At 62.8% G+C, this 56835-nt stretch carries 54 protein-coding genes and 1 tRNA gene (2 of these 55 only partly in view); 38 read left to right on the top strand and 17 right to left on the bottom strand.

Translation table 11 applies throughout. The features are described from left to right. A protein-coding gene (locus PAF12_RS06825; protein WP_271109411.1) for a penicillin acylase family protein crosses the window boundary here: on the bottom strand, positions 1–1523 show its 5' portion. It extends 955 nt beyond the left edge of the window; only the first 1523 of its 2478 coding nucleotides appear in the window; the start codon lies at positions 1521–1523; the stop codon falls past the left edge of the window. 65 nt (positions 1524–1588) lie between these two features. Between PAF12_RS06825 and PAF12_RS06820 the strand changes: the two genes are divergently transcribed. Beyond that, positions 1589–2518 carry an NAD(P)-dependent oxidoreductase gene (locus PAF12_RS06820; RefSeq protein ID WP_271109410.1) on the top strand — a complete coding sequence of 310 codons (930 nt, stop codon included), beginning with the start codon at positions 1589–1591 and terminating at the stop codon, positions 2516–2518. Here PAF12_RS06820 and PAF12_RS06815 read toward each other — a convergent pair whose 3' ends face one another. The 5 genes from PAF12_RS06815 to PAF12_RS06795 form a co-directional block, all read right to left on the bottom strand. Continuing rightward, positions 2519–4834: a GH116 family glycosyl hydrolase gene (locus PAF12_RS06815; RefSeq protein ID WP_271109408.1), complete on the bottom strand. Its 2316-nt coding sequence runs from the start codon at positions 4832–4834 to the stop codon at positions 2519–2521. 64 nt (positions 4835–4898) lie between these two features. Then, entirely contained in the window at positions 4899–5954 is a 1056-nt protein-coding gene (dctP, locus tag PAF12_RS06810) for a TRAP transporter substrate-binding protein DctP (protein ID WP_271109406.1), read from the bottom strand. Between the two features lie 32 nt (positions 5955–5986). Beyond that, positions 5987–7276: a TRAP transporter large permease gene (locus PAF12_RS06805; RefSeq protein ID WP_271109404.1), complete on the bottom strand. Its 1290-nt coding sequence runs from the start codon at positions 7274–7276 to the stop codon at positions 5987–5989. Continuing rightward, positions 7276–7866 (bottom strand): TRAP transporter small permease, encoded by a 591-nt coding sequence (locus PAF12_RS06800; RefSeq protein WP_271109402.1) that lies wholly within the window; start codon positions 7864–7866, stop codon positions 7276–7278. The genes PAF12_RS06805 and PAF12_RS06800 overlap by 1 nt, the downstream gene beginning before the upstream one ends. 276 nt (positions 7867–8142) lie before the next feature. Then, positions 8143–9300 (bottom strand): LLM class flavin-dependent oxidoreductase, encoded by a 1158-nt coding sequence (locus tag PAF12_RS06795; RefSeq protein ID WP_271109400.1) that lies wholly within the window; start codon positions 9298–9300, stop codon positions 8143–8145. A gap of 86 nt (positions 9301–9386) precedes the next feature. On the opposite strand from PAF12_RS06795, the gene PAF12_RS06790 reads away from it, so the two are divergent. From PAF12_RS06790 to PAF12_RS06755, 8 genes are all read left to right on the top strand, one after another. After that, positions 9387–10088, top strand: a complete 702-nt coding sequence (locus PAF12_RS06790; protein ID WP_271109399.1) for a GntR family transcriptional regulator — start codon at positions 9387–9389, stop codon at positions 10086–10088. Between the two features lie 8 nt (positions 10089–10096). After that, positions 10097–11191: a Gfo/Idh/MocA family protein gene (locus PAF12_RS06785; RefSeq protein WP_271109663.1), complete on the top strand. Its 1095-nt coding sequence runs from the start codon at positions 10097–10099 to the stop codon at positions 11189–11191. Between the two features lie 233 nt (positions 11192–11424). Continuing rightward, positions 11425–13011, top strand: coding sequence for an ABC transporter substrate-binding protein (locus PAF12_RS06780; protein ID WP_271109398.1), 1587 nt, complete (start codon positions 11425–11427; stop codon positions 13009–13011). A gap of 78 nt (positions 13012–13089) precedes the next feature. Beyond that, positions 13090–14097 carry an ABC transporter permease subunit gene (locus tag PAF12_RS06775; RefSeq protein WP_271109397.1) on the top strand — a complete coding sequence of 336 codons (1008 nt, stop codon included), beginning with the start codon at positions 13090–13092 and terminating at the stop codon, positions 14095–14097. 3 nt (positions 14098–14100) lie between these two features. Continuing rightward, positions 14101–15000 (top strand): ABC transporter permease subunit, encoded by a 900-nt coding sequence (locus PAF12_RS06770; protein WP_271109396.1) that lies wholly within the window; start codon positions 14101–14103, stop codon positions 14998–15000. A 3-nt stretch (positions 15001–15003) separates the two neighbouring features. Then, positions 15004–15993 carry an ABC transporter ATP-binding protein gene (locus tag PAF12_RS06765; protein ID WP_271109395.1) on the top strand — a complete coding sequence of 330 codons (990 nt, stop codon included), beginning with the start codon at positions 15004–15006 and terminating at the stop codon, positions 15991–15993. After that, positions 15990–16976, top strand: a complete 987-nt coding sequence (locus tag PAF12_RS06760) for an ABC transporter ATP-binding protein (protein WP_271109394.1) — start codon at positions 15990–15992, stop codon at positions 16974–16976. The genes PAF12_RS06765 and PAF12_RS06760 overlap by 4 nt, the downstream gene beginning before the upstream one ends. Before the next feature lie 68 nt (positions 16977–17044). Further along, positions 17045–18496 (top strand): TrkH family potassium uptake protein, encoded by a 1452-nt coding sequence (locus PAF12_RS06755; RefSeq protein WP_271109392.1) that lies wholly within the window; start codon positions 17045–17047, stop codon positions 18494–18496. Positions 18497–18551: 55 nt separating this feature from the next. Here the strand turns inward: PAF12_RS06755 and PAF12_RS06750 are convergent, their stop codons facing one another. After that, positions 18552–20051: a peptidoglycan-binding protein gene (locus tag PAF12_RS06750; protein ID WP_271109391.1), complete on the bottom strand. Its 1500-nt coding sequence runs from the start codon at positions 20049–20051 to the stop codon at positions 18552–18554. A 110-nt stretch (positions 20052–20161) separates the two neighbouring features. Between PAF12_RS06750 and PAF12_RS06745 the strand changes: the two genes are divergently transcribed. From PAF12_RS06745 to alaS, 4 genes are all read left to right on the top strand, one after another. Further along, a complete protein-coding gene (locus tag PAF12_RS06745) occupies positions 20162–21094 on the top strand; it encodes a glycine--tRNA ligase subunit alpha (protein ID WP_271109389.1) in 933 nt (310 codons plus the stop codon). Then, entirely contained in the window at positions 21091–21564 is a 474-nt protein-coding gene (locus PAF12_RS06740) for a DUF6446 family protein (protein WP_271109387.1), read from the top strand. Before PAF12_RS06745 ends, PAF12_RS06740 begins: the two co-directional genes overlap by 4 nt. Then, positions 21564–23693 carry a glycine--tRNA ligase subunit beta gene (gene glyS, locus PAF12_RS06735; protein ID WP_271109385.1) on the top strand — a complete coding sequence of 710 codons (2130 nt, stop codon included), beginning with the start codon at positions 21564–21566 and terminating at the stop codon, positions 23691–23693. The genes PAF12_RS06740 and glyS overlap by 1 nt, the downstream gene beginning before the upstream one ends. A gap of 274 nt (positions 23694–23967) precedes the next feature. Continuing rightward, complete coding sequence (gene alaS / locus PAF12_RS06730; protein ID WP_271109383.1) at positions 23968–26622, top strand: alanine--tRNA ligase; 2655 nt, start codon at positions 23968–23970, stop codon at positions 26620–26622. Between the two features lie 319 nt (positions 26623–26941). Here alaS and PAF12_RS06725 read toward each other — a convergent pair whose 3' ends face one another. After that, a complete protein-coding gene (locus PAF12_RS06725) occupies positions 26942–27166 on the bottom strand; it encodes a hypothetical protein (protein WP_271109382.1) in 225 nt (74 codons plus the stop codon). Positions 27167–27413: 247 nt separating this feature from the next. Here PAF12_RS06725 and PAF12_RS06720 point away from each other — a divergent pair, with 247 nt between their 5' ends. The 4 genes from PAF12_RS06720 to PAF12_RS06705 are packed head-to-tail and all read left to right on the top strand — an operon-like array spanning position 27414 to position 30190. Then, positions 27414–28706, top strand: a complete 1293-nt coding sequence (locus PAF12_RS06720; protein WP_271109381.1) for an adenylosuccinate synthase — start codon at positions 27414–27416, stop codon at positions 28704–28706. Positions 28707–28710: 4 nt separating this feature from the next. After that, positions 28711–29313, top strand: a complete 603-nt coding sequence (locus PAF12_RS06715; protein WP_271109380.1) for an NAD(P)H-dependent oxidoreductase — start codon at positions 28711–28713, stop codon at positions 29311–29313. After that, on the top strand, positions 29310–29525 hold the full coding sequence (locus tag PAF12_RS06710) for a DUF2842 domain-containing protein (protein ID WP_271109378.1): 216 nt from the start codon (positions 29310–29312) through the stop codon (positions 29523–29525). The genes PAF12_RS06715 and PAF12_RS06710 overlap by 4 nt, the downstream gene beginning before the upstream one ends. After that, the gene (locus tag PAF12_RS06705) at positions 29522–30190 is read left to right on the top strand and encodes a thiamine diphosphokinase (RefSeq protein WP_271109376.1); all 669 of its coding nucleotides are present in this window, start codon (positions 29522–29524) and stop codon (positions 30188–30190) included. The genes PAF12_RS06710 and PAF12_RS06705 overlap by 4 nt, the downstream gene beginning before the upstream one ends. Here PAF12_RS06705 and PAF12_RS06700 read toward each other — a convergent pair. Next, complete coding sequence (locus PAF12_RS06700; RefSeq protein WP_271109662.1) at positions 30168–31217, bottom strand: dipeptidase; 1050 nt, start codon at positions 31215–31217, stop codon at positions 30168–30170. The two genes, PAF12_RS06705 and PAF12_RS06700, sit on opposite strands and share 23 nt — an antisense overlap. Before the next feature lie 119 nt (positions 31218–31336). Here PAF12_RS06700 and PAF12_RS06695 point away from each other — a divergent pair, with 119 nt between their 5' ends. From PAF12_RS06695 to PAF12_RS06680, 4 genes are all read left to right on the top strand, one after another. Beyond that, the gene (locus PAF12_RS06695) at positions 31337–31660 is read left to right on the top strand and encodes an antibiotic biosynthesis monooxygenase (protein WP_271109374.1); all 324 of its coding nucleotides are present in this window, start codon (positions 31337–31339) and stop codon (positions 31658–31660) included. Between the two features lie 69 nt (positions 31661–31729). Then, the gene (gene parA, locus PAF12_RS06690) at positions 31730–32365 is read left to right on the top strand and encodes a ParA family partition ATPase (protein WP_271109373.1); all 636 of its coding nucleotides are present in this window, start codon (positions 31730–31732) and stop codon (positions 32363–32365) included. A 107-nt stretch (positions 32366–32472) separates the two neighbouring features. Beyond that, positions 32473–32775 (top strand): I78 family peptidase inhibitor, encoded by a 303-nt coding sequence (locus PAF12_RS06685; protein WP_271109372.1) that lies wholly within the window; start codon positions 32473–32475, stop codon positions 32773–32775. 132 nt (positions 32776–32907) lie between these two features. Further along, on the top strand, positions 32908–33168 hold the full coding sequence (locus PAF12_RS06680; RefSeq protein ID WP_271109369.1) for an I78 family peptidase inhibitor: 261 nt from the start codon (positions 32908–32910) through the stop codon (positions 33166–33168). 5 nt (positions 33169–33173) lie between these two features. Here the strand turns inward: PAF12_RS06680 and uvrB are convergent, their stop codons facing one another. Then, complete coding sequence (uvrB, locus tag PAF12_RS06675) at positions 33174–35360, bottom strand: excinuclease ABC subunit UvrB (protein ID WP_271109367.1); 2187 nt, start codon at positions 35358–35360, stop codon at positions 33174–33176. Positions 35361–35526: 166 nt separating this feature from the next. Here uvrB and PAF12_RS06670 point away from each other — a divergent pair, with 166 nt between their 5' ends. From PAF12_RS06670 to PAF12_RS06615, 12 genes are all read left to right on the top strand, one after another. Beyond that, a complete protein-coding gene (locus PAF12_RS06670) occupies positions 35527–35838 on the top strand; it encodes an ETC complex I subunit (RefSeq protein WP_271109366.1) in 312 nt (103 codons plus the stop codon). Next, positions 35826–36305, top strand: a complete 480-nt coding sequence (locus tag PAF12_RS06665; RefSeq protein WP_271109364.1) for a GNAT family N-acetyltransferase — start codon at positions 35826–35828, stop codon at positions 36303–36305. Before PAF12_RS06670 ends, PAF12_RS06665 begins: the two co-directional genes overlap by 13 nt. Positions 36306–36581: 276 nt before the next feature. After that, positions 36582–37217, top strand: coding sequence for a Hint domain-containing protein (locus tag PAF12_RS06660; protein ID WP_271109362.1), 636 nt, complete (start codon positions 36582–36584; stop codon positions 37215–37217). Positions 37218–37310: 93 nt separating this feature from the next. Beyond that, a tRNA-Arg gene (locus tag PAF12_RS06655) sits at positions 37311–37387 on the top strand. Positions 37388–37538: 151 nt separating this feature from the next. After that, positions 37539–39170 (top strand): ABC transporter ATP-binding protein/permease, encoded by a 1632-nt coding sequence (locus PAF12_RS06650; RefSeq protein WP_271109360.1) that lies wholly within the window; start codon positions 37539–37541, stop codon positions 39168–39170. Next, positions 39167–40777 (top strand): amino acid ABC transporter ATP-binding/permease protein, encoded by a 1611-nt coding sequence (locus PAF12_RS06645; protein ID WP_271109358.1) that lies wholly within the window; start codon positions 39167–39169, stop codon positions 40775–40777. Before PAF12_RS06650 ends, PAF12_RS06645 begins: the two co-directional genes overlap by 4 nt. A gap of 80 nt (positions 40778–40857) precedes the next feature. After that, positions 40858–42450, top strand: coding sequence for a cytochrome ubiquinol oxidase subunit I (locus PAF12_RS06640; protein WP_271109356.1), 1593 nt, complete (start codon positions 40858–40860; stop codon positions 42448–42450). Positions 42451–42454: 4 nt separating this feature from the next. Continuing rightward, a complete protein-coding gene (cydB, locus tag PAF12_RS06635; protein WP_271109354.1) occupies positions 42455–43618 on the top strand; it encodes a cytochrome d ubiquinol oxidase subunit II in 1164 nt (387 codons plus the stop codon). 11 nt (positions 43619–43629) lie between these two features. Further along, a complete protein-coding gene (cydX, locus tag PAF12_RS06630; protein ID WP_271109352.1) occupies positions 43630–43767 on the top strand; it encodes a cytochrome bd-I oxidase subunit CydX in 138 nt (45 codons plus the stop codon). 95 nt (positions 43768–43862) lie between these two features. Continuing rightward, positions 43863–44747, top strand: coding sequence for an MBL fold metallo-hydrolase (locus PAF12_RS06625; protein WP_271109350.1), 885 nt, complete (start codon positions 43863–43865; stop codon positions 44745–44747). 26 nt (positions 44748–44773) lie between these two features. After that, positions 44774–45193: a TIGR01244 family sulfur transferase gene (locus PAF12_RS06620; protein ID WP_271109348.1), complete on the top strand. Its 420-nt coding sequence runs from the start codon at positions 44774–44776 to the stop codon at positions 45191–45193. Between the two features lie 39 nt (positions 45194–45232). After that, entirely contained in the window at positions 45233–45520 is a 288-nt protein-coding gene (locus tag PAF12_RS06615; protein WP_271109346.1) for an RNA-binding S4 domain-containing protein, read from the top strand. A gap of 6 nt (positions 45521–45526) precedes the next feature. Here the strand turns inward: PAF12_RS06615 and PAF12_RS06610 are convergent, their stop codons facing one another. Next, the gene (locus PAF12_RS06610; protein WP_271109344.1) at positions 45527–45775 is read right to left on the bottom strand and encodes a BolA family transcriptional regulator; all 249 of its coding nucleotides are present in this window, start codon (positions 45773–45775) and stop codon (positions 45527–45529) included. Positions 45776–45847: 72 nt separating this feature from the next. Here PAF12_RS06610 and PAF12_RS06605 point away from each other — a divergent pair, with 72 nt between their 5' ends. After that, positions 45848–46477, top strand: coding sequence for a J domain-containing protein (locus PAF12_RS06605; protein WP_271109342.1), 630 nt, complete (start codon positions 45848–45850; stop codon positions 46475–46477). Positions 46478–46564: 87 nt separating this feature from the next. Here PAF12_RS06605 and PAF12_RS06600 read toward each other — a convergent pair whose 3' ends face one another. From PAF12_RS06600 to PAF12_RS06585, 4 genes are all read right to left on the bottom strand, one after another. After that, positions 46565–47638 (bottom strand): AI-2E family transporter, encoded by a 1074-nt coding sequence (locus tag PAF12_RS06600; RefSeq protein WP_271109341.1) that lies wholly within the window; start codon positions 47636–47638, stop codon positions 46565–46567. Between the two features lie 6 nt (positions 47639–47644). Further along, positions 47645–50386: a DNA gyrase subunit A gene (gene gyrA / locus PAF12_RS06595; protein ID WP_271109661.1), complete on the bottom strand. Its 2742-nt coding sequence runs from the start codon at positions 50384–50386 to the stop codon at positions 47645–47647. A 99-nt stretch (positions 50387–50485) separates the two neighbouring features. Then, positions 50486–50980, bottom strand: coding sequence for a disulfide bond formation protein B (locus PAF12_RS06590; protein ID WP_271109340.1), 495 nt, complete (start codon positions 50978–50980; stop codon positions 50486–50488). After that, positions 50977–51555, bottom strand: a complete 579-nt coding sequence (locus tag PAF12_RS06585; RefSeq protein ID WP_271109338.1) for a YqaA family protein — start codon at positions 51553–51555, stop codon at positions 50977–50979. The genes PAF12_RS06590 and PAF12_RS06585 overlap by 4 nt, the downstream gene beginning before the upstream one ends. Positions 51556–51680: 125 nt before the next feature. On the opposite strand from PAF12_RS06585, the gene PAF12_RS06580 reads away from it, so the two are divergent. Next, on the top strand, positions 51681–52514 hold the full coding sequence (locus PAF12_RS06580; RefSeq protein WP_271109337.1) for a neutral zinc metallopeptidase: 834 nt from the start codon (positions 51681–51683) through the stop codon (positions 52512–52514). 33 nt (positions 52515–52547) lie between these two features. Here the strand turns inward: PAF12_RS06580 and PAF12_RS06575 are convergent, their stop codons facing one another. Beyond that, positions 52548–52733, bottom strand: a complete 186-nt coding sequence (locus PAF12_RS06575) for a hypothetical protein (protein WP_271109335.1) — start codon at positions 52731–52733, stop codon at positions 52548–52550. Positions 52734–52789: 56 nt separating this feature from the next. Between PAF12_RS06575 and PAF12_RS06570 the strand changes: the two genes are divergently transcribed. After that, positions 52790–53239 carry a type II toxin-antitoxin system RatA family toxin gene (locus PAF12_RS06570; protein WP_271109334.1) on the top strand — a complete coding sequence of 150 codons (450 nt, stop codon included), beginning with the start codon at positions 52790–52792 and terminating at the stop codon, positions 53237–53239. Here the strand turns inward: PAF12_RS06570 and PAF12_RS06565 are convergent. Beyond that, on the bottom strand, positions 53230–53808 hold the full coding sequence (locus PAF12_RS06565; protein WP_271109333.1) for a carboxymuconolactone decarboxylase family protein: 579 nt from the start codon (positions 53806–53808) through the stop codon (positions 53230–53232). The two genes, PAF12_RS06570 and PAF12_RS06565, sit on opposite strands and share 10 nt — an antisense overlap. Positions 53809–54101: 293 nt before the next feature. Between PAF12_RS06565 and PAF12_RS06560 the strand changes: the two genes are divergently transcribed. Continuing rightward, positions 54102–55073: a TAXI family TRAP transporter solute-binding subunit gene (locus tag PAF12_RS06560; protein WP_271109331.1), complete on the top strand. Its 972-nt coding sequence runs from the start codon at positions 54102–54104 to the stop codon at positions 55071–55073. 133 nt (positions 55074–55206) lie between these two features. Next, positions 55207–56835: the 5' portion of a TRAP transporter permease gene (locus PAF12_RS06555; protein WP_271109329.1), read on the top strand. The gene runs 1212 nt beyond the window's last position; 1629 of the gene's 2841 nt are visible here — the first part of the coding sequence; it begins with the start codon at positions 55207–55209; its stop codon lies beyond the right edge, outside the window.

Genomic DNA, 56835 nt, shown 5'->3' with positions numbered 1-56835 from the left:
GTTCCGGTGTACAGGCTCAGCCCGTTTGCCGACTGATCCCCGGATACGGCAGGTGCCACGCCGAGCCAGCGATTGCTCTCGATCCAGCCCGGCGTGGGCATCCGGCCCAGCGTGGCGTGCTCCGGGCTGCGCTGTGGCAGACCGCCGACCAGCCGGTCGTCTATCCCGTCTGCATCGGCGAGTGTCAGCCGCGCCGCCGGGGCCAGCCACTGACCTGCCGCTTCAACGGCATCGGCCCGGTCGGCGGCGCGCATGACGCCGATCAGCGCGCTCATGGTGCGGTCATCGCCGCTTGCCCCGGTCCAGCTCAGCGCGGCGGCGTGGCCGTAGGGCATGACCGATCCCAGCCCGAATGGTGCCATCGGCAAAAGCGGGCCGTTCACGGTGCTGCGCAGCCGGATGGCGCGATCCGTCGTGTCCCGGACCCGGATGATCTCCTGCCGGATGGTGAAATCGCGCCAGCCTTCGGGTGCGCGGTAGCGATCGGAATTGCCCGGCTGGATCTCCTCGACGAAAATATCGGCGTCGTCGATCTGGGCGGGGGCGAAACCCCATGCGAGATTGGTTGAGCGCCCCGAGAATACCGCCGGAATACCCGGTATCGTGGCCCCGATCACGTCGCCGGTTTCCAGTTGCAGCCGCGCGAGATACCACAGCGAGGGCAGCGTAAGCGCCGCCTGCGGATCATTCGCGAGGATCGGCTCGCCTGCCGTTGTACGGTCGCCATCGGCGGCGAAGACACTGCCTGACAGCCCCGAAAACGGTTTCAGATATCCGGCAAGGTCCATCGGCCATCCCGCCAGCCCGGCCTGTGCGGAGCCGGAAATGCGGGTGCCCGGAAACAGGCTGGCATAATCGGGCAGTGCCGGCTCGCCAAGTCCGGCGACGAGATCCTGACCGCGCGCGGGCGCGGCCAGAGATAATTGCGCACGCAGGATTTCCGCCTGCACCTGCCGACTGGTGGCAGCGGCATAGAGTTTCAGGATCGCCAGCGAATCGGCGGGTTGCCAGAAGGTGATCTCGTCGGGAAAGAGGAAAAATTCCGGCGCGCCGCGGCCCAATGCACCTTCATTGACGATCCCGATCCACGCGTTGACCCCGTCGGCATAGGCGGAGAGGGCGGCCCGCGTCGCCTCGTCCTGATCGTCAAGGGATTCGCGCGCCATCCGACCGATCTCCAGCCGCCGGACCAGATCGTCCGCCGCCAATGTCCGTTCGCCGTAGATTTCCGACAGCTTCCCTTGCGCCGCGCGGCGCAGCACCGTCATCTGAAACAGCCGGTCCTGTGCATGGGCGAGGCCGAGGGCAAAGAAACTGTCGCGATCATTCTGCGCAAAGATATGCGGCACGGCCTGCGTCGAGCGCACGATCTCCACCTCGGCCCCGATGCCTTCGACCCGATAGTCGGCATCGTATTCCGGCAGCGAACGGATGGCGAAATACCAGATCAGAATCGCAGCCAGAAGCAGCCCGATGATTAGTCCGATGGTCAGCCGCAGGGTCCAGCGAAACAGGGTCAGCATAGAAAGGCGGCTTCCTTCGCAGCGCGGCCTCGGTTGACGGCGGGGCCGGGGGGTGGTGTCTTGCGGTGTGTAGGCGATGCGGCAGGGGCTTTCAACGCCCTCAAGTTGCGACTGGAAAGGGAGAGAACATGGCAAAAATCGCATTTTTGGGGCTTGGCGTGATGGGCGGGCCAATGGCGGGGCATCTCGCCGCGGCCGGGCATGACGTCACGGTCTATAACCGGACGGCCAGCAAGGCGCAGGATTGGACGGGCCAGCATAAGGGCCGGGCCGCTGCGACCCCGCGTGAGGCGGCAGAGGGTGCGGATTTTGTCATGGCCTGTGTCGGCAATGATGACGATCTGCGCGGCGTCTGTCTGGGCGATAACGGCGCTTTCGCGGGCATGGCCAAGGGATCGGTCTTCGTCGATCACACCACGGTCTCCGCCCGCGTCACCCGCGAACTGGCGGAAGAGGCGGCGAAAACCGGCATCGGCTATGTTGACGCCCCGATCTCCGGCGGGCAGGCCGGGGCGGAGAATGGTCAGCTTTCGGTGATGTGCGGCGGCGCGCAGGCGGATTACGACTGTGCCGCCCCGGTGATCGACGCCTATGCCAAGATCTGCAAGCTGATGGGTCCGGTCGGTGCGGGCCAGACGACCAAGATGTGCAACCAGATCGCCATTGCCGGGCTGGTGCAGGGGCTGGCCGAGTCGCTGCGCTTTGCCGAGGCCTCCGGTCTGGAGATCGAGAAGGTGGTGGAGGTCATCAGCCAGGGTGCCGCCGGAAGCTGGCAGATGGTCAATCGCCATAAAACTATGGCTGCGGGCGAGTTCGATCACGGTTTCGCCGTCGACTGGATGCGCAAGGATCTGGGCATCTGCCTCGATACCGCCGACGATATCGGCGTCAGCCTGCCGGTCACGGCGCTTGTGGATCAGTTCTACAAGGAGGTGCAGGGGATGGGCGGTGCCCGCTGGGATACCTCGTCGCTGATCGAGCGGCTGCGGCGCTGATCAGACCGCGCCGAGCGGCAGGATGTCGGCCAGCTTCGGCTCGCCTTCCGCCGCATCGGCATAGGCCCAGATCCCCATCGGGCGCATATTCATCTGCGCCCGGATGCGGGGCTGATCGGCCATTAAGGCGGCAGGGGTGCGGAAATGCAGCCCGCGCCGGGGTCCAAGCTCCTGCGCAAGGGCCTGCATGATCTCCGCCGCCTCCGCCGTCAGCCCGTAAGCGCGCATGGTCGCGGCCACCGAATAGTTGAAGCCGACCAGCACCTCATCCCATTGCAACCCCTCTTCGCCCTTCGGCGCATAGATGGCGGATGAATGGGTTGCCGAACTCATCGCCATGACGCCGCGCCCCTGTCCAGCGGCGCGGAAATTGCGGTCATGGACGACCCGCAGCGCGGATTGCGCCGCCTCGACCGGGACAAGATCACCGAGGCCGAGCATCCGGGCGAGGCCGGGGCCATAAAGCTGCTCCGCAAAGACCGCATCCTGAAACGCGCCTTCGCTGTCCACGCGGTAATAACTTCCGGTCCACAGCGCCTGATGCCAGGCTTTCGCGCCGCGTGTCGCCATATCGAGCCATGCGTCCCGACGCAGCTCGTCCCCGGCGATCCGGCTGATTTCCGACAAGGCGCGGGCGGCAGCGAGCCACAGCCCGCCGCAATAGGCGCTGATCCCCTTCATCGGGATATTGTCGAAGGTCTGATCCGGGATGCCGTCATTCTCGATCACGCAATCGCCGTCGCGGTCAAAGCGGGAGAGGGCGCTCATCGCCCTGTGCAGCGGTTCGGCCCATTTTGCCGCGAGGCTGTGATCCTGGCGAATGTCGCGCCATGCGCAGATCACCAGCATGGCATTCAGGTCTTTCCAGCGGCTGCTGTCCTGATAGGCATAGTCGTTCGACCGGATAAACGGATCGGCATTCGGCGCGCCCAGATCATGCGGGGCCATATCGGCAAGCTGACGCGGGAAACGCGCGGTTGAGCGTAGATGGAACCGTTGCTCCGCATCCTCCACGGGAAGCTGGGCGATGAAATCGCCCGTGACCTGCGCCGCGATGTCGGGAAAGAAGCGCGAGACGGCGGCGGAGGCATAAACCCACAGGTCGAGCGTGTCGTAGAGCGGATAATCGGGGCATTCGATAATCCCGAAATGCGCGGGCTCCCCGTCCTGTGGCGCGGTCCAGACGGTCAGCCCGTCATTCATCAGGTAAAGCTCGTTGATCGCCAGATGGGCGACCGGGGCAGGGGCGGCGATCTCGGAGACCGCGCGGGCATGGAACTGCGCTGCGGCGTCGAACCAGAGATTCGCGCGGGTCAGCGCATGGGCGGCGATGGCGGCGGCGTTCTGGCCATCGCCGCCCCATTTCGCCGTATAATGCCGGAGATGACGGCGTCCCTGTCCGAAGCAGATCACCGGCATGTCCCAGGCAAGCACCAAGTCGATCTGCCGTGTCTGGCCAGCGGCAAGCGCGGTTTTCGCGGCGATCGCGCCGCAAGGCCGGGGCGGCGGAAACTCGCTGAAACCGCCGCCGCTGGTCCAGCCCGGACCCGGCGCGTCGAGCGTGCCGTCACGGTCGAAGCGCGCCCAGAACGCGGCACCTTCGCGCCCCGGATCGAAGGCGGGGCACGTTGAAAGCTGCCAGTTTTCCGTCTCACGCGCGGCGATGACCATCTGGCCCTCGCCTTCGTCCATTTCTGCCGCGTCGCGCGACATCAGCACGCCACGCAGATCGCCGTCCGCGATGTCCCGGTTCCACTGACCGGCGATGCCAGCGTGCTGACCGGGCGGGCCGAAGCCCTGAAACCAGCCGATCAGATTGAGGAAGCTGAGCATCACCGCCGCCTCGGTCGGGGCAGCGCCGTTATTGGTCAGCGTCACCCGGAACAGCCCGGCAGGCAGATCGCGCTCATCGCCGAGATCGGGCAGCACCGGGGCAAGCTGGTCGATGCGCAGCGTCAGATCGCCTGCAAGGTATTCATGCGTCACGCGCGGGAACAGGGCGCATTGTTTGCCCTCAGGATCGAAGCGCCAGCCCTGCGGCGCGTCATCCGCGCCGGGTCGCAAGGCGCGCGCCGTGCCCGGACCGTGCCAGAGCGCAAACCCGTTCTCCGGCCATTCCTGAACATGCAGCCGTCCGGCCTTGAGCGACCAGCGGGTGAAGCCGCCATTCACCCCGCGTGTGATCGCGCCTGCGCCAATGCCGCCAATCGCCACGCTGACATCCCCGCCCGCGTCGATCTGGGCGGGGATTTTGCGGCTCTGCGCCTGCTCGGGCTGCCAGGGCAGCGATACGGTCCAACCGTCTGGCCGGGTCATGGCGGTTTCCCTTGGGTCGGCGCTGGCGGCTGTCCCGCCAGTGCCACGCGTTTGATCGGCAGGATTACTGGATATCTGCCGCGCGGGCGGCGTTGATCTCTTCCTCCGCTGCGGCAACGGCTTCCTGCAAGGCGTTGAAAGCGGCCTCGCCGCCGTCGACATTTTGCTGGAACCAGTCATAGACCGGCTGTGCGGCGTCGGCGAAGGCCTGCTTCTCCTCCGGTGTCGGGACGTAAAGATCGCCGCCGCCTGCCGCGAATTCCTCATATGCGGCGATGGATTTGCGCTTCGGGCTGGCGAAGGTCGCCTGCTGGAGCTGATAGAACCCGTCCACCACGACGCGGCGCAGATCCTCCGGCATTTCCATGAAACGGTCATTCGACATGAACCAGAGGGCGCCCATATAGGCATGCTGATCCAGCGTCATATATTGCAGGCCCGCATCGGGGAATTTCATGTTCATGATGTCGGTGATGCCGTTCTTGGAGCCGTCGACCACCCCGGTCTGGAACGAGGTGAACAGTTCCGGCCACGGGATCGGCGTGGGCGAGGCGCCAAGCGCGCGCACCAGCTCCTGCGGCAGGTCGGCGACCACGGTGCGGATCTTCAGCCCCTCCAGATCGGCTGGGGTCTGGATGCGCTTCTGGGTGTTGGCGAAGCTGCGCCAGCCGCCGGTATTGCCGATGGTCATCAGCCGGATCTTGCCGCCGCTATCCTCAAGCGCCATGTCGCGGATGGTGCGGGTGAAATCGCCGGACAGGACATGTTCGGCCACGCGGTCGTCGCTCATCAGATAGGGCAGGTCGAGCACCTGCACATAGGGAAAGATCCCTGCCGCACCGCCGGAGGTGGAGATGAAGATGTCGATGGAGCCGTCCGCCACGCCTTGCAGACATTCCGCCCCGTTGGAGCAAAGCTGGGTGCCGATATACAGCTCCACCTCGATGGCACCGTTGGAGGCGCTTTCGACATAGTTCTTGAACACGACAAGACCGTCATAATCCTCGTCCTGTTCGTTGGAATTCGCCGTCGCGCGCAGCGTGAAATCCTGCGCTGCTGCCTGCCCGGCCAGCCCGAGCGTCGCGGCAAGCGCCAGCGATGTGAGTGTTTTTTTCAGCATGTTCAGCCTCCCTTTTACTTCGTCGATCCGGCCTAGTTGGCGAACCCCGTCATCCGGGGAATGGCCATGGACAGGGCCGGGATATAGGTCACGAGGAAGATCACGATGATCTCCATCGCCAGAAACGGCAGAATCGCCCGCGAGATCGCGGAGATACGCTCGCCTGACACCGAGGATGCCACAAAAAGCACCAGTCCCATAGGCGGCGTTGCAAGGCCGACGGTCAGGTTGACGCTCATGATGATGGCGAAATGGATCGGGTCGACGCCGAGATCGGTGAAGACCGGACCCAGCACCGGGCCAAGGATGATGATCGCGGGGCCGGCGTCGAGGAACATGCCGACGATGAACAGCAGCAGATTGATGAGAAACAGCAGGATCAGCGGGTTTTCCGACAGGCCGAGAATGATCTCCGCCAGAATCTCTGGCGCGTGGGACAGGCTGACCACGGTCTTGAACGCCATTGCCGCACCGACCAGCAACAGCACCACGGCGGAGGTCGCGGCGGAGCGGGACAGAACGTCAGGGATCTCGCTGATCCGCAGGCTGCGCAGGACGAACACCCCGATGAACAGCCCGTAGGCGCAGGCGACCGCTGCGGCCTCCGTCGGGGTGAACACGCCGCCCAGAATGCCGCCCATGATGATGACAGGGGTCAGCAGCGGGAAGAAGGCTTTCAGGCTGGCCTGTCCCCGCTCGCCCCACGTTGTCTTGCGGCTGGCGACGGGGAAATCGTATTTGTCGGCCATCAGCTTGACCATCAGCATCAGCGACAGCCCGACAAGCGCGCCGGGGATGATGCCCGCCAGAAACAGCGCCGCGACGCTTTCGCCCATCACATAGGCGTAGATGATCATGATCCCCGATGGCGGGATGATCGGCCCGATGACGCTTGAGGCTGCCGTGATCGCGGCGGCGAAGCGCCGGGTATAGCCCTGCTTCTCCATCGCCGGGATCAGCATGGACCCAAGCGCGGAGGTGTCCGCGACGGCAGAGCCCGACAGACCCGCGAACAGCATCGAGGACAGGATATTCACATGCGCCAGACCGCCGCGCAGATGGCCCATCAGCGCCTGACTGAACTCCACCAGCCGTTCGGTGATGCCGCCCCGGTTCATCAGCTCTCCGGCCAGCATGAAGAACGGGATCGCCATCAGCGGAAAGCTGTCCATGCCGTTATAGACATTGCGGTAGAGCAGCGCGACATCGCGTTCCTGACCGTTCAGCCACAGCAGCAGCCCCGGCGCGGCGAGCAGTGCAAAGAACACCGGCAGGCCGATCAGCAGGAAGATCAGGAAAACCGGCAGGAACCAGATCAGCATCACTCTGCCTCCGCCATCTGGACACGTTCGATATGGGGCAGGTCGCGCTCATGCCCCATGAGCGTGACGAGGCTGCGCAGGATCATCTCGATATTGACGATTGTCAGCAGGACGAACCCCACGAAGATCGACATATACATCCAGGCGAGCTTGATCCGCACCGGCTCCATCCCGATCCAGTTGAGCGGCAGGCGCAGCGAGGAGGAGTTGAACAGCCAGCCGGAGCCGACATGTTTCCAGCCATATTGCACGGCCATCAGCAGCACCGCGAGCGAGATCAGCAGCAAAAGCAGGGACAGCAGCGCCGAGACAGGTTTCGGCAGCGCCATATCCAGCATGTCGATGGCCACAAAGCCGCCGCGGCGGTACACGGCGGGCGCGGCAAGCCCGGTCATCCACAGCATCAGGAACCGCGCTGCTTCCTCCGGCCAGGGCAGGGCGTTGTTCAGGACGTAGCGATACCAGACCTGCAACAGAATGATGACCACCATCAGCCCAAGCGCGGCAGCCGCGATAGCCGCCCCGGCGCGCAGGACATATTGGTTGAACCAGTGCAGCGGGGCGATGGCCGCCAGCAGGATCGTCTTCATCCGTCCTCCCTCACGGCGGCCGCATCCAGAATGGCAGGTTGCGACAGCGGCGGGCGCGATGCAAGAACTCTGCGCTTATGTCTGCGCGAAATCCTCCGGCAGCGTCGGCAGGTCGTGGCGAGCTTGGGGCGGTTTTCGTCGCCAGTCATGCATCCGCCTTGGGGAAACAAGCGGCGGACGCATGGCTGACGCTGATGCGGCAGGCCGGATGAGCGGCGATGCCGCGTCAGGGCGCGATGTTATTATCGGGTCGCGATGCCGGCCAGAGCCGACGCGTCAGCGCCGCTCACCCACGCCGAGGGGCGTTGCCGGGGTCGCGGCTGGCACGCGGCCATATTCCTGCGGCAGCGAGCAGGTTTTCAGATGCGGCATGACCAGCCGCCCGAAATGCTCGCATTCGTCGATATGCGGGTAGCCGGAGAAGATGAAGGCGCGGATGCCCAGGTTCCGGTATTCCTCGATCTGGGTCAAAATCTGATCGGCAGACCCGATAAGCGCCGCCCCGCAGCCGGAGCGGGCGCGTCCGACCCCGGTCCACAGGTTCGGCTCGATAAACCCTTCCATATCCGCCAGATCGCGGTTTTTCGCCTGATGCGACACGCCGAGGGAACCGGCATCGAGCGCGCGTTCCCGGATGGCGCGGCCCTGTTCGTCATCCAGCTTCGAGACCAGTTCCTGCGCATATTCCCGCGCCTCTGCCTCCGTGTCGCGGACGATCATGTGGACGCGCAGCCCGTAATCCAGCGTGCGGCCATATCTGTCGGCGACCTCGTTCACGGCCTTCATCCGACCGGCAAGTTCCTCCTTGGTTTCCGGCCACATCAGGTAGACATCGCAATGCTGCCCGCAAAGTTCGAGCGCATCGGGGGAGTAGCCGCCGAAATACATCAGCGGCCCGCCATTCTGCTGATAAGGCTTGGCCGGATCGGTGGTCACGCCGTAGAACTGGTAGATCTCCCCGTCATGGTTGATTTCGTCCTGCGTCCAGGCCTGCCGCAAAATCTCCACCACCTCGCGGGAGCGTTGATAGCGGAATTTGCTGTCGGCCTTTTCGCCCGGAAAATCACTGCTGATGATATTCACCGTCAGCCGGCCTTCCAGCATGTGATCCAGCGTGGCAATGGTGCGGGCAAGCATGATCGGCTGCATCTCGCCGCAGCGGACGGCGGCGAGCAGGTTGATCCTCTCGGTGATCGGCGCGCAGCCCGCAACGAAGCTCAGCGTGTCTTGTCCGACCTGATAGGAGGAGGGGCAGAGGATATTGCGGAACCCTTGGGCTTCCGCCGTTTTCACAATGTCTGAGCAATGGTCCCAGCTTGACCGCAGCGCGCCGTCGGGGACGCCAAGATAACGGTAATCGTCGGAACAAAGCGCCGAAAACCACGATACTTCAGAAGCATCGAGATCCGGCGAGGTGATCGGAACGATGGTCATGCGGCGTTCTCCCCCTTGATCGTTTTAATCTTGCGCTAAGATGCGTATTTTGTAAATCAATACTGTATCAATTTGCCACGGTAACAATGGAAAGTCACGCAGCACTTCCCGTTTACATGCAGATCAGTGAGTTGCTGGCCCGCGAAATCGCGGCGGGGCATTTGCTGGATGGCGAGAAGCTGCCGCCGGAGCGGGAGATGGCCGGGCGGCTCGGCATTTCGGTCGGCACGCTGCGCCGGGCGCTGGCGGAGTTGACCGAACGCGGGCTGCTGGAACGGCGGCAGGGGTCCGGCAACTATATCCGGGTGAAGGGGGATGCGCGGAATATCTATTCCTTCTTCCGCATCGAGTTGCTGGCAGGCGGCGGTTTGCCGACCGCGACGCTGCTGTCGCTGGACCGGATGGAGAAGCCCGCTTCCCTGCCGCGTTTTGGCGAGGGGGATCAGGGCTGGCGCATCCGCCGCCTGCGCAGCCTGAACGACCAGCCTTGTGTTTTGGAGGAAATCTGGCTCTGCGCCTCTTACGCGGAACAGATCGGGGCGGGTGATCTGTCGGAATCGCTGTATCTGTTTTACCGCGAGCGGCTGAATCTGTGGATCTCGCATGTCGATGACAGTGTCGGGATCGCGACCGTCCCGGGATGGAGCCCGCCCGCGTTCTCCCCCAAGCCGGGCGCGACAGTCGGGTATTTCGCCCGCAGCGGCTTTGACCAGAATAACCGGCCGGCGGAGGTGTCGCGTAACTGGTTCGATACCAGTCTATCGCATTATGTTTCCCGGATCAGGTGAGGGTGCGTATGGGCAATGCGGTGAATTATGGCGTGATCGGATGCGGGATGATGGGGCAGGAGCATCTGCGCAATATCCTGCTGCTGCCGGACACGCGGATCGCCGCGATATTCGAGCCTGACGCGATGATGCGCGCTGCCGCCGCCGAAATCGCGCCGGATGCTGTCATGTGCGATTCGGTTCGCGGGTTGCTGTCGGTCGAGCCGCTGGATTGCGTCGTGATCGCCTCGCCCAACCTTTGGCATATCGCCCAGCTTGAGGAGATCGCCGTGACGCGGCAATTGCCGGTGCTGGTGGAAAAGCCGCTCTTCACCCGGCCTGACGATCTGCCCCGGCTGCGCCAGATCGAGGCGCGGTTCAGCGCGCCGATCTGGGTGGCAATGGAATATCGTTACATGCCGCCGATCGCCGCGTTTCTCGACCGGCTCGATGCGGCCACGGGCGGGCTGAAAATGCTGACCATCCGCGAGCATCGCTTTCCGTTTCTGCCCAAGGTCGGGGCGTGGAACCGCTTCAACCGCAACTCGGGCGGGACGTTGGTGGAGAAATGCTGTCATTTCTTCGATCTGATGCGGCTGGCGACCGGGTCGGAGGCTATTCGGGTGATGGCGAGTGCGGGGCAGGCGGTCAATCATCTGGATGAGCGATACGGGGACGAGACGCCGGATATCTGGGATCATGGCTATGTCATCGTCGATTTTGCCAATGGCATGCGCGCCATGCTGGAGCTGTGCATGTTCGCGGAAGGGGCGCGTTATCAGGAACAGATCGCCGGGATCGGTCCTGCGGGCATGATCGAGGCCCTGGTGCCGGGGCCTGCGCGATTCTGGCCCGCAGATCTGGGCGATCCGCCGGTGCCGCAGGTGATCGAGAGCCCGCGTAATCCGAAGGGTCCGCGCAGGCTGGACGTGCCGGTCGACCCGGTGCTGCTGGCAGCGGGCGATCACAACGGATCGACCTTCTACCAACATCAGCGTTTTCATGCGGTTGTGCGCGGCGACGCCGGGGCCGAGGTGAGCTTGTCGGACGGGATGAAGGCGGTCGAGATCGGTCTGGCCGCGCAGGAATCAGCGATGACCGGGCAGGTGGTTTCGCTTGTCTGAGCGACCCGCCTGACATCTCGATTCGCCTGGATCGAAACCGGAGCCGGTTAAGAAATTCTTATGTGATATTAGGAATTTGATATTTTTCGCGTAACATTCATGCGCAAATCGGACATTTGAAATGAACTTATGTTCAATTACTCACGGCGCTTGCATGCTTTGTTTGTTTTGGGCAGGCTGTTCCAATCAAAGACCCGCATCAAAGCGGAGCTTGGTCCAACAGGAGTTAAAAAATGAGAAAATTGATCCCGGTTACCGTGGCGGCGATGTTGCTTGGCTCGGCGGCATCGGCCCAGAATCTCGTCTATTGCTCGGAAGGCTCGCCGGAGGGGTTTGACCCGGCGCTGTACACCTCGGGCACGACTTTCGATGCCTCGTCGCGCAACGTTTATGACCGTCTCGTGCAGTTCAAGCATGGCGAAACCGAGATTGAGCCGGGTCTGGCCGAAAGCTGGGAAGTCAGCGAGGACGGGCTGGAATACACCTTCAAGCTGCGTGAAGGCGTGAAATTCCACACCACCGAATTCTTCACCCCGACGCGCGACCTGAACGCCGATGACGTGATTTTCAGCTTCACCCGTCAGGGCGATGCGGAGAGCGAATATCACGCGATGACCCCGGCTGCGAGCTATGAATATTTCAACTCCATGTCGATGCCGGATCTGATCACCTCCATCGAGAAGGTCGACGATCTGACGGTGAAATTCACCCTGTCGCGCCCGGAAGCGCCGATGCTGGCGAACCTCGCCATGTCTTTCGCCTCGATCATGTCGAAGGAATACGCTGATCAGTTGATCGAGGCCGGCACGCCGGAGCAGTTCAACCAGCAGCCGGTCGGCACCGGGCCGTTCAAATTCCTCGCCTATCAGAAAGACGCGGTGATCCGTTACACCCGCAACGATGAATACTGGCGTGAACCGGCGGCGATCGAGAACCTGATCTTCGCGATCACGCCGGATGCTTCGGTCCGCTATCAGAAGCTGCAAGCGGGCGAATGCCATGTCATGCCCTATCCGAACCCGGCCGATCTGGAAGCGATGCGGGAAAACCCGGACATCAACGTCGTCAGCCGCGAGGGGCTGAATGTGGGCTACATGGCCTACAACACCCAGATGCCGCCCTTCGACAACCCGGAGGTGCGCAAGGCGCTGAACATGGCCATCGACAAGCAGGCCATTGTCGACGCGATCTTCCAGGGTGCCGGTGCGGTTGCCAAGAACCCGATCCCGCCGACCATGTGGTCCTATAATGACGCCATCGAAGACGATCCCTATGACCCGGAAGCCGCGAAGGCCGCGCTTGAAGGTGCGGGCGTCACCGATCTGTCGATGAAGATCTGGGCGATGCCGGTGCAGCGTCCCTACAACCCCAATGCCCGCCGCATGGCGGAGATGATTCAGGCTGACTTCTCCGAAATCGGGGTGAATGCGGAAATCGTCTCCTATGAATGGGGCGAGTATCTGGAACGCTCGAAGGCCGAGGATCGCGACGGTGCGGTTCTCTTGGGCTGGACCGGCGATAACGGCGACCCGGACAACTTCCTCGCCGTGCTGCTTGGCTGTGACGCGGTCGGTGACGCCAACCGTGCGCAATGGTGCAACGAGGATTTCGATGGCATCATCAAGCAGGCGAAAGAGGAGTCCGATCAGGCGGAGCGGACCCGGCTTTATGAAGAGGCGCAGGTGATCTTCAAGGATCAGGCCCCGTGGGCGACCATTGCGCATTCGGTCGTGAACGAACCGATCAGCACCAAGGTACAGGGCTACAAGATCGATCCGTTCGGCGGTCACGTCTTCTACGGCGTCAGCCTGACCGAATAAGCTTCGCTCCCGCTTTTTCGGCCGGGCGGCCTCGCGCTGCCCGGCCTTGTTGCATATCGCCAAGCCCGGGACCTGCCGATGCTGAGCTTTCTTCTCCGCCGATTGGGAACCTTCATTCCCACCTTTATCGGCGTCACCGTCATTGCGTTTGCCTTTATTAGATTGTTGCCGGGGGATCCGATCCTGCTTCTGGCCGGCGAGCGGGGCGTCAGCCCTGAGCGCTATGAGATGTTGCAGGAGCAGTTGGGGTTCAACCAGCCGATCTGGAAGCAATATCTCGATTACGTCGCGGGCATCTTTCAGGGCGATCTGGGCACGTCCTTCGTGACCAAGCGCCCGGTGCTGGACGAGTTCATGGCGCTGTTTCCCGCCACCGTGGAATTGTCGCTATGCGCGATCCTCCTCGCCACGCTGATCGGCATTCCGGCGGGGGTGATCGCCGCCGTGAACCGGGGCAAATTCTTCGATCAGGCGCTGATGTCGACGGCGCTGATCGGCTATTCGATGCCGATTTTCTGGTGGGCCTTGCTGCTGATTATCGTGTTTTCCGGGGGGCTGGGCTGGACGCCGGTCTCGGGGCGGATGAGCCTGGTCTATTTCATCAACGGCCCGACCGGCTTCATGCTGATCGACAGCATCCTGTCCGGCCAGTCAGGCGCGTTCCGGTCCGCCGTGGCGCATCTGATCCTGCCGACCGTGGCGCTGGCGACGATCCCGCTGGCGGTGATCGCGCGGCAGACCCGCTCCGCCATGCTGGAGGTGCTGGGCGAGGATTACGTCCGTACCGCGCGCGCCAAGGGCATGTCGCCGCTGAGGGTCAACGGGGTTCACGCGCTGCGCAATGCGCTGATCCCGGTGATTACCGTCATCGGCCTGTCGGTCGGCACGCTGCTGGCCGGGGCGATCCTGACGGAGACGATTTTCTCATGGCCCGGCATCGGCAAATGGATGGTCGATTCGATTTTCCGCCGTGACTATCAGGTCGTGCAGGGTGGGCTTTTGCTGATCGCGCTCGTCGTCATGGTCGTGAACCTGATCGTCGATGTGCTGTACGGCTTCATCAACCCCAAGATCCGAAAGGGCTGAGCGATGACAGAGACAGCCAGCCAGACCACACCGACCGCCCCGCCATCCCGCCTGCGCGAGTTCTGGTCCTCCTTTTCAGAAAATCGCGGCGCGGTCATCGGGCTGTTCGTATTCCTCGCATTTCTGTTCGTCGCCGCCTTCGCGCCGCTGCTGGCGCCATATGCGCCGGATGCGCAGTATCGTGACGCGCTTCTCGTGCCGCCGGCGTGGCAGGAGGGGGGATCGACCCGGTTCCTGCTTGGCACCGATGCGGTCGGTCGCGATCTGCTGTCCCGGCTGATCTACGGGGCGCGGTTCTCCTTCTTCATCGGGGTTGTGGTGGTCAGCGTCGCGACCTTCTTCGGGGTGCTGACTGGTGTGGTCGCGGGGTTCGCGCCGAACTGGCTCGATACGCTGATCATGCGGCTGATGGACATCATCCTGTCTTTCCCGAGCCTGTTGCTGGCGCTGGTGCTGGTCGCGATCCTCGGGCCCAGCCTTCTGAACGCGATGATCGCCATCGCCATCGTCCTGCAACCGCATTTCGTCCGCCTGACCCGCGCGGCGGTGATGACGGAGCGGTCGAAGGATTACGTCACGGCCGCACGGATCGCGGGCGGGCGCAGGATCAGGATCATGTTCCGCACGGTCCTGCCCAACTGCCTCGCCCCGATCATCGTGCAGTCGGCGCTGTCGTTTTCGACCGCTGTTCTGGATGCGGCGGCGCTTGGCTTTCTCGGTATGGGCGCGCAGCCGCCGACGCCGGAATGGGGCACGATGCTGGCGGAATCGCGTGAATTCATGCTGCGCGCGCCCTGGGTCGTGACGTTCCCCGGCCTCTGCATCCTGATCACCGTGCTGGCGATCAACCTGATGGGCGACGGTCTGCGCGACGCGCTTGACCCGAAACTGAAGCGGAGCTGAGCCATGCCATTACTGGAAATCCGCAATCTGACCGTCGATTTCGCCACACATTCCGGCAGTTTCCGGGCCGTGGACGGGGTCGATGTCACCGTCGACGAGGGCGATCTGCTGGCTATCGTGGGCGAGTCCGGCTCCGGCAAGTCGGTCTCCATGCTGGCGATCATGGGGCTGTTGCCGTGGACCGCGACCGTGACCGCCGACAAGATGGCGTTTGACGGCCACGATCTGCGCACCATCTCTGCCCGGGCGCGGCGAAAGATCATCGGCAAGGACATGTCGATGATCTTTCAGGAACCGATGTCCTCGCTGAACCCGGCCTTCACGATCGGCTGGCAGATCAAGGAGAGTCTGCGCAAACATACCAGCCTGAACCGCCGCCAGCAGCAGGATCGCGCGCTGGAACTGATGCAGCAGGTCGGCATACCCGCGCCGGAAAAGCGGCTGAAGGCTTACCCGCACCAGCTTTCCGGCGGGATGAGCCAGCGGGCCATGATCGCGATGGCGCTGGCCAACAAGCCCAAGCTGCTGATCGCGGATGAGCCGACGACGGCGCTTGATGTAACCATTCAGGCGCAGATCCTCGAATTGCTGACCGGGTTGCAGGAAGAAACCGGGATGGCGCTTGTTCTGATCACCCATGACATGGGCGTGGTTGCCGAGACTGTGGAGCGCGTGCAGGTCCAATATGCCGGGCAGCGGGTGGAGTTGCAGGATGTGCAGGGGTTGTTCGACGACCCGCATCACCCCTACACCGCCGCGCTGCTGGCCGCGCTGCCCGAACGCGCGACGGAGCGGAAGCTGCCGACCATCCCCGGTGTCGTGCCGGGGCAGTTCGACCGGCCAGCGGGGTGCCTGTTCTCGCCCCGTTGCAAATTCGCCGATGCGCGCTGCAAGACCGAACAGCCTGTGCCCGCCGGGGCGGGGATGGGCCATGCGCTGTGTCACTACCCGCTGGATAACGGCCAGCCGACCGGGAAGGAGAGCGCCGCATGACCGAGCCCGTCCTCACAGCCACCAATCTGAAACGCCATTACGAAATCAAGGGCGGTTTCATGCAGCCCGCCGCCACGTTGCGAGCGCTTGACGGGGCGAGCTTTACGCTGACACCCGGAAAGACGCTGGCTGTCGTCGGCGAATCCGGCTCAGGCAAATCGACGCTGGCCCGCGTGGTGACGATGATCGAGCCGCCGACCGAAGGCGAACTGGTGATCGGGGGCAAGAAGATCGGCCCGGAAGGTGCCAGCCGCGACCGTGACCTGCGGGCGATGGTCCAGATCGTGTTTCAGGACCCCTATGGCAGCCTCAACCCCCGCCAGACCATCGGCCAGACGCTGATGGAGCCGCTGCTGCTCAACCGTCCCGACATACCGGCGGCGGAGCGTGACGCCCGCGCGCGGGAGATGCTGACCATGGTCGGGCTGCGGCCCGAACATTTCGACCGCTATCCGCATATGTTCTCCGGCGGGCAGCGTCAGCGGGTTGCCGTGGCGCGCGCGCTGATGCTGGAGCCGAAGATTCTTGTGCTGGATGAACCCGTCTCCGCGCTCGATCTGTCGATCCAGAGCCAGGTGCTGAATCTGCTGATGGATTTGCAGGAGCGGATGGACCTCGCCTATCTGTTCGTCAGCCACGATCTGTCCGTGGTCCGCCATCTGGCCGATGAGGTGATGGTGATCTATCTGGGCAAGCCGGTTGAAATCGGGCCGAAAGACGTGATCTTCGACGCGCCGCGCCATCCCTATACCAAGGCGCTGATGTCCGCGACGCCTGCCGCCGATCCGGCCCTGCGGAAGGAGCGGATCAGGTTGCAGGGCGAATTGCCGTCGCCGATGGCGAAACCGCAGGGCTGCGCGTTCAATCCGCGCTGCTGGCGCAGGCTGGATGAGTGTCAGAAGGTAGAGCCGGAATTGCAGGGCGGGGATCATTGCTTTGCCTGTCACAACCCGGTGCCGGAGGATGAAACCGCCGCTGCCTGAGGGGTTGCGGCTGGAATGCCGCGCCGGATCGGCTTGACGGCTCCGGGCAGGCGCGGCAATCAGATGCCATGATAGATGTCCGCCCCGTTGCCCATATCATCGGCAGGATCACCTTCGCACTCGGGGCGTTGATGATCTTTCCGACCCTGATCGACTATCAGGCCGGGCATCCGAACTGGTCGATGATGGCGCAGTCGATGGTTCTGATCCTTGTCGCCTCCGGTCTGGTGGTGGTGGCGACGCATTCCGTTTCGCGCAGCCTGACGATCGAGCAGAGCTTTCTGCTGACCTCCGGTCTGTGGCTGGTGCTGCCGCTGGCGGGGGCGGTGCCGCTGATGCTGGGCGATCCGGGGCTGAATTTCACCGACGCGTTTTTCGAATCGATGTCGGGGCTGACCACCACGGGCACGACGGTGATCCCGTCGCTCGACACGCTGTCGCCGGGGACGAATATGTGGCGCGCGATCCTGCAATGGTCGGGCGGGCTGGGGATCGTCGTGGTGGCAATGGTGTTTCTGCCGGTGATGAAGGTCGGCGGGATGCAGTTCTTCCGGTCGGAAGGGTTCGACACGCTTGGCAAGGTGCTGCCGCGCGCCGGTCAGATCGCGGCGGAGATGACCTGGATCTATCTTGGCATCACCGTCGCCTGCGCGCTGATGTATGTCATCACCGGAATGAGCTTTTACGACGCGGTGCTGCATGCGCTGACCACCTGTTCGACCGGCGGGTTTTCCAGCCGTGACGCGAGTTTCGGCGCCTATATCGGTCCGGCGGAATGGGTGGCGACGGTGTTCATGATCCTCGCCTCGATCCCGTTCGTGCGTATGGTGCAGGCGGTCCGGGGCGATTTCATGCCGATCTGGCGGGACCGGCAGGTGCGGCTGTATCTCCGCTGGGTTCTGTATTCGATCTCGGTCATCGTGATCTACCGGCTGCTTTACATCCACCAGACCGCCGATCCGTGGGACGTGATCCGGGAGACCACGTTCAACGTCATCACCGTGTTCTCCGGCACCGGCTTCGCATCGACCAATGTGCTGCTTTGGGGGCATCTGCCGTTCGTTGTGCTGTTCTGCGTGGCGCTGATCGGGGGCTGTACCGGCTCCACCGGCTGTTCGGTCAAGGTGTTCCGCTATCAGGTGCTGTTTCAGGCCGTGCGCGCGCAGATCCGCCGGATGCAGTCGCCGCACCGGCTGTATCCGCTGCGTCTGGGCGGCAAGCGGCTGGAGCAGGACGTGGTCGATTCGGTGATGGCCTTTTTCACCATGTTCACCCTGACATTCGGGCTGCTGATCGTCGGGCTGGCGCTGACCGGACTGCATCCGAAAACCGCGCTGACCGGGGCGTGGACGGCGATTGCCAATATTGGCCCGGTCTGGGGACCGGAGGTGACCAGCAATGGCAGCATCCAGCGTTTCCCGGATTCCGCCAAGTGGATGATGAGCATCGGGATGTATCTCGGCAGGCTCGAACTGATGAGCGTGCTGGTGCTGTTGCTGCCGCGTTTCTGGCGGGGCTGAGGGGAATCATGACGGGGCAGCGGGGAAAACCCGCGACCCCGTTTCGCGCAGGTGATTACTGCTGTGCGGGGGCTGCGTTGATATCCGTCCCCAGAACGATGGGCTCCCTGCCGGTCGCCGGTTGCTGCGCGGCGTCTTCGCTGGCGTCCTGAACCGTTTCCGCGGTCGCTGCGGCCTCCACGGCGGCGGCTGTGTCGCGATCCGCACGAGGCGGTTGTTCGCGGGTCAGGCTGCCGGCGATTTCCTGAACGATGCGCGGTGCGTTTTCGGCGTCCTCGACCGGCCAGATCAGCACCCAGCCCTCGACATTGCCGTCAGAGACGCGGGCACGGGCTTCGCCGATATGGGTATCGTTCCGTCCGTAAAGCCGGGCGGAGCCGTTGCCGATTTCCCGCTCGGGGCGTGGCACCCAGCCGAGTGCTGTGACCAGCCCGGTCATATCCACCATCTCCTGCTGGCCACCGGGTTGCGAAAAGAGAATCAGTGCCGCGCCCGATTCATCCTTGGGGCCATAGATTGACAGCGCCCGTTCGTTGCGCTGATGGACAAGTTTCGCGGTCGGTGCGATGACCGACAGCCCGGTATGATCGTCGCTCAGCTTGCCGAGACCGAGTTCATTGCGCCACGCCTCCCGCTGCGCCATCAGGTTCAGGATCGCGGTCGCCGCGTCCGGGGTCTGTCGCTGCGAGGCGAGTTCGGCGGCAATGGCGGCGCGGGTCATGGGGCCGGTCTGGCCGTCAATCTTGCCGTCATAGAAACCCGCCCAAGCGAGGATCTCCTGCACCTCGGCCACGGGCGGCATTTCGGGCGGTGCCTCCGGGGCGAGCGGCCAATCGGGGGCCGTGCCGGCATCCGCCACGCTGCCCATATCGGCGGCGGAGGAAATCAGGCTGTCGGCAGGGATCGCCTCGCCACCTTTCAGCGCGGCAAGCCACTGATCCGCCCCTTCCTCGCTGAACGGGCCGACAGCGATGCCGAACCAGCCATTCGGCATGTCCCACATCCCGGCCTCGGGAATGGTTTCGCGCCAGCGGGTCAGTGCGGCATCAGCCTCCGCCCGGTTGTTGAAGGATTCCAGCCGGATATAGGATGCCGGGGGCGGCGGTGCCGCAGGTTGCGGGGTGGCGATGTCCTGAGCTTCGGAGCCGGTCTCGCCCGTGGCGACCGTCGCCGCCTGCGCCTCGTCCGTATCCTGCGCCGCCTCTGTGACGCTGTCCGCGCCGGTCTGATCCGCGCGGTTGTCAGCCACGGCGACGGCTGCGATCCCCTCTGCCGGGGTCAGCAGACTGTCAGCCGGGATCGTGCGGGCGTTTTTCAGCGCGGCCATCCGGGCCTCCGCATCCTCGCGCGGCAGCGGCCCGAAGGCGATTGCGGTCCATGTCGTGCCAAGCGGGAAGGTCACCACCGGCAGCCCCTGCACCCTTGACTGCCAGCCTTCCGCTGCCTGCGCCGCCGCTTGCTGGCCGCGCTTTGCCTCGACCCGGATATAGACGTCCTCAGCCAGAGCCATCCCCGGAAGCGCTGCCGTCAGCAGCAATATCGCGATGCGTTTCATCCTGTCTCTTGCCCCTTTGCCGGAGGGCCGTTACCCGTCCGATTGACCATATGTCGCGCCGCGCCTAGAACACGCGGGCGTTTGGCAGACATACGAAAAAGGATGCCCCGATGACCAGCCCCCGTGACGGCGACAAGCCACGTTGTTTTCAGGATGTGATCCTGCGGCTTCAGAATCATTGGGCGAAATCCGGCTGTGCGGTGCTGCAACCTTATGACATGGAGGTCGGTGCGGGGACGTTTCACCCGGCGACGACGCTGCGCTCGCTGGGCGCAAAGCCGTGGGCCGCGGCCTATGTCCAGCCCTCGCGTCGCCCGACCGACGGGCGCTATGGCGAGAACCCGAACCGGCTGCAGCATTATTATCAGTATCAGGTCATCATCAAACCCAACCCGCCGAATTTGCAGGAACTGTATCTCGACAGCCTGCGTGCCATCGGTCTGGACCCGCTGGTCCATGATGTCCGCTTCGTCGAGGATGACTGGGAATCGCCCACGCTCGGCGCCTGGGGGCTGGGCTGGGAGGTCTGGTGCGACGGGATGGAGGTCAGCCAGTTCACCTATTTCCAGCAGGTCGCGGGTTATGACTGTCACCCGGTTTCGGGCGAGCTGACCTACGGTCTGGAACGGCTGGCGATGTACGTGCTGGGGGCGGAGCATGTGATGGACATGCCGTTCAACGATCCTGACAGCCCGATCCCGCTGAAATACAGCGACATCTTCCGCCAGACCGAAGAGGAATATTCCCGCTGGAACTTCGATCAGGCCGATACCGGGATGCTGTTCCAGCACTTCAGGGATGCGGAGGAGGAGTGCGAGCGTATCGTCTCCGCCGCCGAAGAGGACAGCGCCGGGCGGCGTATCCTGATGGCGCATCCGGCTTACGATCAGGCGATCAAGGCCAGCCATGTGTTCAACCTGCTGGATGCGCGCGGGGTGATCTCCGTCACCGAACGCGCCGATTATATCCGCCGGGTGCGGGCACTGACCAAGAAATGCGCCGATCTGTTCATGCAAACGCCGTTGGCGCAGGCCGCGGAATGAACTGGGGCAAGGTTGCGGTTCTGGCGATACTGGGGTCCGCCGTCGCGGTTGGCGGCGGGGTGTGGTACGCGCAGGAATACGCCTATTACGACAGGATCGATCCGGCGGATGTGACGCTGGAGGTGACGGCGGGCGGCCAGCAGGTCGCGCTTGCCGTCGCGGATATTCAGGCCATCGACGCCGGCAGCGCCCCGCATCGATGGCGCGCCTGTTTTCGCGTGACGGAGGCGCTGCCCGGCGACGCCGAACCCTATGCCGACCCGACGCCGCTTTACGGGCCGGGCTGGTTCGACTGTTTCGATGCCGAACAGATCGGCCATGATCTCGAATCCGGTGCCGCGACCGCCTGGCTCGGCCAGTCGGAAATCGCCCCGGATGTGGACCGGGTGATTGCCGTCTATCCCGATGGCCGCGCCTATGGCTGGCACCAGATTAACGACAAGACCCCCGAACGCGGAGTGATGGACTGATGCCCGATCTGCTGATCGAACTGTTTTCCGAAGAAATCCCGGCCCGGATGCAGGGGCGGGCGCGTGAGGATCTGAAGAAACTCGTGACCGACGGTCTGGTCGAGGCCGGGCTGACCTATCGCTCTGCCGGGGCGTTTTCTACGCCGCGTCGTCTGGCCCTGTCGGTGGAGGGGCTGGATGCGGCCTCCAAACCCGTGCGTGAGGAACGCAAGGGCCCCAGGGCAGATGCACCGGAGAAGGCGCTTGAGGGGTTTTTGCGCTCCACCGGGCTGAACAAGGATCAGCTTGAGCTTCGGGACGACAAGAAAGGCCAGGTCTATTTCGCAGTAATAGACAAGCCGGGCCGTCCGGCGGCGGAGATCGTGGGCGAGGTGCTGGCAGCCGCGATCCGCAATTTCCCGTGGCCCAAATCGATGAGGTGGGGTTCAGGGTCGCTTCGCTGGGTGCGTCCGCTGCATTCGATCCTGTGTATCCTGTCCGATGAGGCAGGCGCGCAGGTGGTGCCGGTCGATGTGGACGGCATTACCTCGGCCGACACGACGCGCGGTCATCGCTTCATGGCGCCGGATGCGTTTTCTGTCACCAGTTTCGACGATTATGCGGCAAAGCTGCGGCAGGCAAAGGTCATGCTGGACAGTGCCGAGCGTGAAGCGGCGATTGCGCAGGAGGCCGAAAATCTCGCCTTCGCCCGTGGCTGGGAGATTGTCGAGGATAAGGGCCTGCTGGCCGAGGTCGCGGGGCTTGTCGAATGGCCCGTGCCGCTGATGGGGGAGATCGAGGCGCAGTTTCTCGACCTGCCGCCGGAGGTTTTGCAGACCTCGATGAAGGAGCATCAGAAATTCTTCTCCGCCCGCAACCCCAAGACCGGGCGGATCGAGGGGTTTGTGACCGTCGCCAATATCGAGACCCCGGATGATGGCGCGACGATCCTTGCCGGGAACCAGCGTGTGCTGGCAGCGAGGCTGTCGGATGCGGCGTTCTTCTGGCAGAACGATCTGCGCGTGGCGAAGGCCGGGATGGCGGATTGGGCCGAGGGGCTGAAATCCGTGACCTTCCACAACAAGCTGGGGTCGCAGGCCGACCGCGTGGCCCGGATTGCGGCGCTTGCGCGCGAGATTGCGCCTTTGGTCGGGGCCGACCCGGATCAGGCGGGCCGCGCGGCGGAGCTGGCCAAGCTGGACCTGCGCAGCGAAATGGTGGGCGAGTTCCCCGAATTGCAGGGCATCATGGGGCGGTACTACGCGCTTGCGGCGGGCGAGGATGCCGCCGTGGCCGATGCCGCACGCGATCACTATTCGCCGCTTGGCCCGTCGGACGATGTGCCGAGCGCGCCGGTCTCCGTCGCCGTGGCGCTTGCGGATAAGATCGACACGCTGACCGGGTTCTGGGCGATTGACGAGAAGCCGACCGGGTCGAAGGATCCGTTTGCGCTGCGGCGGGCGGCGCTTGGGGTTATTCGGTTGGTGCTGGGGAATGGGGTTCGCTTTCAAGTTGTTGATTTATTACGAAATTCAATGGCTTCTCGCGCGATGTACGTCGTTGAAAACAACGATGACCTCGCGATGAGTGCGGTGACCGGAAAAGACTGGATTGGTAACATTGCCGCCGACCTCCTCGCCTTCCTCCACGACCGTCTGAAAGTCTATCTCCGCGATCAGGGCATCCGCCACGACATCATCGACGCCGTGCTCGCACAGCCCGGCAATGACGATCTGGTGCTGGTGGTGAACCGGGCGACGGCGCTGAACGATATGCTCAGGACCGAGGACGGGCAGAACCTGACGCAGGGGCTCAAGCGGGCGTCGAATATTCTGGCGCAGGCCGAGGAAAAGGACGGCGTCGAATACAGCTTCGGGGCCGATCCGAAATTCGCGGAAACAGATGAGGAACGCGCCCTGTTTGCCGCGCTTGATACCGCCGAACCGGCGATCAAGGCGGCTGTGGCAGAGGAAGATTTCCCTGCCGCCATGTCCGCCATTGCCGGTCTTCGCGCCCCGATTGATGCGTTCTTCGAGGCGGTTCAGGTCAATACCGACAACCAGATCGTCCGGCGCAATCGGCTGAACCTGCTGTCCCGCATCCGCGCGGCAGGGCGAGAGATCGCGGATTTTACCCGGATCGAGGGGTAACGATCTCCGCCGCGCACTCCGCGTGGAATCGAGGCCGCAGGTCGCCGCGCGAGCGCCGGACCGGCCCCTCGGTCTGGCGCTTGGTCCATGCAGGCGCGACGCGGGGCGTTCGTGCGGGGTTGCACCATAAAGCGCTTCGTGGCTGGGGTGGCGCGCCAGCCCCCGGTTCGGCGCTCGCGCGGCTGGATCGGATGTTGCGCAACAGGATGCGCGCCCGATGTGGACATGGCCTCCGCATGGAATTACATCGGAGCGACCAGCCCGAGGGAGCATTATGCCAAGCCTGAACGATATCCGCTCGACCTTTCTCGATTACTTCGCGCGCAATGGCCATGAGGTCGTACCGTCCTCGCCGCTTGTGCCGCGCAATGACCCGACGCTGATGTTCGCCAATTCCGGTATGGTGCAGTTCAAGAACCTGTTCACCGGCGTGGAGAAACGCGACTATGTGCGGGCGACCTCCTCGCAGAAATGCGTGCGGGCAGGGGGCAAGCATAACGATCTGGACAATGTCGGCTATACGGCGCGGCATCATACCTTCTTCGAAATGCTGGGGAATTTCAGCTTCGGGGATTATTTCAAATCCGACGCGATCCCGTTCGCGTGGGAGTTGCTGACCAAGGATTTCGGCATCCCGAAGGACAAGCTGCTGGTCACCGTCTATCACACCGATGACGAAGCGGCAGAGATATGGAAGAAGGTCGCGGGGCTTTCCGACGACAAGATCATCCGCATCCCGACCAGCGATAATTTCTGGCAGATGGGCCCGACCGGCCCTTGCGGCCCCTGCACGGAGATCTTTTACGATCACGGCGATCATATCTGGGGCGGCCCGCCCGGCAGCGCGGAGGAAGACGGCGACCGTTTTATCGAGATCTGGAACCTCGTCTTCATGCAGAACGAGCAGTTCGAGGACGGATCGATGCGCGCGCTCGATATGCAGTCCATCGACACCGGCATGGGGTTGGAGCGGATCGGCGCGTTGTTGCAGGGCAAGCATGACAATTACGACACCGACCTGATGCGGGCGCTGATCGAGGCGTCGGCGAATGTGACAAACTCCGATCCCGACGGGCCGGGCAAGGTGCATCACCGGGTGATCGCGGATCACCTGCGCTCGACCTCGTTCCTGTTGGCGGACGGGGTGATGCCGTCGAATGAGGGGCGCGGCTATGTGCTGCGCCGGATCATGCGCCGGGCGATGCGGCATGCGCATATGCTGGGCGTGCAGGAGCCTGTGATGCACAGGCTGGTGCCTGCCCTTGTCCGCCAGATGGGGGCCGCGTATCCCGAGCTGGGCCGCGCGCAGGCTATGATCGAGGACTCGCTGCGGTCGGAGGAAACCCGGTTCCGCAAGACGCTGGATCGCGGGCTGCGTTTGCTGGATGACGAGGTGGCGAAGCTGCCCGAGGGCAAGGATTTGCCGGGTGAGGCGGCGTTCAAGCTGTATGATACCTATGGCTTCCCGCTCGATCTTACGCAGGACGCGCTGCGCGAGCAGGGGCGGGCGGTCGATATTGCAGGCTTTGACGCTGCGATGGCCGAGCAGAAGGCTCAGGCGCGCGCGGCTTGGGCTGGCAGCGGCGAGACCAAGGACGCCGCGATCTGGTTCGAGTTGGGCGAGAAACACGGCGCGACCGAATTTCTGGGCTATGACAGCGAAGAGGCCGAGGGGCAGGTGTTGTCGCTGGTCCAGGACGGTGCCGAGATCGAGACCGCGAAACAGGGCGATGCGGTTCAGATCGTGGTGAACCAGTCGCCGTTTTACGCCGAGGCGGGCGGTCAGGTCGGCGATACCGGCACGGTACAGACCGAAAGTGGCATGGTGCGGATTTCGGACACGAAGAAATCCGGTGGCGTGTTCATCCATATCGGTGAGGTCACGATGGGCCAGATCAGCCGTGGACAGGCCGCGAAGCTGGAGGTCGATCACGACCGGCGCGGTGCGATCCGGGCGAACCACTCTGCGACCCATCTGCTGCACGAGGCGCTGCGCCGCACGCTTGGCGATCATGTCGCGCAGCGGGGATCATTGAACGCGCCCGACCGGCTCCGCTTCGATTTCAGCCATAATCACGCGGTGACGGCGGATGAGATCGGCAAGATCGAGGCCGAGGTGAATGATTTCATCCGCCAGAACTCCGCCGTGGAAACCCGGATCATGACCCCGGATGACGCGCGCGAGATCGGCGCGCAGGCGCTGTTTGGCGAGAAATATGGGGATGAGGTGCGCGTCGTCTCGATGGGCAAACAGTCCAATTCCGGTAAGGGCACGGATCGGCAGACCTATTCGCTGGAACTCTGCGGCGGCACCCATGTCGCGCGCACCGGCGATATCGGCATGTTCATGCTGCTGAGCGACAGCGCGTCCTCAGCCGGTGTCCGCCGGATCGAGGCGCTGACCGGGCAGGCGGCGCTTGAGCAGCTGCGCAGCTCGGACGCGCAGCTGGGTGAGATTGCCGGGCTGCTGAAGGCGCAGGCTGGGGATGTCGTGAACAAGGTCAAGGCGCTGTCCGATGAGCGCAAGGCGCTTGAGCGCGAATTGGCGACGCTGAAACGCCAGATGGCTATGGGCGGCGGTGCGGATGACGCGAAAGAGATCGCGGGCGTCAAGTTCATCGGGCGCAAGGTCGATGGTGTCAGCGGCAAGGAGCTTGCGCCGCTGATCGAGGAACTGAAACAGAAGCTCGGTTCCGGCGCGGTGCTGCTGCTTGCGGAATCGGACGGCAAGGCTGCGGTTGCAGCGGGTGTCACGCAGGATTTGACAGACCGGGTGTCTGCCGTGTCGCTGGTGCAGGCGGCGACGGAGGCGCTTGGCGGCAAGGGCGGTGGCGGGCGACCCGACCGGGCGCAAGGCGGCGCACCGTCCCTGGCTGCGGCTGAGGCTGCTATCGCTAAGGTTGAAAATATTATTGAAGAATCTCAATAGCGTGTATATTCTGACTGAGTTCTGCCCGCGGAGCTATGAGGCAGGTTTCCCGCCGGAAATCTCGGCGTTGCTCAGTCGGTAGAATCGCAGGATAGAAACGCCATTCTCTGTCCTCGCTAGTGAGCCACACCCTGCCGGGCCGTTGCCTTGGCAGGGTGTGTGCATATCGGGGTCCATCGGAACGCTGATATAAAATCAGCCCGCGAATGCCGGGGCTGGCATGCGGGCTGATACAGGGGTCTTGGGACCGGTATGCGATGGCCGGAAGGTCGGTGTTTTCTCGGTTTTAATATCGCTCAGGCGGCCATCGGTTGTATTTTCAGAACCAGGCGCGGTCGCGGAAGACGTAATAGACGATCCGGTCGCGGGTGATGCCCATCTTGGCGAGGTCTTCGTCAGATTTCGCCATCAGTTTTTCGATCTGTTTGCTGCGGGATTGCAGCTCCATATACCGCTCCATTGCGGCCATGAAGCGGCTGCCGATCCCGGAGAAGCGGGAACGCAGAGTTGGGGTGGAGGTGAATTCGGTGTGTTGGACTGACATTGGAAACCCTTTCGGCCTGTCGAATGGTTTCCTCCCATGAAGCTATAGTAACCTGAGCATTTTGCGGTATCCACGGTTTATGCTGCATAGCAGCATTGCATTTGCCGGTATCCGTCATAATCCTGAAAGGAAGTTCTGAAACAAGGCGGGGCGCTTTTCCGCGCCGAACGGTGGAATGCGGCTTTTCCCGCCGTGTTTGGATCACTATACCGGCACGCGGCATTTATGACCGCAGAAGGGAAGCAATATGGCCAATGTGGTGGTTGTCGGCGCGCAATGGGGCGACGAGGGCAAGGGCAAGATCGTCGACTGGCTGTCGGAGCGGGCAGAGATCATCGCCCGGTTTCAGGGCGGCCATAATGCGGGCCATACGCTTGTGATCGGGGAAGAGGTCTACAAGCTGAACGCGCTTCCTTCGGGTGTGGTGCGTGGCGGTAAATTATCGGTGATCGGCAACGGCGTGGTGCTGGACCCCTGGCATCTGGTCAAGGAGATCGAAGCGATCCGGGGCCAGGGCGTCGATATCTCACCCGAGACGCTGATGGTGGCGGAGAACACGCCGCTGATCCTGCCCTTCCACGGCGAACTTGACCGGGCGCGGGAGGCGCAGAACAGCGTCGGGCGGATCGGCACGACCGGGCGCGGGATCGGGCCGTGCTACGAGGACAAGGTGGGCCGCCGCGTGATTCGAGTTGCCGATCTCGGCGATGACGAGACGTTGCAGCTTCGCGTTGATAGGGCGCTTGTCCATCACAACGCGCTGCGCGCCGGACTTGGGCTGGAACCGATTGATCGCGAGGAATTGCTGAACAGCCTGCGTGAGATCGCGCCGGAAATCCTGAAATACGCCGCCCCGGTCTGGAAGGTGATGAATGAGGCACGACGGGCCGGAAAGCGTATCCTGTTCGAAGGCGCACAGGGCAGTCTGCTGGATATTGATTTCGGCACCTATCCCTATGTGACCTCGTCGAATGTCATCGCGGGTCAGGCGGCGACGGGCACCGGCATGGGGCCGGGCTCGGTCGATTTCGTGCTGGGCATCGTGAAAGCCTACACCACCCGCGTCGGCGAAGGCCCGTTCCCGACCGAGCTTGACGACGAAGACGGTCAGCGTCTGGGCGAGCGGGGTCATGAATTCGGCACCGTCACAGGCCGCAAGCGCCGCTGTGGCTGGTTCGATGCGGTTCTGGTCCGCCAGACCTGCGCCATTTCCGGCGTCAGCGGCATCGCCCTGACCAAGCTGGATGTGCTGGACGGGTTTGAGAAGCTGAAAATCTGCACCGGCTATGAAATCGACGGCGTGACCTATGATTACCTGCCGACCGCAGCAGCGCTTCAGGCAAAGGTGACGCCGGTTTACGAAGAGATGGACGGCTGGAGCGAATCGACCGCAGGCGCGCGAAGCTGGGCCGATCTGCCCGCAGCCGCGATCAAATATGTGCGCCGGGTTGAGGAACTGATCAATTGCCCGGTGGCTCTGCTGTCGACCAGCCCGGAGCGGGATGATACCATCCTCGTGACCGACCCATTCGCGGACTGATGTGATGCGTGTGCTGCTGACAGACGGCCATCCCGATGCTGACCGCCTGTCGGCGCATATGCTGGACATCTATCAGCAGGCGCTGCCCGAAAGCGCCGAAATCCATCGGCGCGCCATTCGCGATCTTACGTTCAACCCGGATCTCTCGCGCGGCTATGAGGACATCCCGGAGATGGAGCCGGATCTGGTCGAAATATTGGACCAGATCGAGGCCTGCGATCATCTGGTGCTGGCCTTCCCGCTTTGGTGGGGCGGCGAACCGGCGCGGATGAAAGGGTTCTGGGACCGCATCCTGCTGCCCGGACAGGCGTTTCAGTATCATGCGAAAGACCTGTTCTGGGACAGGTTGCTGAAAGGCCGCTCGGCCGATGTGCTGGTCTCGATGGACACGCCGCCCGCCTATCTGAAACTGGCCTATTTCAACCCTGTCGGCTGGCGCTATCGGCGTCAGGTGCTGGGCTTTGTCGGCTTCGCGCCGATCCGGCTCAGCTATTTCGGCATGGTCCGGCGGGGCGGGGCGGAAAAAAACCTTGAAAAATGGCGCGCCCGGATCAGGAAACTGGCGACAAGCGCGACCTCTTTGAAACGCGGAACGAAACTGACATGAATCTCAAGACCCGGAAGCGGCTGTCGCTTCTGATCCTGTTGCTCGGGCTTCCGGCCTATCTGATCGTCGCATGGGTGCTGCTGGCGTGGATCGACGACACCTATGGTCGTCCGCCATTCTGGGCGGAACTGCTGATCGTCATCCTGCTCGGCTTCGTCTGGATCATGCCGTTCAAGAAAATCTTCACCGGCATCGGCAAGGGCGAGGAGTGAGCGCGCCTGTTCTGACCTCTTCCGGCGGCGTGACGCTGATCGGCGGGGGCGCCGTGACGACCGAGGATATGGCGCTTGCCCGCAGCTACGCGCCGGTTCTGGTGGCGGCGGATGGCGGTGCGGATGCTGCGCTGTCTCTCGGCGTCGTGCCGGATCATGCCATCGGTGATTTCGATTCGATCTCGGCAGAGGCGCGGGCGGCACTTGGCCCGGATCGCCTGACTCATGTGGCGGAGCAGGACAGCACCGATTTCACCAAGACGCTCAGCCGCATATCGGCGGGGTTCGTGCTGGCCATCGGGTTCTCGGGGCGGCGGCTGGATCATACGCTGGCGGCGCTGACGGTGATGATCCGCCATCCCGACCCGCCCTGTATCATGATCGCGGCAGAGGATATCGTGTTTGCCTGCCCGCCGGAATTGTCGCTGCCGCTGGATGCGGGCACGCGGCTGTCGCTGTTCCCGATGGGACCGGCGCATGGGACCAGCACCGGATTGCGCTGGCCGATTGACGGGATCGCATTTGCGCCTGACGGGCGTGTCGGGACATCGAACGCGGCAACCGGTCCGGTCCGGCTGACGATGGACGGGCCGATGCTGGTGATGCTGCCGCGCGAATGCCTGGATCTGGTGATCGCGGCGCTTACCGCTCCCATGTCCGCCTGAGCAGGTTCATCCAGTTCTTCCAGGCGATTTTCTCGACGAGTTCCCCGCCATAGCCATGAGCGGCCATGGCGCCAAGGAAACCGGGCAGGGCGCTTGCATCGGCCAGATCATGCGGCATCAGCGCCCCGTCGAAATCAGAGCCGAGCGCCACGCCATCCTCGCCCAGCCAGTCCAGCAGATGATCGAGCTGGCGCAGATAGGGATCGAACCCGTCAAAGGGCAGGCGGCGGCCATCCTCCCGCACGAAACCGGCGGCGAAGTTCAACCCGACGAGGCCGCCTGTTTCGGCGATCGTCCCCAATTGCCGGTCGGTCAGATTGCGCGTCGAGGCAGCGACCGTATGCGCGCCCGAATGCGTTGAAACCAGAGGCGCGCCGCTGATCTTCGCGATGTCTTCGACTCCTTTCGCGTTCAGATGCGCAAGGTCGATCAGGATGCGCAGCCGGTCACATTCGGCAATGAGTTCTTTCCCCGCATCGGTCAGGCCCGGACCCGTATCGGGATCGGCGGGAAAGGCGAATGGCACGCCGTGGCCGTAATCGTTCACTCGCGACCAGACCGGCCCGAGCGAGCGCAGACCGATCCGGTGCCACAGATGCAGATCGTCGGGGTCGGCAATGCCCTCAGCCCCCTCCATATGCAGGATGGCGGCGATCCGGCCTGCCTCCTTCGCGGCGAGGATCTCATCGACGCTGCGGCAGATCGACAGCGTGCCGTCCCGTTCAAGCGCGTTCAGCCGGGCCGAGAGGCGGAACATATGCGCAGTTGCCCCTGCCACGTCGATCTTGCCTGCCAATGGCACCGCATAGGGTGGGTTTTCCTGTGCCGCATGCCAATCCGTCCTATCCGGCTCAGGCGGCGACGGTGCCCAGAGCGCGAAGAACCCGCCGAACATGCCCCCCTTGCGCAGCCGGGGCAGGTCGATATGGCCGCTGCCGTCGCCCTCTCGCCAGATCGCCAGCGGGTCTGCGCCCTCAGCCAGCAGCCGTTGCAGGAAATCGTTATGGCCGTCGAAAACCGGGATCATCATGGGCTCCGTCCTTGTTCCGGCGCATGCTGCGTCATTGCCGGAGGCGTCGCAAGCGGCTTTGCGCGGCGGTAAAATCATGTCAGGCTGGCGGAAATCATCCAGCGAGGGAGGGTGTCATGCCCCTTATTCAGCCAGATTTCGACGGTCAGACCGTCATCACCACATTTGAGGTCACGCCGGGCACCGCGCATGATCTTCTGGATGCGCTGACCGATGCGTGGCGGGATGTGATCAGCAAACAGCCCGGTTTCGTCGCCGGGGCCGTGCATCTGAACGATGCGCAGACCCGCATCGCCACCTATTCGCAATGGGCGCGGCGCGAGGATTATCAGGCGATGCTGCGCACGGAGGAGATGCGCAAGCGGAACCGCGAGATCAACCAGCTTTGCCGCAGTTTCGAGCCGGTCATGTACGAGGTGCAAAGCGTCTACGGCGCGTGATGCAGAATCACCGTGCAATGCTGAAAATGCGCCGCTAGGATCGCCCCAATCTGGGTAAAGGGGCAGTTCATGGCTGGTTATGTGATCACCGTCGCGCAGCAGAAGGGCGGATCGGGCAAGACGACGCTTGCGGCCAATCTGGCGGTTTCTCTGCTTGGGCGCGGCCTCAGCGTGGCACTGATCGACACCGACCCGCAAGGCAGCCTCGGTCGCTGGTTTATCGAACGGATGGAACGCCACGGCGAGGATGACGCGCTTGAATTCTCGACCTCCTCCGCCTGGGGGGCGTCCTATGAGAGCGACAAGCTGAAGAAACGCTTCGACGTCGTGATTATCGACACCCCCCCGAAGATCGACAGCGATCTGCGGCCCGCTTTGCGTGCGGCTGATCTGGTGGTCGTGCCGGTCGCCTCCAGTCAGGTGGATCTGTGGGCAACGGAGGGGGTTCTGGACCTTGCGCGTCGTGAAAAAGCGCCGGTTCTGGTGGTCATGAACCGCGCCCGCCCGAACACCCGTCTGGGCGCGGAGGTGGCGCAGAACGCCGCTGATCTGGGCGCGCAGGTCGCCGATACCCAGATCGGCAACCGTGTCGCCTATGCCGAGACGCTTGGGCAGGGTATCTCCGTTTGCGAACGCAGCGATGCACGGCCCGCGCGCGAGGAACTCGACCGCCTGACGGATGAGGTTCTGCGCCAGCTGGGCTAGGCTGCGGGGGAACTTTTCCTGATGTCATGACTTTGTTGACCACGGCCCGCCGATGGGCGGGCGTGAATCGCCTTCCGTGTCATTTGTTAACTGAGAAGGAGAATGTCATGAATATACTGAAAAAATCCGGAATGATCCTTGCGCCCCTGCTGCTGGTCGCCTGTACCGTGAACGAGGTCGATGAGATCATCGTGGTTGAGCAGGACCCGACGCCGGAGCCCGCTGATCCCTGCGGTGCCGAGAATTTTCAGCAATTCGTCGGTGAACAATCGCCGATGATCTCGCTGCCAGCCGGTACGGTGTTTCGCCATTATCGCAGTGGGGATGCAATCACCGCGGATCTCAACCCGAACCGGCTGAATTTCGAATATGACCGGACCGGCACGCTGGTCGAGGTCAGTTGCGGCTGAGCGATCAGGGCGGTCCTCTGGCCGCCCTGCTGCAACTTTTGCCTGCAACCGTTCACGGTTGCATTATCTTTGCGGGATCGGGATTGACCGGGACGGGCGGCTGATATTGTCTGAGGCAAAAGAGGTCTTTTCATGCGTTCGATTGCCGTCACCCTGTTTTCTGCGACATTCCTCACCGCCTGCACGCCGCCCGTTATCTCGCATCAGCCGCAGGCTTGCAGCGATGAATATCAATCGCTGGTCGGCACGAATATCGGTGCGACCAGCTTCCCGGCGGGTTTGCCATACCGGGTTTTGCAACCGGGTGCGCAGGCAACGCAGGATTACGAGCCTGCGCGGCTGAACCTTTATGTCGACGACAAGGGCTGGATCACGCGGGTTACCTGCGGCTGATCGCGTCAGCGGCGGCGTTTGGAACGTTTATTGCCCCCGCGTTGACCGGCACGACCGGCTGTCGAGCGGCCTGATTTTCCGACCGCCGCTTCTGCCGCTTCCTCGATCACCGATTGCCGGGCCAGCGGGTCGTCTGCGACGGCCAGATCGACGGCTTCCAGTCGCTTCACCTCGTCCCGCAGCCTCGCCGCTTCCTCGAACTCCAGATTTTCGGCGGCTTTGCGCATCTGGGCGCGCAACGCATCCAGATGCGCGGCGAGGTTCGAGCCGACCATTGGCTTGTCGATCTTGGTCGTGATCCGCGACTGGTCCGTATCGCCCTGCCACAGACCGGCCAGAACGTCATCGACATTCTTCCGAACGGTTTGCGGCGTGATGCCGTGTTCCTCATTATAGGCGATTTGCTTGGCGCGGCGGCGTTCGGTTTCGGCCAGAGCGCGTTCCATGCTGCCGGTGATGCTGTCGGCATACATGATAACGCGCCCGTCGGCATTCCGCGCCGCCCGTCCGATGGTCTGGATCAGTGAGGTTTCGGAGCGCAGGAAGCCTTCCTTATCCGCATCGAGGATCGCCACCAGCCCGCATTCGGGAATATCCAGCCCCTCACGCAAGAGGTTGATCCCGACCAGCACGTCGAAGGCACCCAGACGCAGATCGCGCAGGATCTCGATCCGCTCGATCGTGTCGATGTCGGAATGCATGTAGCGGACCTTGATGCCCTGTTCGTGCATGTATTCGGTCAGATCCTCGGCCATGCGCTTGGTCAGGGTCGTGACCAGCGTGCGCATCCCGTTGGCGGTGACCTTGCGCACCTCGTCCAGCAGATCGTCCACCTGCATCTCGACCGGGCGGATTTCAACCTGCGGGTCCAGAAGCCCGGTCGGACGGATGACCTGTTCGACAAAAACGCCGCCGGTCTGGTCAAGCTCCCATTCCTTGGGCGTTGCGGACACGAAGACCGATTGGGTGCGCATCGCGTCCCATTCCTCGAACTTCAGGGGCCGGTTATCCATGCAGGAGGGCAGGCGGAACCCGTGTTCGGCCAGGGTGAATTTGCGCCGGTAGTCGCCCCGATACATGCCGCCGATCTGTGGCACGCTGACATGGGATTCGTCTGCGAAGACAATGGCGTTGTCGGGAATGAACTCGAACAATGTCGGCGGCGGCTCGCCCGGGGCGCGGCCGGTCAGGTAGCGGGAGTAGTTTTCGATCCCGTTGCAAACCCCGGTCGCCTCCAGCATCTCCAGATCGAAATTCGTCCGCTGCTCCAGCCGCTGCGCTTCCAGCAGCTTGCCTTCGTCGTTCAACTGTTCCAGCCGCTCGCGAAGTTCGTTTTTGATCCCCTTGATCGCCTGTTGCATGGTCGGGCGTGGGGTGACGTAGTGGCTGTTCGCATAGATGCGGATCTGCTTGAAATCGTCGGTCTTGGCGCCGGTCAGCGGGTCGAATTCGGTAATCTTCTCCAACTCCGGCCCGAAGAAATCGAAGCGCCACGCCCGGTCCTCAAGGTGGGCCGGCCAGACCTCGACCACATCGCCCCTCACGCGGAACCCGCCCCGCTGAAACGCCGCATCCAGGCGGCGATATTGCTGCGCGACAAGCTGGCCGATGAATTCGCGTTGATCGTACATCTGGCCGACAACCATATCCTGCGTCATTGCCGAATAGGTCTCGACCGAGCCGATGCCGTAAATGCAGGACACCGACGCCACGATAATCACATCGTCACGCTCCAGCAGGGCGCGGGTGGCGGAGTGGCGCATGCGGTCGATGGCCTCGTTTATCTGCGATTCCTTCTCGATATAAGTGTCGCTGCGGGGCACATAGGCTTCGGGCTGGTAATAATCGTAGTAGGAGACGAAATATTCGACGGCATTATCCGGGAAGAACCCCTTGAATTCGCCGTATAACTGCGCCGCCAGCGTCTTGTTCGGCGCAAGGATGATGGCCGGGCGCTGCGTCTCCTCGATCACCTTGGCCATCGTATAGGTCTTGCCGGTACCGGTCGCGCCCAGCAGCACCTGATCGCGCTCCCCACCCCGCACACCTGCCGACAACTCGGCAATGGCGGTCGGTTGATCGCCTGCCGGTTCGAACTCCGTCTGCATGACGAAACGCCGTCCGCCTTCCAGCTTGGGTCGGGTGACCTCGGGGAAGCGGGTGACGGGAGCGTTTGTGTTATTGTGACCCATGACAGACTCGCGGCAAGAGTTCCGGTTGTGTTCACCTATCAGATCGGCGCTCGCCGCGAAAGTTCAACCCTTTCCGCCCGGGGATCGATGCCTTTCATCCATGAGGCTTGCAAGGCGGCGCACTCTGTCCGATAACATCCCCGCACCGATCTACAGGAGGCCAGCCATGCGTGTCCGCATCTATCAGCCCGCCCGCAATGCCATGCAATCCGGTATGGCCCGCACCCATAGCTGGGTGCTGGAATATCCGCAGGCCGATGCGCGCGATATTGATCCGCTGATGGGCTGGACCAGTTCCGACGACACGCAATCGCAGGTCCGCCTGCGCTTTGCCACCCGTGCCGAGGCTGTGGATTACGCCCGCGATCACGATCTCGATTACGAGGTGGTGGAGCCGCATAAGCGCAGCCAGAATATCCGCCCGCGCGGTTATGGCGAGAATTTTGCCAATGACCGGCGGATGCCTTGGACTCACTGACGATTGCGGCGGAAGACCCGCTTTCCCCCGATCTCGACCTTCTATTCGCCCGGCATGAGGCCTTCTGCCACGCCGATACGCCGCCGGAATCGATCCATATGCTCGGGCGGGAGGAGCTCACGGCCTCCGGGGTTCTGTTTCTGGTGCTGAGGCGCGGCGAGCGAGCCCTGGCGATGGTCGCGCTCAAGGAGATGGCCGATGGTGCGGCGGAGCTGAAATCCATGCATGTGCTGGACGAGGCGCGCGGCACCGGCACGGCGGAACGGCTTCTTGCTGCGCTGGAGCAGGAAGCGACGCGAAAGAATATCAACGCGATCTTCCTGGAAACCGGGGCGCAACCCAGCTTTGCACCGGCGCGCGCGTTCTACAAGCGGGCGGGGTATCGTGAATGCCCGCCATTCGCGGATTACTGGGCCGATCCGATGAGCGTTTTCATGACCAAGACGCTCAAGGCTTTTACGGGCTGAAGACACGGTTCGTTCACCTTACAGGCTTTGACCGGCTATTTCTGCGTGCTCCGGATTTGCGTGATTTGTCTGGGCGAATTGTGAAGGAATGATGAAGATTTATTCCGAAATGCCATTTCCCGGTGATTTTGAAGGTCGTTTCCGCTTAGGTTGAAAAGAAGTTGGCATCGCAGATGCCCTTGCCGCGAAAGCGCGCATCGTCGTGAGTTAATCCGTTCAGCCCTGTTTTCCCTAACTGAATTCGACGTATCGTCGATGCGGGCAGCGAGATATCTTATGGCAGGCGCCAGCATTCTCCATAAAACCAATGCCATGTGTTTCGGCGCTGATGTCCTGATCAGGACGAATGCGGGCGATGTGCCGGCAGGGGAACTCAAACGTGGTGATATGGTCGCGACCCGTGACGGGGGCTTTCAGCCAGTCCGAAGGACCGCGTCATGGCAGCTATCCATGCCGGATCTTCGCGAAAATCCACAACTTCTGCCCATCCTGATCCAAAAGAACGCGCTTGGCATGGGCCTGCCGACGCGTGACCTTGTCGTCTCTCCGGGGCAACGGCTGCTTGTCCGCTCCCAAATTGCGCTGAGCATGTTCGGCGTGTTCGAGGTGCTGACCGCTGCACGACATCTCTGCGACGTGCCGGGGGTCGAGGTGGCGGAGGATTGTCAGACCATCGAATATGTCCAGATCATGCTGGATGCGTGTCATGTCATCTTCGCGAATGGAATAGATGCCGAATCGATGGCTGAGGATGCGCTGATGAGGCAGCAACCTCGCCTGACGGACGAGACGCGGGTGATGGTTTCGGATTTGCCCCGTGCCGTTGTGTGGCCGGACACCGCGCGGCGAATGGCGGCGACCCGACCGGCGTCCAAACGTGCTTTGCGACATCGCCGGGTGAAAAGCGGCTGATCTTCTGAGCGCAAGTTCTCCGCCGGACGTGATGTCTAAGCAGGCCTTTCCCGTTGCGCTGCAGGATGTTTTCGGCCATCAACGGTTCCGCGCGGGCTCGTAGCTCAACTGGATAGAGCAGGGACCTTCTAAGTCCAAGGTTGAGGGTTCAAGTCCTTCCGGGCCCGCCAATAATTCCGGCATTGCGCGCGCCGCCGGATCGTCGCGTTCCCTCCTAAACCCCAAAACCTCACGGCGGGACCGTTTGTCGCGGTCGGCTTTGGTTTCACTTTGACCGAAGCTTGTGTAGAAGCGGGCCGCTGAACAGCTTCGCGCGGATAAATGAGACGAAACCCGACCAACTCGAAAGGCGCAGCGCGTCTTGTCGAAGGGGCTGCGCGCCGCGAGGCCGCTGTGGCGCACTGGCTGTTGATCCTGTCGGGGGCAATCTGGCCGGTGCAGGCGGCGCTGGTTGCCTGGTGCATAGGCGGTTGGGTGACGGGCGATCTGTCGCCGACGCCTTACGCCGCGAGCGGGTTTGTTGTCCTGTCTGTCCTGCGCGCCCTGATCGAGCGTCATGCGGCGGCTGTCTTGTTCCGCATCGGCGATGAGGTGCTGGCCCGCGAGCGCGCAGCCCTGATGACACGCGAAATGCGGGCGCGCGGTCCCGAAGCCTCGGCCTCGGTCGCGGCGCTGGTCACGGACAAGCTGCCGCTGCTGGTTCCGTGGATCACGCGCTATGAGCCGGCAATGGCGAGGGTGCGGGTTTTGCCGCTGCTTTATCTGCTGCTCGCCGTGGTGATCGCATGGCCAGCGGCGCTGATCCTTGCCATTTCCGGCCCGCTGATCCCGGTGTTCATGATCCTGATCGGCATCGCGGCGGAAGCAGCCTCACGACGGCAGTTGGCGGAAATCGGCAATCTGAACGCGCTGTTGATGGAGCGGTTGAGCGCTTTGATCGACCTGCGGCTTCTCGGCGCGACCGACAGGGCGGCGAATGAGTTCGAAACTCGCGCCAACGGGCTGAAGGCACGCACGATGGCGGTGCTGCGCATCGCGTTCCTGTCCTCGACCGTGCTGGAGCTGTTTGCGGCGATCGGCGTTGCCATGATGGCGGTCTATGTCGGTTTTTCGCTGCTTGGCGTCATCGGCTTCGGAAGCTGGGGCAACGGGCTGAGCGTCAGCGAGGGGGTGTTTCTGCTGCTTCTCGCGCCGGATTTCTTTCTGCCGCTGCGCGAGATGGCGGCGGCGTGGCACGACCGCGCCGCCGGGCTGGCGGTGCTGAGCGAACTCGACGACGCGGATGAGGCGACACGTCAACCCATTCTGGGGCAGGGCGCCCCGGCATCGCCGCTGGACGGTCCGCTTGATCTGCACCTGCGCGATGCTGTCGTGGCTCTGGATGGCCGGGAGTTGCCGCTGCCGGATCTGGACCTTTCGCAAGGCGAGGCCGTTGCGGTCACCGGGCCAAGCGGTTCGGGGAAAACCACCTTGCTGGCTGTGGCCGCCGGAATGTTGCCGCTGCAAGCGGGCGAGGTCGAGGTGGCAGGCACGCCCCTGACCGATGAGCGCGCCGATGGCTGGCGCGCGCGCCTTGCCGTGATGCAGCAAACCGTGTTTTTCCCGGATATGACTCTGTCTGACTGGCTGGGCGAGGGCGCGGAAGACGCGGTCAGACTTGCCCAGGCGGAAGGGGTTATCGCAGGGCTGCCATCGGGCTTGCAAACACGGCTTGGCGAAAATGGTGCTGGCGTGTCAGGGGGTGAGGCGCGGCGTCTTTCGCTCGCCCGCGCCATCGCGTCAGATCGTGAATTGCTGATCGCGGATGAACCGACGGCGGATCTGGACGAGGAAACCGCCGCCCGCATCATTGCCGCGATGCACGGCTTAAAGGCGCGCGGCAAGACGCTTCTGGTGGCAACCCATGACCCGGCGCTGATCGCGGCGATGGACCGGGAGGTCAGGCTCGGATGAGACATCTTCGCCCGATCCTGATGCGGATTTTCCGCGCCATCCCCGCAGGCGTCGCGGCAGGGGCGGCGCTGTCGCTGCTGGTGCTGATATTCGGTGCATTGCTGCTGGGCGTATCGGGATGGTTCATCACGGCGACCGGGATTGCAGGGCTGGCCGGGGCAGGGATCATGTTCGACGTGTTTCGCCCCTCTGCCGCGATCCGCTTTCTTGCCCTTGGCCGCACCGTGGCGCGTTATGGCGAGCGGCTGCTGACCCATGACGCAACGCTGCGCGCGCTGGCCATCCTTCGGGTTGACCTGCTGAAAGCCGCTGCGCACCGGCCCGCACGGGAGGCTGAGGCGCTTCGGACCGAGGCGGCGCTGAACCGGATTACGGCGGATGTCGATGCGCTGGACGGGGTGCTGCTGCGCCTGTTTCTGCCGCTCGTCACCGGGCTGGCGGTGCATGTGCTGGCGTTTTGCCTGCTGTGGTGGGTGGTGGGCCCGACCGTCGCCATTGCGGTCTTGCTGGGCTATCTGCCCGGGGCGGCATTTGCGCTGCTGCGGCTGATGAAGCGCGCGCAAACCCCGGCGAAGGCAGCGGAGGCGGCGCGGCAGGCGCTTCGCGGCGATTTCATCGGTGCCTTGCGCGACCGGCCCGCGCGGATCGTCCGGGGGGCTTTGCCAGAGACAGAAGCGGGGCTGTTGCGGCTTGACGAGGCTTCGCGCCGCGCCGCCGCCGATCTGGACCGGGCTGAACGTAACGGGCGCGCGGTTCTGTTCGTCCTGCCACATCTTGCTGCCGGATTGGCGCTGCTGGCTGGTGGCTGGATGATCGTACAGGGACAGGTCGGCGCGGCGGCTGCATCTGTCGGGTTTTTCGTGGCGCTCGCTTTGGCCGAGACGCTGGCCGCACTGCCAAGAGGCATTGCCGAGACGGGCCGGATGACAGATGCGGCGGAACGGATTGCCGCGATGCAGGATGTTCCGGCGTCAACCGAACTGCCCGTCCCTTCGGTCGATGCGACAGCGCCGGTCCTGCAAGTCGACCGGCCCGGTTTTTCCCTTCAGCCGGGGGAGGCGATTGCGCTGACCGGCCCGTCCGGGGCGGGCAAGACCACGCTTCTTTGGCAGATTGCCGGGCTGTTGCCGTCTGATCGAGATATCTCGCTGTGGGGCACGCCGCCAGATCGGTGGCCGGAACATGAATTGCGGCAGCGCCTGACGCTGGTGCCGCAACGAACCGCGCTGATTTCAGGCAGTGTCCGGCAGAACCTCGCCTTCGCCGGGACGGACGATCCAGAAAAAATGCAAACGGCCCTTGAGGCGGTCGGGCTGACGGCGGAGATCGCGGCGCGTGGCGGCCTCGACATGCGGCTTGGCGAAGGCGGGGCGGGGCTGTCGGGCGGGCAGGCGCGGCGTCTGGCCATTGCCCGCGCCATCCTGCGCCGTCCGCAGATTTTGCTGCTCGACGAGCCGACCGAAGGGCTGGACGCGGCAACCGCGAACCACGTCCTGCACGGCCTGGGCCGGGCCTTGCCGGAGGCTGCGATCCTCTGCGCGATGCATCGCCACGCGGATCATGCTATCTTCGGTCGAAATGTCGCATTTAAAATACAGGTTTGGTAAGCGATATACCGACTGCCGGGCTTTCCCTGCCTGCTGAGTAGCGGGAATCGCCCCAATCCGACCCACGCAAGGAGCCCGTTATGGAGCTGGACGTTGTCGAGTTATCGCGACTGCAATTTGCGCTTACCGCACTTTATCATTTCCTGTTCGTCCCGCTGACACTTGGGCTGGCACCGCTCGTCGCTATCATGGAGACCGTTTATGTCATGACCGGCCGCCCGATCTGGCGGCAGATGACGAAATTCTGGGGCTCGCTGTTCGGGATCAACTTTGCCATCGGTGTCGCGACCGGCATCACGATGGAGTTCCAGTTCGGTATGAACTGGTCCTATTACAGCCATTATGTCGGAGATATCTTCGGCGCGCCGCTGGCGATGGAGGGCATGATGGCCTTCTTTCTGGAGGCGACCTTCGTGGGGCTGTTCTTCTTCGGCTGGGACAAGCTGTCGAAACCGGCACATCTGCTGGTGACATGGCTGGTCGCGCTCGGCTCGAACTTCTCCGCGCTGTGGATTTTGATCGCGAATGGCTGGATGCAGAACCCGGTCGGGGCGGAGTTCAACCCGGTTACCATGCGGATGGAGATGACCAGCTTCTGGGAGGTGATTTTCAACCCGGTGGCGCAGGCGAAATTCGTTCACACGGTCAGCGCCGGTTATGTGACCGCATCGGTGTTCGTGTTGGGCGTATCGGCGTGGTATCTGCTGAAGGGGCGTCATATCGGACTCGCGCGGCGCTCGCTGACGGTGGCTGCGTCATTCGGGCTTGCTTCGGCGCTTTCGGTCGTCGTGCTGGGCGATGAAAGCGGCTATGACGCGGGCGAAAACCAGAAGATGAAGATGGCCGCCATCGAAGCGATGTGGGAGACGGAAGAACCGCCCGCCTCCTTCACGGCTTTCGGCATTCCCGATCAGGAAGCGCGTGAGACGAAATATGCGATCCACATTCCCTGGGTCATGGGGCTGATCGGCACCCGCAGCCTGACCGAGCCGATTATCGGCATCAACGATCTGGAAAAACAGGCGGCTGAGCGGGTGCGCAATGGCATCATCGCCTATGACGCCATGATGGAGATCCGTGAGGATCTGACCACTGATAACCCTGCGGCGCGGGCGCGTTTCGATGAATATGCCGATGATCTGGGCCATGCGCTGCTGTTGAAACGCTATGTTGAAGATCCAAGAGACGCGACTGACGCGCAGATCGCGCAAGCCGCGGAGGACACGATCCCGCGTGTCTGGCCGGTTTTCTGGGCATTTCGGATCATGGCCGGTCTCGGCTTCGCCTTTATCGGGACGATGGCGTATTTCTTCTACCGCTCCAGCTTCCGGCATCAGAGCTATCCCCGCTGGGCGCTCCGGCTTGCCGTCGTGATGGTGCCGGCACCGTGGATCGCGGCTGAAATGGGCTGGATCGTGGCCGAATATGGCCGCCAGCCCTGGACCGTGGATGGCGTTTTGCCGACGGCGCTGTCGGTCAGCCATCTTTCGGTCAGCGACCTGCTGCTGACGCTGGCGGGGTTCAGCATCTTCTACTCGGTGCTGTTCGTCATCGAGATGAGCCTGATGTTCAAGGCGATCCGCAAGGGCCCGACCGAGGATGTGGGCGCCACCGATGACTGGCTGCTGGCCCATAGCGCGCGGCTGTCCCCGAAACGTGAACCGGCGGAGTAAGACCATGATCCTGCATGAACTCATCTCGCTTGACGCGCTGCGCGTCATCTGGTGGCTGATCCTGGGTATTCTGCTGATCGGCTTTGCGCTGACCGACGGTTTCGATATGGGGACCGGCGCGCTGCTGCCCTTCATCGCCCGCACCGATATTGAGCGGCGCATCGTCATCAACACGGTCGGTCCGGTCTGGGAGGGCAATCAGGTCTGGTTCATCCTCGGCGGCGGCGCGATCTTCGCCGCGTGGCCGCCGCTTTACGGGGTCAGCTTCTCGGGCTTCTATCTGGCCATGTTCCTGATCCTCGCCGCACTGATCCTGCGGCCGGTCGGGTTCAAGTATCGCTCAAAGCGCGAGGGCAAACGCTGGCGGCAGGGCTGGGACTGGGCGCTGTTCATCGGCGGGGCCGTCCCCGCACTGCTGTTCGGGGTCGCGGTTGGCAATGTCCTGCTGGGCGTGCCGTTCCGGCTGACACCCGAACTGCTGTCGATTTATGAGGGCGGGGCGTTTGAAAAACTGTTCGGGCTGCTGCGCCCGTTCGCGCTGCTTTGCGGCGTGGTGTCGGTTGCCATGATCGTCATGCATGGGGCGGCGTGGCAGGTGCTCAAGACCGAATATCCGATCAACGACCGCGCGCGCCGCTACGGGATCACGGCGGCGATCATCGCCGCAGTCGGCTATGCCCTGGCCGGGATCTGGCTGGGCTTCGGGATCGAGGGGTATCAGTTCGTCACCCCGCCCGCGCCGAACGGCCCGTCAAACCCGCTGCTGAACGAGGTGACGCGCAGCGGAAGCTGGCTTGCCGCCTATGCCGCGCGTCCGTGGATCGTGATTGCGCCGCTGATGGGATTTGCCGGGATCGCCATGGTTCTGCGCGCTTTTCGCGACGGTGGCGACCTGTCGCCGCTCGGCTGGTCCAAGATGGCGATCTTCGGCATGATCTCATCCGTCGGGCTGACCATGTTTCCGTTTATCCTGCCGTCGAATATCAATCCGACCTCATCGCTGACGGTCTGGGACAGCTCCTCGTCGCGGCTGACGCTGTTCGTCATGCTTTGCGCGGCGGTCGTCTTCATGCCGATCATTCTCGCCTATACGGCGTGGGTCTATCGCGTCCTCTGGGGCAAGGTGACCGAGGATGATGTGACCGACCCCGAAACCCATGCTTATTGAGAGAGGCTGATATGTGGTATTTCGCCTGGATCCTCGGACTTCCGCTGGCGGCTTTGTTCGCCGTCGTCAACGCCATGTGGCTGGAGTTGCAGCATGACCGGCTGATGGTGGCCGGCACCCCGCCGGATGATGACGGGATCGCGCGCTGACGGAAAAAACTGCCGGATTGCCTTGAATGGGCGAGATATATTCCCAAGATGTAACCTATCTAAGGAACGTATTTCGCTTCATCAAGGATCAGAAAATGCACTATCCGGTTGATATGAGCACCCACCCCGAGGTCACGGCGTTTTTTGACGAGGCCAGCAATACGATCTCCTATGTCGTCAGGGATCCGGGTTCCGCAAGCTGCGCGGTGATCGACAGCGTCATGGATCTCGACTATGCGGCGGGCCGGATTACCTACGATCACGCCGACCGGATGATCGCGTTCATTCAGGAAAATGCCCTGACACTGGAATGGCTGATCGAGACGCATGTCCATGCCGATCACCTCTCCGCCGCGCCGTATATTCAGGACCGGCTTGGCGGCAAGCTGGGGATCGGGCGCAATATCACCGTCATTCAGAACAGCTTCGGCAAGATTTTCAACGAAGGGACGGAGTTCCAGCGGGACGGCAGCCAGTTCGACCGGCTGTTCGACGACGGTGATCGCTATGACATCGGCGGCATGAGCTGTTTCGCGATCCACACCCCCGGCCACACCCCCGCCTGCATGACCCATGTTATCGGCGATGCGGCCTTTGTCGGTGATACGCTGTTCATGCCGGATGGCGGCTCGGCGCGGGCGGATTTTCCGGGTGGCGATGCAGGTCAGCTTTATGACAGCATCCAGAAGGTGCTGGCCTTGCCCGACGAGATGCGGCTCTTCATGTGTCATGATTACGGCCCGAACGGGCGCGATATCCGCTGGGAAACCACGGTGGCGGAGGAAAAGGCCCATAACATCCATGTCGGCGGCGGCAAGTCGCGCGAGGAGTTCGTGAAATTCCGGACCGAACGCGATGCGACACTCGCCATGCCGCGGCTGATAAATCCGTCGCTGCAGGTGAATATGCGTGCAGGCGAGTTGCCTCCGGCGGAGGAAAACGGCAAACGCTATCTGAAGGTGCCGCTGAACGGGCTTTAAGCGACAGATGGGGAAGGATCGCGCCAATGGATGTCAGAAAGATCAACGACAGGATCTCGGTCGCTCCGCAGATCCTCCCGCAGGAAGTCGCAGAGGCGGCGGAGATGGGGTTCCGCACCATCATCTGCAACCGCCCCGATGGCGAGGAATCCGGTCAACCGGCGGAGGCAGACATCGCTGCGGCGGCGTCGGCGGCCGGTCTTGAATACCGCTTTCTGCCGATCTGGCCGGGCAGCTTCGATTCCGCTACGATTGACGGTTTCGGCGCGGCGCTGGAGGAGCTTCCCGGTCCCGTCCTTGCCTATTGTCGCAGCGGGACACGCAGCGCGACGGTCTGGTCGCTGTCGCAATCCGGTCGCCTGCCACCCGAGCAGATCCTGTCGGAAACCCGTGCAGCCGGATATGACCTCTCCGGCATAGCAGCGGCACTGCGCCAGCCGGAATAGGGCCTTGCCTCGCTGACCGGGTTGCGGCATCGCTGGGATATGGACGCGGTCAGGATCGACAAATTTCTCTGGGCGGCGCGGTTCTACAAGACCCGCGCCCTTGCGCAGGCCGAGATCGAGGCAGGTCGGGTCAAGGTCGATGGCGCTCGGGTGAAACCCGCCCGCCCGGTTCGCCCGGGGCTGGTGATCGAGCTTCGGCGCGGCCAGACCCGGCGCAGGATCGAGGTGCTGGACATCTCCGACCAGCGGGGCGGGGCACCGCAGGCGCAGCTTCTCTATCGCGATATTGATCCGCCCGAGAGGCTGGGTCTGTTCGATGAGGACTGATCGGGTCTAGTCCTGCACCTCAATCGCCAGCGCGTGAATGCGCCCGACAATATCGCCCAGTGTGCTGTGGATCAGCCGGTGCCTCGCCACCCGGTTCAGGCCCGAGAATTCAGGCGAGGCGATACGGACCCTGAAATGGGTCTCTCCGCCGTCGCGCCACCCGGCATGACCGCGATGCTGTTCGGATTCGTCGATCACCTCCAGCAGTGTCGGGTTCAGTTTTTTCAGTGCGTCACGCATTTCATCGGCGATCATTTGCCAGAGCCTCTTTCATCCGTTGGGAAATAGATTAGACTGTCGGACCCGATGAGAACAAGGCACGGGCCCATGACCAACTCAGACCCATTCGGATTCGATCTTTCGGCGAAGTCAGATAAAAAGCGGCGCAGCAAGGGCCGGCGCGGCATGACCGGCGCGTTCGAGACCTCGACGCGCATCTGCGACAAGGCAGGCTGCGAATTGCCCGGCCAGTACCGCGCGCCCAAGTCGCCGCGGGCGCTCGATGATTATTACTGGTTCTGCAAGGACCATGTGCGCGAGTACAACCTGAACTGGAATTACTTTCAGGGCCAGTCGGAGGAGGAGTTTCAGAACTTCCTCGACAATGCCACCGTCTGGGAACGCCCGACCAAGCCATTCGGCAAGGCCGCGCAGGAGCAGGCATGGGCGCGCCACGGCGTCAGCGACCCGCTGGAAATCCTTGGCGCGAACGGCACTGATCCGTCCGTGCGCGACACCGGCCCGCGCCGGAAGCTGCCGCCGACCGAGCGTCGCGCGCTCGACATTCTGGAGGCCAAGGATGGCTGGTCACGGGGCGAGATCAGGAAGCAATACAAGGCGCTGGTGAAGGTGCTGCACCCGGATATGAATGGCGGCGACCGCTCGGATGAGGAACGTCTGGCGGAGGTCGTCTGGGCCTGGGATCAGATCAAGGAAAGCCGCAACTTCCGCGACTGAAGCTGCATTTCATCCTGGTAAAAATATCCAGACGCGGGTGACGCCGGGCTGATCGCGGACCATAATGCGCGGCCCGGACGGAACGGCTCAGAAATCCGCCAGCCCGTCATCCGGATGCCCCTCGCGCGACAGCATGATCGCTATGGGCCGCAGCCACTGGATATGCGCGCAGACGATCATGACCGCGACCATGATCGGCACCGCCAGAAACATCCCCGGCAGCCCCCAGACCGCCCCCCAGAAGGCGAGCGACAGGATAATCCCGAAACTCGACAAACGCAGCGTCTGGCCCAGCAGCATCGGGTCCAGAACATTGCCGATGGCGAATTGGACAGCGGTACATGCCGCACCGACGATCAGGGTGGTGGTGACATCGGCGGTCAGAACATAGGTCAGTGCCGTGGCGATAAGCGTGGCGATGATCGATCCGACGGATGGAATGAAATTCAGCGCAAAGGTCAGCAGCGCAATGGCCCCGGCCAGCGGCAGACCGGCGGCGGTAAAGATACCCCAGACACAAAGCGAGGTCGCGGCACTCACCAACGTTTTGACCACCAGATAGCGGTTCACACGGTGCATGATCGACGAAATGATCTGCCGCATCCGCGCAGCCGATGCCGGATCCTCGACAAGGCTTTCGAGTTTACGCGGAAACCAGACCCGTTCGGCAAACATGAAGCCCACGAACAGGAAGATCAGCACCGCCGCTGACAGCACATCGGAGGCCCCGCCTGCCGCGCTTCGCATCCATCCGGTGAGGTTGAAATTCCGAATCGCGGTATCGACGGTTTCCTGCGCGTTCGGCCCCAGCCATTCCAGCAATGCGGGCAGCGCGGCCTGCATCTGCTCGGCATAGGAAATCGCCGTGGTCACGACCTCGTTCACCTGACTGACCACTGTCGCAGAGGCCCAGAGAAGCCCGATACCGATCAGCAGCAGGGCCAGCGTCGTTGCCAGCCAGTTCGGCACATGCTGCCGGGCGATGGCGCTGATCGCGTCAGAGGTCAGCGAGAAGATGATGATCGCGATCGCCAAGCAGATCAGCATGAACCGCGCCTGCACCAGAAGAAACAGCAGGATCGCGAAGGCGATGATGCCCAGAAATCCGGTCTGAAGCCGCTCCCGCAGCTGCTGGTTCTGTCCGTCCACGCGCGTCCTCACCTAAAATCAGCTTTCGCTGTTATCCTCAGTCTCTGTCTCATCCTCGCCCTGATCGGCGATGCGTGCAACGGAAACCACGGTTTCCCCGTTCGTGGTGTTGAACACCTTGACGCCGCCGGCGGAGCGTGAGCGGAAACTGATCCCTTCGACCGGCACCCGGATCGACTGCCCCCTGGAGGTGGCGAGCATGATCTGATCGTCCGGCTCTACCGGGAAGGAGGCGACCAGTGCGCCGCCGCGCAGCGCCTTGTCCATCGCCATGACACCCTGACCGCCGCGTCCGCGCAGCGGATAGTCGAAGCTGGAACTGATCTTGCCCGAGCCTTTTTCGGTGATGGTCAGGATCAGGTCTTCCGATGCAGACATCTCCGCATAGCGTTCCTGGGTGATCGTGCCTTCCGCCACGTTTTCCTCGTCCTCATCAGCCTCGGCTCCGTCATCGAGCGCACCGGCGACCGCGCGGCGCATTTTCAGATAGGCGGCACGTTCTGCCGGGTCGGCCTTGAAGTGGCGGATGACGGACATGGAGACGACAGTGTCGCCCTCTGCCAGCCGGATGCCGCGCACGCCCGTAGACGCGCGGCTCTGGAATACGCGCACATCAGTCGAGGCAAAGCGGATGGCGCGGCCCTTAGCGGTGACCATCATCACATCGTCATCATCGGTCGCCATGCGGACGCCAATCAGGCTGACGCCTTCGGGCAGTTTCATGGCGATCTTGCCGTTGCGCATGATATTGGTGAAGTCCGACAGCGCGTTCCGGCGCACATCGCCCGCATCCGTGGCGAAGATCACCTGATAATTATCCCATTCGCTTTCCGGCGCATCCATCGGCAGCAGTGCTGCAATCGAGGTTCCGCCGTCAATCGGCAGGATATTGACCAAAGCCTTGCCGCGCGCGGTCCGCCCGCCGAGCGGCAGGCGCCATGTTTTCAGCCGGTAAACCATGCCGTCCGTGGTGAAGAACAGCAATTCGGTGTGGGTGTTGGCGACGAAGAGCGTGGTGACCACGTCATCCTCTTTCGTGGCCATCCCCGACAGGCCCTTGCCGCCACGCTTCTGGGCGCGGAACTCGGCCAACGCAGTGCGCTTGATATAGCCGCCCGAGGTGATCGTGACGACCATGTCTTCACGCTCGATCAGGTCCTCGTCGTCCATATCCCCGGCCCAGTCGAGGATCTCCGTCCGGCGCGGCACGGCGAAAAGCTCTTTCACCTCGTTCAACTCGTCCGAGATGATACCCATGATCCGCTCGCGGCTGGCGAGGATCGCCAGATATTCACGGATATTATCGGCCAGCGATTTCAACTCGTCGGTGATTTCCTGAACGCCAAGCTGGGTCAGACGCTGCAGCCGCAGTTCGAGGATCGCGCGCGCCTGCGTTTCCGACAGGTAATAAGTGCCGTCATCATTGACCGGGTGGCGCGGATCGTCGATCAGCTTGAGATATTCAAGGATCTCATGCGCCGGCCAGCGGCGCTCCATCAGGCGGCGGCGCGCTTCTGCCGCGTCGGCTGAGGCACGGATGGTTTCCACCACCTCATCCACATTCGACACAGCGACGGCCAGACCGCAAAGCACATGGCTGCGCTCCCGTGCCTTGCGCAGTTCATATGCGGTCCGGCGGGCAACGACTTCTTCGCGGAAGCTGATGAAATAGGTCAGAAAATCGCGCAGACCAAGCTGCTCCGGCCTGCCGCCGTTCAGCGCCAGCATATTGGCGCCGAAGCTGGTCTGCATCGGGGTAAAGCGGAACAACTGGTTCAGAACGACTTCGGGCGTCGCATCCCGTTTCAACTCGATCACCACGCGGACGCCGTGACGGTCGGATTCGTCCTGCACATGGGCGATGCCCTCGATCCGCTTTTCCTTGGCCATCTCCGCGATCTTCTCGATCATCACGGATTTATTGACCTGATAGGGGATCTCGTCGATGACGATGGCATAGCGGTCGCGCTTGGTTTCCTCGATCCGGGTCTTGGCCCGCAGCGGGATGGAACCGCGCCCTTCCAGATAGGCCTTGCGGATGCCGGACCGCCCCAGAATCGTGCCGCCGGTCGGGAAGTCGGGGCCGGGAATGATCTCCATCAGCCGCTCGGTCGAGAGGTCCGGTTCCTGAATGAGTGCCAGGGTGCCGTCAATCACCTCGCCCAGATTATGGGGCGGAATATTCGTGGCCATACCGACGGCGATACCGCCCGCGCCATTGACCAGCATATTCGGAAAACGTGCGGGCAGGACCGTGGGTTCGCGGTCCTTGCCGTCATAGTTGTCCTGAAAATCGACCGTATCCTTGTCGATATCGGCCAGCAGGAAATCTGCAGGCTTGTCCATGCGGACCTCGGTGTAGCGCATGGCCGCCGCACTGTCGCCGTCCATCGAGCCGAAATTGCCCTGACCGTCCAGAAGCGGCAGCGACATCGAGAAATCCTGCGCCATCCGCACGAGCGCGTCATAGATCGCCGCATCGCCGTGGGGGTGATATTTACCCATGACATCGCCGACCGGACGGGCCGATTTGCGATAGGATTTGTCATGCGTGTTGCCGGTTTCGTGCATCGCAAACAGGATGCGGCGATGAACCGGTTTCAAACCGTCGCGCAGATCGGGGATCGCACGGCTGACAATGACCGACATGGCATAGTCGAGATAGCTCGACCGCATCTCATCGGTGATGTCGATCTGCGGTCCGTCATGGGGCATCACGGCCCGTTCCGGGGGCAGCCCGTCGCCGCCGTTATTATCCATCGTCAGATCGTCGTCGTCGGGGGTATCAGCCACGGGTTACGCCTCAAGATATTGTTGAGGCGCGGTATAGCATCTGCTCTGGGTGGGGTGCAATCGCCCCTATGAAGCCTGTGTGACGGTCGGTCGCCACCCACGGGCGGAGATCGCCCAGATCACTGTCAGAATGGCCGAGCAGATCGCGTTCCATGCCGCCATCGTCAGGCCGAGGAAATACCATTGCGGCTCGTCACAGCGCACGACAGGCGCGGATTGAAGCTGCGTCATCAGATCCTGCGTCGACATGGTGGCCAGATCGCGGATGGTCCCGGTGCAGGCGGTCGGGCCTTCCCACCATCCCTGCTCGACCCCGACATGATAGAAGGCGATCCCGCAGGCCGTGGCCGTCGCCAGCGCGCCGAGCCAGCGCCAGATCGGATTGTTGCTGACCACAAGCACCACAAGGGCGATGATCGCAGCGACCAGATGCGGCCAGCGTTGAAGGATGCACAACTCGCAGGGAACATAGCCGATGGCCTGAAAACCCAGCGCGGCGATCAGCAGCCCGGCCGATCCGGCCCCCGCCAGAACGCCAAGATTTCGGTCAGAGATGGTCATAGATATTTCACCAGATAGAACCCGCCGATCAAGGCGACCATGAACAATGTGAAGATAATACCAAGGCGCCGCTCGATAAAATCACGGATAGGTGCGCCGAAACGCCACAGCAGCCAGGCAACGATCAGAAACCGTGCCGCGCGCGAGACGATGCAGGCCATCACAAACACCGCGATATTAAGCTGAACCGCGCCCGAAAAGATCGTGATGACCTTGAACGGGAAGGGTGTCAGCCCCGCGATCAGAACCGCCCACACCCCCATCTCGTCGAACCGGGCGGCGAGATCGGCGAAATCGCCTTCCTTGCCGTAGGCTGCGAGGATCTGGTTGCCCAGCGTGTCCATGAACGCCGCGCCGATCCAGTAACCGAGCAGCGCGCCAAGAACCGATCCGGCCGTTGCGACCAGTGCGATCCTGAACCATTCCGGCCGCGCGGCCAGCACCATCGGAATGATCAGCACATCGGGTGGGATGGGAAAGAACGAGCTTTCCACAAAAGCGACCGCGAAAAGTGCCCATAACGCATATGGACGCGCGGCGAGATCCATGGTCCAGTCATAAAGCCGTCTGAGCATGGCGGGTTCCTTTCGCTGGCCCCCTGTCGCGCGGCTGGCGGGAACCGTCAAGCCCGGTTCGGGTTACGCTTTGGTGAAAAGACGCCCCGACAAGGGTTTGACGACGATAATGCGAGGGGAAACGCATGGAATGGCGCGGGAAGCGAGGCAGCCGCAACGTTGAGGACCGCCGCAGGATGAGCGGCGGCAGGGCAGGCTCGATCGGTCTGGTCGGGATGCTGGCGGTGCTTGGCTTCGGATATTTTTTCGGCATCGACATCTCGCCTATGGTCTCCGGCATGCAGCAGGGGCAAAATTCCAGCGGTTCGCGTGAGCTGACCGCGGAAGAGCAGCGCATGGGCGAATTCGTGTCGGTGATCCTTGCCGAAACCGAGGATGTGTTCGGCGCGGCTATCGGCGGAAATTATCAGGACCCGCAGATGGTGCTGTATTCCGGCACCACGACGTCAGGATGCGGCGGCGCATCGGCGCAGATGGGGCCGTTTTATTGTCCGGCGGACCAGAAGGTCTATCTCGACACGGATTTCTTCACGGTCATGGATCAGCGCATGGGGGCAGGCGGCGATCTGGCCGCAGCTTACGTCATCGCGCATGAGGTCGGCCATCACGCGCAGAACCAGCTTGGCATTCTGCCGAAGGTGACCCAGATGCGCCAGCAATCCAGCGAGCGGGATTCGAACGCGCTTTCAGTCCTGACCGAGCTTCAGGCCGATTGTTTCGCGGGCATGTGGGCACGGAATTCGGCGCAGGATCTGCGGATCACCCGCGAAGATATCGGCGAGGCGATGGATGCCGCTGCCGCCGTCGGGGATGATGCGCTGATGCAAAGCGCCGGACGGGCGGTTGTGCCGGATGCGTTTACCCACGGCTCGTCAGCGCAGCGTCAGGAATGGTTCATGCGGGGCTTTGACAGTGGCTCGCTGAATGCCTGCAACACATTCGGCGAAGCGGGGCTGTAACCCCGGGCAGGGACCGCTTGCCCTTGCGTCAAATCAGCGCGGCAGGCGAGGGCCGCGACCCCGCTCCAGCGTCGCCCATTCCGGCCACCAGCCCAGCCATTCCAGCCCGGCCATGACCAGCCCGGCGGCGAGGATGGCAAAAACCATGATCACGAACTTCATGCTGGGCGGTCTGCGCGCCCATCTTGAGGCCCGGATCAGCCAGTTCAGGTTGTTCATCCGCGTCCCCTGCGTTATGTGCGGCCCTTGCAGCGCAGCCACTGACGGAAACCTCTTTGCCCCATCGGTCTGAAACTCGCAAACTGCCATATGCGGCGCGTCAGATGTACGATCTGGTCGCGGATGTCGAGCGTTATCCGGAATTTCTGCCCTGGAACAGTGCCGCCCGGATCCGGTCCCGCAAGCCCGGTGTGGACGGGTCCGAGGTGATCGAGGCGGATCTGGTCATCTCCTTCAAGGTGTTTCGCGAACGTTTTGGCAGCCGTGTCACCCTGTGGCATGAGGCGATGAAGATCGACACAGATTATCTCGACGGGCCGTTCAAATATCTCCACAGCGGCTGGAACTTCCGCGAGCTGGACAAGGACAGCTGCGAGATCGATTTCTTCGTCGATTTCGAGTTTCGCAATGCCTTGCTGGCCCGCCTCATCGGCGTTGTCTTTGACGAGGCGATGAGCCGTATCGTCCGCGCCTTCGAAGAGCGGGCGCACCAGCTTTACGGCTGATCGCCGTTATCCTGATCGTCACCAAGGCTCAGCGGCCATTCGCTCATCTCGCGCGCGACATCGTCGTCCAACGGCGTATCAAAGCTGTTCACGATGAACCCCAGAACGGAGTAGAAACCAACCGTCGCCATCACGTCCAGTATCCCCTTGGGACCGACAAGGTCACCAAGCCGGGCGTGTGTGTCATCGGTCAGGCGGCGTTGGTCGAACAACTCGTCAACGGCGCGTGCAATCGTCGCATCGTCTCCGCTTATGCCCGTCAAAGGACCTGCGATCCGCGCGATCCTGATATCGTCTATGCCGACCTTTCTGGCGCGATGAATATGGTGCGCCCATTCATAGGCAGAACCGAGCCGGTGTCCGGTGCGCAGGATCACAATCTCCGATTGCTGTGGAGTCAGCGCCGGGGCCGTAACCACATGCCCCCGCAGCGGCGCCCAGGCGTTCAGCAAATCCGGGTGATGGGCCATCGTACGGTAGACATTGAGCGCGGTCGCAAACCCGCCCTGAAGCGCGGATGCCGATTCGGGCCAGTCTTCGTCGGAAATCGGACTGAAATCATGCTGCATCGCGGTATCTCCATCTGCGCGAGGCTGTTACGGCGTCAGGCTGTCATATTCTCCTCCTTACCTTCAAGCATGCATCGTCGCCATGTCAGTGGCAGCGACCGAATTTATCTGGAACGGGCGAATGCCGGTAGATTGAGCCTATTGCCGGAACTGCGTGCTGAGCAATGATTTTTTAGATAAAATTCAAATTATTATTTGATATAAATGACGTAACCGATCTGCTATTCGTGGGCTGTTGCACTTTTCCTCAAGATATTGGACGCTTTCGGTGTAACCAACACGGGAGTTAAAAAATGAACTTCATCAAGACCGCCACAGCAGTCCTTGCGCTGTCCGCAGCCGCGGGCGCCGCGAATGCGCAGGAAGAACGGTTCATGACCATCGGCACGGGCGGCCAGACGGGCGTCTACTATGTTGTCGGCCAGTCGATTTGCCGCCTTGTGAACCGGAATTCGGCGGAAACCGGGATCAAATGCACCGCGCCCTCGACCGGCGGGTCGGTCGCGAATGTCAACGCGATCAAGTCGGGTGACATGACGATGGGCGTGGCCCAGTCCGACATCCAGTATCATGCGTATAACGGCACGTCGCCGGAATTCGAAGGTGACAACAAATTCGAAAACCTGCGCTCCGTCTTTTCCGTCCATCCGGAGCCTTTCACCGTTGTCGCCCGCAAAGACGCCAATATTGCAGGCTTTGACGATCTCAAGGGTAAGCGGGTCAATGTCGGCAACCCCGGCTCGGGCCAGCTTGCGACCATGCAGGTTGTGCTGGACGCCAAGGGCTGGACGATGGACGATTTCTCGCTCGCCTCCGAACTGAAACCGGCGGAACAGTCTGCGGCACTGGGTGACAACAAGGTCGATGCCATCGTCTATACGGTTGGCCACCCGAACGGGTCGATTCAGGAAGCCACCTCGACGGTCGAGGCGAATCTGGTGCCGGTCGAGGGGCCGGAGATCGACGCGCTGATCGAAGAAAACCCGTACTACGCCAAGGCCACGATTCCCGGCGGCATGTATGCCGGCACGGATGAGGACACCAACACCTTCGGCGTGAAAGCGACCTTCGTGACCTCCGCCGATGCGCCCGAGGATATGGTGTATGAAACCGTCAAGGCCGTGTTCGATAATTTCGACCGCTTCAAGGGCCTGCACCCGGCTTTCGCCAACCTGACGCCGGAGGCGATGGTCAGCGAAGGCAACTCCGCCCCGCTGCATCCGGGGGCCGAGAAATACTATCGGGAGCAGGGCTGGATCGAGTGATCCGCGCCTGAAAATACGACTCGGATAAGTATAATTTGGCGGCTCCGCTCTTGCAGCGGGGCCGTTTATTTATAACAGTTGAGTGAAGATAAGTGACAAAACCGGAGAAACCGGGTTCTAACGGGGAGCGGACATGACCGAGAATAATGAGCCGAAACGGCCTGATCCGGCGCAGCGCAAGGGGCGACCGGGCGATCAGATGGAGGCCTCCGCCGTGGAGATGGAGGCCGCCGGGCATGGTGGTCTTAACCAGAGCGAACTGGATGAGTTGGTTGCGTCATCGGATACCGGCGCGCGGACCCCGGCTGGCTGGGTCGGCCGCGCGATCCTGATCGTTGCGTTCTGCTGGTCGCTGTTCCAGATCTGGATCGCCTCTCCGCTGCCGTTCATCCTCGAATTCGGGATTCTGAACGACACCGAAACCCGGTCCATCCACCTCGCCTTCGCCATGTTCCTCGCCTATCTGGCCTATCCGGCGGAGCGAACCCCGGTGCAGCTTGGCCTGTCGCTGGCAGTGCCGGTCGTCATGACGATCCTGTTCATCGTCGGCGCGGATGGCGGCAATGCCTGGTGGATCGTGCTGATCGGCGCGGCGATGATGGTGGCGATCCTGCTCGGCAGCCCGAAAAACAGGGTGCCGCCGTGGGAATGGGCGCTGGCCATCGTTTCGGTCTTTGCGGCGCTTTATATTTATATCTTCTACGATTCCATTGCGACGCGGGTCGGCAACCCGAATCTTCAGGACATGGTTGTCGCGGTCATGGGGCTGCTGCTGCTGCTAGAGGTCACGCGGCGCGCGCTTGGCCCGGCGCTGATGATCGTGGCGACGGTGTTCCTCGCCTATACCTTCCTCGGCCCCTATATGCCGGATATTATCGCGCATAAGGGCAACTCGCTGTCGGAGGTTGCGAACCACCAATGGATCACGACCGAGGGTGTGTTCGGCATCGCGCTCGGCGTTTCGACCAGCTTCGTGTTCCTGTTCGTGCTGTTCGGTGCGCTGCTGGATAAGGCCGGGGCGGGCAATTATTTCATTCAGGTTGCGTTCAGCCTGATGGGCCATATGCGCGGCGGACCGGCGAAAGCGGCGGTCGTCAGCTCGGCCATGACCGGGCTGATCTCGGGCTCGTCGATTGCCAACGTGGTGACGACGGGGACGTTCACCATTCCGCTGATGAAAAAGGTCGGCTTCAGTTCCGAAAAAGCGGGCGCGGTCGAGGTGGCGTCTTCGGTCAACGGTCAGATCATGCCGCCCGTGATGGGGGCCGCGGCCTTCCTGATGGTCGAATATGTGGGCATCCCCTATTTCGACGTGGTCAAGCATGCGTTCCTGCCTGCAACGATTTCCTATATCGCGCTTGTCTATATCGTCCATCTGGAGGCGATGAAGGCGAATATGCAGGGCCTTCCGCGCCCTTATGAGCCGGGGCCGTGGATGCGCCGTATCGTCGGTTTCGTGTTTGGCGTTGCCGTGATTTCCGCACTGTCGATGCTGGTCTATTACGGCATGGGCTGGGTCCGTCCGGCCTTCGGCGCGGCGGCGGGCTATGTCATCTTCGGCTTCCTTGCAGTCGTCTATCTGGCGCTGCTCTGGGTCGGATCGCGCGAGGAGCCGCTGGAGATCGACGATCCGAATGCGGAGGTCACGCAACTGCCGATGCCGGGTCCGACGGTCCGCTCCGGCCTGCATTTCCTGCTGCCGGTGGTGGTTCTGGTCTGGGCGCTGATGGTGGACCGGCTGTCACCCGGCCTGTCGGCCTTC

The sequence above is a fragment of the Paracoccus sp. SCSIO 75233 genome (assembly GCF_027912675.1).
Lineage (GTDB): Bacteria > Pseudomonadota > Alphaproteobacteria > Rhodobacterales > Rhodobacteraceae > Paracoccus.
Note: the sequence above shows the minus strand (reverse complement) of the source record. Positions and strands in the feature narration are given on the sequence as shown.

Excerpts from the sequence above, each read along its gene's own strand:
- PAF12_RS06815 (WP_271109408.1), bottom strand. The coding sequence starts at position 4,834 with ATGACCCGGCCAGACGGTTGGACCGTATCGCTGCCCTGGCAGCCCGAG.
- dctP (WP_271109406.1), bottom strand. The coding sequence starts at position 5,954 with ATGCTGAAAAAAACACTCACATCGCTGGCGCTTGCCGCGACGCTCGGG.
- PAF12_RS06805 (WP_271109404.1), bottom strand. The coding sequence starts at position 7,276 with ATGCTGATCTGGTTCCTGCCGGTTTTCCTGATCTTCCTGCTGATCGGC.
- PAF12_RS06800 (WP_271109402.1), bottom strand. The coding sequence starts at position 7,866 with ATGAAGACGATCCTGCTGGCGGCCATCGCCCCGCTGCACTGGTTCAAC.
- PAF12_RS06795 (WP_271109400.1), bottom strand. The coding sequence starts at position 9,300 with ATGACCATCGTTCCGATCACCTCGCCGGATCTCGATGCTTCTGAAGTA.
- PAF12_RS06790 (WP_271109399.1), top strand. The coding sequence starts at position 9,387 with ATGGAAAGTCACGCAGCACTTCCCGTTTACATGCAGATCAGTGAGTTG.
- PAF12_RS06785 (WP_271109663.1), top strand. The coding sequence starts at position 10,097 with ATGGGCAATGCGGTGAATTATGGCGTGATCGGATGCGGGATGATGGGG.
- PAF12_RS06780 (WP_271109398.1), top strand. The coding sequence starts at position 11,425 with ATGAGAAAATTGATCCCGGTTACCGTGGCGGCGATGTTGCTTGGCTCG.
- PAF12_RS06775 (WP_271109397.1), top strand. The coding sequence starts at position 13,090 with ATGCTGAGCTTTCTTCTCCGCCGATTGGGAACCTTCATTCCCACCTTT.
- PAF12_RS06770 (WP_271109396.1), top strand. The coding sequence starts at position 14,101 with ATGACAGAGACAGCCAGCCAGACCACACCGACCGCCCCGCCATCCCGC.
- PAF12_RS06765 (WP_271109395.1), top strand. The coding sequence starts at position 15,004 with ATGCCATTACTGGAAATCCGCAATCTGACCGTCGATTTCGCCACACAT.
- PAF12_RS06760 (WP_271109394.1), top strand. The coding sequence starts at position 15,990 with ATGACCGAGCCCGTCCTCACAGCCACCAATCTGAAACGCCATTACGAA.
- PAF12_RS06755 (WP_271109392.1), top strand. The coding sequence starts at position 17,045 with ATGATAGATGTCCGCCCCGTTGCCCATATCATCGGCAGGATCACCTTC.
- PAF12_RS06750 (WP_271109391.1), bottom strand. The coding sequence starts at position 20,051 with ATGAAACGCATCGCGATATTGCTGCTGACGGCAGCGCTTCCGGGGATG.
- PAF12_RS06745 (WP_271109389.1), top strand. The coding sequence starts at position 20,162 with ATGACCAGCCCCCGTGACGGCGACAAGCCACGTTGTTTTCAGGATGTG.
- PAF12_RS06740 (WP_271109387.1), top strand. The coding sequence starts at position 21,091 with ATGAACTGGGGCAAGGTTGCGGTTCTGGCGATACTGGGGTCCGCCGTC.
- glyS (WP_271109385.1), top strand. The coding sequence starts at position 21,564 with ATGCCCGATCTGCTGATCGAACTGTTTTCCGAAGAAATCCCGGCCCGG.
- alaS (WP_271109383.1), top strand. The coding sequence starts at position 23,968 with ATGCCAAGCCTGAACGATATCCGCTCGACCTTTCTCGATTACTTCGCG.
- PAF12_RS06725 (WP_271109382.1), bottom strand. The coding sequence starts at position 27,166 with ATGTCAGTCCAACACACCGAATTCACCTCCACCCCAACTCTGCGTTCC.
- PAF12_RS06720 (WP_271109381.1), top strand. The coding sequence starts at position 27,414 with ATGGCCAATGTGGTGGTTGTCGGCGCGCAATGGGGCGACGAGGGCAAG.
- PAF12_RS06715 (WP_271109380.1), top strand. The coding sequence starts at position 28,711 with ATGCGTGTGCTGCTGACAGACGGCCATCCCGATGCTGACCGCCTGTCG.
- PAF12_RS06710 (WP_271109378.1), top strand. The coding sequence starts at position 29,310 with ATGAATCTCAAGACCCGGAAGCGGCTGTCGCTTCTGATCCTGTTGCTC.
- PAF12_RS06700 (WP_271109662.1), bottom strand. The coding sequence starts at position 31,217 with ATGATCCCGGTTTTCGACGGCCATAACGATTTCCTGCAACGGCTGCTG.
- PAF12_RS06695 (WP_271109374.1), top strand. The coding sequence starts at position 31,337 with ATGCCCCTTATTCAGCCAGATTTCGACGGTCAGACCGTCATCACCACA.
- parA (WP_271109373.1), top strand. The coding sequence starts at position 31,730 with ATGGCTGGTTATGTGATCACCGTCGCGCAGCAGAAGGGCGGATCGGGC.
- PAF12_RS06685 (WP_271109372.1), top strand. The coding sequence starts at position 32,473 with ATGAATATACTGAAAAAATCCGGAATGATCCTTGCGCCCCTGCTGCTG.
- PAF12_RS06680 (WP_271109369.1), top strand. The coding sequence starts at position 32,908 with ATGCGTTCGATTGCCGTCACCCTGTTTTCTGCGACATTCCTCACCGCC.
- uvrB (WP_271109367.1), bottom strand. The coding sequence starts at position 35,360 with ATGGGTCACAATAACACAAACGCTCCCGTCACCCGCTTCCCCGAGGTC.
- PAF12_RS06670 (WP_271109366.1), top strand. The coding sequence starts at position 35,527 with ATGCGTGTCCGCATCTATCAGCCCGCCCGCAATGCCATGCAATCCGGT.
- PAF12_RS06660 (WP_271109362.1), top strand. The coding sequence starts at position 36,582 with ATGGCAGGCGCCAGCATTCTCCATAAAACCAATGCCATGTGTTTCGGC.
- PAF12_RS06650 (WP_271109360.1), top strand. The coding sequence starts at position 37,539 with ATGAGACGAAACCCGACCAACTCGAAAGGCGCAGCGCGTCTTGTCGAA.
- PAF12_RS06645 (WP_271109358.1), top strand. The coding sequence starts at position 39,167 with ATGAGACATCTTCGCCCGATCCTGATGCGGATTTTCCGCGCCATCCCC.
- PAF12_RS06640 (WP_271109356.1), top strand. The coding sequence starts at position 40,858 with ATGGAGCTGGACGTTGTCGAGTTATCGCGACTGCAATTTGCGCTTACC.
- cydB (WP_271109354.1), top strand. The coding sequence starts at position 42,455 with ATGATCCTGCATGAACTCATCTCGCTTGACGCGCTGCGCGTCATCTGG.
- cydX (WP_271109352.1), top strand. The coding sequence starts at position 43,630 with ATGTGGTATTTCGCCTGGATCCTCGGACTTCCGCTGGCGGCTTTGTTC.
- PAF12_RS06625 (WP_271109350.1), top strand. The coding sequence starts at position 43,863 with ATGCACTATCCGGTTGATATGAGCACCCACCCCGAGGTCACGGCGTTT.
- PAF12_RS06620 (WP_271109348.1), top strand. The coding sequence starts at position 44,774 with ATGGATGTCAGAAAGATCAACGACAGGATCTCGGTCGCTCCGCAGATC.
- PAF12_RS06615 (WP_271109346.1), top strand. The coding sequence starts at position 45,233 with ATGGACGCGGTCAGGATCGACAAATTTCTCTGGGCGGCGCGGTTCTAC.
- PAF12_RS06610 (WP_271109344.1), bottom strand. The coding sequence starts at position 45,775 with ATGATCGCCGATGAAATGCGTGACGCACTGAAAAAACTGAACCCGACA.
- PAF12_RS06605 (WP_271109342.1), top strand. The coding sequence starts at position 45,848 with ATGACCAACTCAGACCCATTCGGATTCGATCTTTCGGCGAAGTCAGAT.
- gyrA (WP_271109661.1), bottom strand. The coding sequence starts at position 50,386 with ATGGATAATAACGGCGGCGACGGGCTGCCCCCGGAACGGGCCGTGATG.
- PAF12_RS06590 (WP_271109340.1), bottom strand. The coding sequence starts at position 50,980 with ATGACCATCTCTGACCGAAATCTTGGCGTTCTGGCGGGGGCCGGATCG.
- PAF12_RS06585 (WP_271109338.1), bottom strand. The coding sequence starts at position 51,555 with ATGCTCAGACGGCTTTATGACTGGACCATGGATCTCGCCGCGCGTCCA.
- PAF12_RS06580 (WP_271109337.1), top strand. The coding sequence starts at position 51,681 with ATGGAATGGCGCGGGAAGCGAGGCAGCCGCAACGTTGAGGACCGCCGC.
- PAF12_RS06575 (WP_271109335.1), bottom strand. The coding sequence starts at position 52,733 with ATGAACAACCTGAACTGGCTGATCCGGGCCTCAAGATGGGCGCGCAGA.
- PAF12_RS06565 (WP_271109333.1), bottom strand. The coding sequence starts at position 53,808 with ATGCAGCATGATTTCAGTCCGATTTCCGACGAAGACTGGCCCGAATCG.
- PAF12_RS06560 (WP_271109331.1), top strand. The coding sequence starts at position 54,102 with ATGAACTTCATCAAGACCGCCACAGCAGTCCTTGCGCTGTCCGCAGCC.